At 60.7% G+C, this 57,671-nt stretch carries 50 protein-coding genes and 8 pseudogenes (1 of these 58 running past the window's edge); 28 read left to right on the top strand and 30 right to left on the bottom strand.

Annotation, left to right across the window (positions count from 1 at the left end; genetic code table 11):
• The 3 genes in view from LB536_RS28580 to LB536_RS28570 are tightly spaced (at most 26 nt apart) and all read left to right on the top strand, a layout consistent with a single transcriptional unit that may run on beyond the window.
• Positions 1–109, top strand: partial view of a hypothetical protein gene (locus tag LB536_RS28580; protein WP_224598402.1) — the 3' end only. Its footprint begins 332 nt before the window's first position; 109 of the gene's 441 nt are visible here — the last part of the coding sequence; its start codon lies off the left edge, out of view; the stop codon is at positions 107–109.
• The gene (locus LB536_RS28575) at positions 97–501 is read left to right on the top strand and encodes a c-type cytochrome (protein WP_224598399.1); all 405 of its coding nucleotides are present in this window, start codon (positions 97–99) and stop codon (positions 499–501) included. The genes LB536_RS28580 and LB536_RS28575 overlap by 13 nt, the downstream gene beginning before the upstream one ends.
• A gap of 26 nt (positions 502–527) precedes the next feature.
• Positions 528–1,190: a cytochrome c oxidase assembly protein gene (locus tag LB536_RS28570; RefSeq protein WP_224598425.1), complete on the top strand. Its 663-nt coding sequence runs from the start codon at positions 528–530 to the stop codon at positions 1,188–1,190.
• A gap of 168 nt (positions 1,191–1,358) precedes the next feature.
• Here LB536_RS28570 and LB536_RS28565 read toward each other — a convergent pair.
• Positions 1,359–2,345: pseudogene (locus tag LB536_RS28565) on the bottom strand (IS91 family transposase); the annotation flags it as partial.
• A gap of 10 nt (positions 2,346–2,355) precedes the next feature.
• Positions 2,356–3,214: pseudogene (locus LB536_RS31265) on the bottom strand (tyrosine-type recombinase/integrase).
• A 286-nt stretch (positions 3,215–3,500) separates the two neighbouring features.
• Between LB536_RS31265 and LB536_RS31395 the strand changes: the two are divergent.
• A complete protein-coding gene (locus tag LB536_RS31395) occupies positions 3,501–3,674 on the top strand; it encodes a hypothetical protein (RefSeq protein WP_224598396.1) in 174 nt (57 codons plus the stop codon).
• Positions 3,675–3,734: 60 nt separating this feature from the next.
• Here LB536_RS31395 and LB536_RS28545 read toward each other — a convergent pair whose 3' ends face one another.
• From LB536_RS28545 to LB536_RS28535, 3 genes are read right to left on the bottom strand one after another with little or no spacing between them, the layout of a single operon-like run.
• Positions 3,735–4,826 carry an SDR family oxidoreductase gene (locus LB536_RS28545; protein WP_224598395.1) on the bottom strand — a complete coding sequence of 364 codons (1,092 nt, stop codon included), beginning with the start codon at positions 4,824–4,826 and terminating at the stop codon, positions 3,735–3,737.
• The gene (locus tag LB536_RS28540) at positions 4,823–5,194 is read right to left on the bottom strand and encodes a sensory rhodopsin transducer (RefSeq protein ID WP_224598394.1); all 372 of its coding nucleotides are present in this window, start codon (positions 5,192–5,194) and stop codon (positions 4,823–4,825) included. The genes LB536_RS28545 and LB536_RS28540 overlap by 4 nt, the downstream gene beginning before the upstream one ends.
• Before the next feature lie 3 nt (positions 5,195–5,197).
• Positions 5,198–5,641: a PPC domain-containing DNA-binding protein gene (locus tag LB536_RS28535; protein ID WP_224598393.1), complete on the bottom strand. Its 444-nt coding sequence runs from the start codon at positions 5,639–5,641 to the stop codon at positions 5,198–5,200.
• Positions 5,642–5,857: 216 nt separating this feature from the next.
• Here LB536_RS28535 and LB536_RS28530 point away from each other — a divergent pair, with 216 nt between their 5' ends.
• From LB536_RS28530 to LB536_RS28510, 5 genes are read left to right on the top strand one after another with little or no spacing between them, the layout of a single operon-like run.
• Positions 5,858–7,615: a thiamine pyrophosphate-dependent enzyme gene (locus LB536_RS28530; RefSeq protein ID WP_224598392.1), complete on the top strand. Its 1,758-nt coding sequence runs from the start codon at positions 5,858–5,860 to the stop codon at positions 7,613–7,615.
• 7 nt (positions 7,616–7,622) lie between these two features.
• Positions 7,623–8,720 carry an enolase C-terminal domain-like protein gene (locus LB536_RS28525; RefSeq protein WP_224598391.1) on the top strand — a complete coding sequence of 366 codons (1,098 nt, stop codon included), beginning with the start codon at positions 7,623–7,625 and terminating at the stop codon, positions 8,718–8,720.
• Positions 8,721–8,741: 21 nt separating this feature from the next.
• Complete coding sequence (locus LB536_RS28520) at positions 8,742–11,717, top strand: FAD-binding and (Fe-S)-binding domain-containing protein (protein WP_224598390.1); 2,976 nt, start codon at positions 8,742–8,744, stop codon at positions 11,715–11,717.
• Between the two features lie 17 nt (positions 11,718–11,734).
• Positions 11,735–13,630, top strand: coding sequence for a glycoside hydrolase family 15 protein (locus LB536_RS28515; RefSeq protein WP_224598389.1), 1,896 nt, complete (start codon positions 11,735–11,737; stop codon positions 13,628–13,630).
• A 7-nt stretch (positions 13,631–13,637) separates the two neighbouring features.
• Positions 13,638–14,129 (top strand): hypothetical protein, encoded by a 492-nt coding sequence (locus LB536_RS28510; protein WP_224598388.1) that lies wholly within the window; start codon positions 13,638–13,640, stop codon positions 14,127–14,129.
• A gap of 137 nt (positions 14,130–14,266) precedes the next feature.
• Here the strand turns inward: LB536_RS28510 and LB536_RS28505 are convergent, their stop codons facing one another.
• Positions 14,267–16,411 carry a glycogen debranching N-terminal domain-containing protein gene (locus LB536_RS28505; RefSeq protein WP_224598386.1) on the bottom strand — a complete coding sequence of 715 codons (2,145 nt, stop codon included), beginning with the start codon at positions 16,409–16,411 and terminating at the stop codon, positions 14,267–14,269.
• 378 nt (positions 16,412–16,789) lie between these two features.
• Positions 16,790–17,065 carry a hypothetical protein gene (locus tag LB536_RS28500; protein WP_224598428.1) on the bottom strand — a complete coding sequence of 92 codons (276 nt, stop codon included), beginning with the start codon at positions 17,063–17,065 and terminating at the stop codon, positions 16,790–16,792.
• Here LB536_RS28500 and LB536_RS28495 point away from each other — a divergent pair.
• A pseudogene (locus LB536_RS28495) lies at positions 16,967–17,538 on the top strand (IS6 family transposase); the annotation flags it as partial. The gene LB536_RS28500 and the pseudogene LB536_RS28495 overlap by 99 nt on opposite strands.
• 56 nt (positions 17,539–17,594) lie before the next feature.
• Here the strand turns inward: LB536_RS28495 and LB536_RS28490 are convergent.
• From LB536_RS28490 to LB536_RS28470, 5 genes are all read right to left on the bottom strand, one after another.
• Positions 17,595–18,311: an ABC transporter ATP-binding protein gene (locus LB536_RS28490; RefSeq protein ID WP_224598384.1), complete on the bottom strand. Its 717-nt coding sequence runs from the start codon at positions 18,309–18,311 to the stop codon at positions 17,595–17,597.
• A complete protein-coding gene (locus LB536_RS28485; protein ID WP_224598422.1) occupies positions 18,308–19,048 on the bottom strand; it encodes an ABC transporter ATP-binding protein in 741 nt (246 codons plus the stop codon). The genes LB536_RS28490 and LB536_RS28485 overlap by 4 nt, the downstream gene beginning before the upstream one ends.
• A gap of 2 nt (positions 19,049–19,050) precedes the next feature.
• Positions 19,051–20,037 (bottom strand): branched-chain amino acid ABC transporter permease, encoded by a 987-nt coding sequence (locus LB536_RS28480; protein WP_224598382.1) that lies wholly within the window; start codon positions 20,035–20,037, stop codon positions 19,051–19,053.
• Between the two features lie 8 nt (positions 20,038–20,045).
• Positions 20,046–20,918 (bottom strand): branched-chain amino acid ABC transporter permease, encoded by an 873-nt coding sequence (locus LB536_RS28475; protein WP_224598380.1) that lies wholly within the window; start codon positions 20,916–20,918, stop codon positions 20,046–20,048.
• A 163-nt stretch (positions 20,919–21,081) separates the two neighbouring features.
• Positions 21,082–22,353, bottom strand: a complete 1,272-nt coding sequence (locus tag LB536_RS28470; RefSeq protein ID WP_224598379.1) for an amino acid ABC transporter substrate-binding protein — start codon at positions 22,351–22,353, stop codon at positions 21,082–21,084.
• Positions 22,354–22,552: 199 nt separating this feature from the next.
• Here LB536_RS28470 and LB536_RS28465 point away from each other — a divergent pair.
• Positions 22,553–22,928 (top strand): annotated as a pseudogene (locus LB536_RS28465) (hypothetical protein); the annotation flags it as partial.
• Positions 22,929–23,302: 374 nt separating this feature from the next.
• Here the strand turns inward: LB536_RS28465 and LB536_RS28460 are convergent.
• From LB536_RS28460 to LB536_RS28445, 4 genes are all read right to left on the bottom strand, one after another.
• Positions 23,303–23,623, bottom strand: a complete 321-nt coding sequence (locus tag LB536_RS28460) for a DUF982 domain-containing protein (RefSeq protein WP_224598378.1) — start codon at positions 23,621–23,623, stop codon at positions 23,303–23,305.
• Positions 23,624–23,831: 208 nt separating this feature from the next.
• Positions 23,832–24,893, bottom strand: coding sequence for a calcium/proton exchanger (cax, locus tag LB536_RS28455; protein ID WP_224598377.1), 1,062 nt, complete (start codon positions 24,891–24,893; stop codon positions 23,832–23,834).
• 202 nt (positions 24,894–25,095) lie between these two features.
• On the bottom strand, positions 25,096–25,383 hold the full coding sequence (locus LB536_RS28450; protein ID WP_224598376.1) for a cation transporter dimerization domain-containing protein: 288 nt from the start codon (positions 25,381–25,383) through the stop codon (positions 25,096–25,098).
• Entirely contained in the window at positions 25,383–26,000 is a 618-nt protein-coding gene (locus LB536_RS28445) for a cation diffusion facilitator family transporter (RefSeq protein WP_224598375.1), read from the bottom strand. The genes LB536_RS28450 and LB536_RS28445 overlap by 1 nt, the downstream gene beginning before the upstream one ends.
• A gap of 289 nt (positions 26,001–26,289) precedes the next feature.
• On the opposite strand from LB536_RS28445, the gene LB536_RS28440 reads away from it, so the two are divergent.
• Entirely contained in the window at positions 26,290–26,577 is a 288-nt protein-coding gene (locus tag LB536_RS28440) for a hypothetical protein (RefSeq protein WP_224598374.1), read from the top strand.
• Between the two features lie 1,005 nt (positions 26,578–27,582).
• Here LB536_RS28440 and LB536_RS28435 read toward each other — a convergent pair.
• Positions 27,583–27,709: pseudogene (locus LB536_RS28435) on the bottom strand (transposase); the annotation flags it as partial.
• Positions 27,710–27,764: 55 nt separating this feature from the next.
• The gene (locus LB536_RS28430; RefSeq protein ID WP_224598373.1) at positions 27,765–28,016 is read right to left on the bottom strand and encodes a ComEA family DNA-binding protein; all 252 of its coding nucleotides are present in this window, start codon (positions 28,014–28,016) and stop codon (positions 27,765–27,767) included.
• Positions 28,017–29,587: 1,571 nt separating this feature from the next.
• Here LB536_RS28430 and LB536_RS28425 point away from each other — a divergent pair.
• Positions 29,588–29,752 carry a hypothetical protein gene (locus tag LB536_RS28425; protein ID WP_224598372.1) on the top strand — a complete coding sequence of 55 codons (165 nt, stop codon included), beginning with the start codon at positions 29,588–29,590 and terminating at the stop codon, positions 29,750–29,752.
• A gap of 349 nt (positions 29,753–30,101) precedes the next feature.
• Here the strand turns inward: LB536_RS28425 and LB536_RS31390 are convergent, their stop codons facing one another.
• The 3 genes from LB536_RS31390 to LB536_RS28410 form a co-directional block, all read right to left on the bottom strand.
• Positions 30,102–30,323, bottom strand: coding sequence for a hypothetical protein (locus LB536_RS31390; RefSeq protein WP_224598371.1), 222 nt, complete (start codon positions 30,321–30,323; stop codon positions 30,102–30,104).
• 455 nt (positions 30,324–30,778) lie between these two features.
• Positions 30,779–31,294 (bottom strand): hypothetical protein, encoded by a 516-nt coding sequence (locus LB536_RS28415; RefSeq protein ID WP_224598370.1) that lies wholly within the window; start codon positions 31,292–31,294, stop codon positions 30,779–30,781.
• A gap of 618 nt (positions 31,295–31,912) precedes the next feature.
• Complete coding sequence (locus tag LB536_RS28410) at positions 31,913–33,013, bottom strand: AI-2E family transporter (RefSeq protein WP_224598369.1); 1,101 nt, start codon at positions 33,011–33,013, stop codon at positions 31,913–31,915.
• Between the two features lie 236 nt (positions 33,014–33,249).
• Between LB536_RS28410 and LB536_RS28405 the strand changes: the two genes are divergently transcribed.
• On the top strand, positions 33,250–34,140 hold the full coding sequence (locus LB536_RS28405) for a YihY/virulence factor BrkB family protein (protein ID WP_224598366.1): 891 nt from the start codon (positions 33,250–33,252) through the stop codon (positions 34,138–34,140).
• A 493-nt stretch (positions 34,141–34,633) separates the two neighbouring features.
• Positions 34,634–35,080, top strand: a pseudogene (locus LB536_RS28400) (Tn3 family transposase); the annotation flags it as partial.
• Positions 35,081–35,100: 20 nt separating this feature from the next.
• On the opposite strand, the gene LB536_RS28395 reads toward LB536_RS28400, so the two are convergent.
• Complete coding sequence (locus LB536_RS28395; RefSeq protein WP_140762566.1) at positions 35,101–35,526, bottom strand: YidB family protein; 426 nt, start codon at positions 35,524–35,526, stop codon at positions 35,101–35,103.
• Positions 35,527–35,789: 263 nt separating this feature from the next.
• Positions 35,790–36,675 (bottom strand): annotated as a pseudogene (locus LB536_RS28390) (MBL fold metallo-hydrolase).
• Positions 36,676–36,981: 306 nt separating this feature from the next.
• Between LB536_RS28390 and LB536_RS28385 the strand changes: the two are divergent.
• Positions 36,982–38,151: a beta-glucosidase gene (locus LB536_RS28385; RefSeq protein ID WP_140762570.1), complete on the top strand. Its 1,170-nt coding sequence runs from the start codon at positions 36,982–36,984 to the stop codon at positions 38,149–38,151.
• A gap of 82 nt (positions 38,152–38,233) precedes the next feature.
• Here LB536_RS28385 and glf read toward each other — a convergent pair whose 3' ends face one another.
• The gene (glf, locus tag LB536_RS28380; RefSeq protein WP_140811828.1) at positions 38,234–39,394 is read right to left on the bottom strand and encodes a UDP-galactopyranose mutase; all 1,161 of its coding nucleotides are present in this window, start codon (positions 39,392–39,394) and stop codon (positions 38,234–38,236) included.
• Positions 39,395–39,396: 2 nt separating this feature from the next.
• Positions 39,397–40,569, bottom strand: coding sequence for a glycosyltransferase (locus tag LB536_RS28375; protein WP_224598365.1), 1,173 nt, complete (start codon positions 40,567–40,569; stop codon positions 39,397–39,399).
• 347 nt (positions 40,570–40,916) lie between these two features.
• Between LB536_RS28375 and LB536_RS28370 the strand changes: the two genes are divergently transcribed.
• The 6 genes and pseudogenes from LB536_RS28370 to LB536_RS28345 all read left to right on the top strand — a co-directional run bounded on the left by LB536_RS28370 (position 40,917) and on the right by LB536_RS28345 (position 44,580).
• Positions 40,917–41,834, top strand: a complete 918-nt coding sequence (locus LB536_RS28370) for a hypothetical protein (RefSeq protein ID WP_181178741.1) — start codon at positions 40,917–40,919, stop codon at positions 41,832–41,834.
• Between the two features lie 176 nt (positions 41,835–42,010).
• A pseudogene (locus tag LB536_RS28365) lies at positions 42,011–42,106 on the top strand (catalase); the annotation flags it as partial.
• Between the two features lie 387 nt (positions 42,107–42,493).
• Positions 42,494–42,739, top strand: a complete 246-nt coding sequence (locus LB536_RS28360; protein ID WP_224598362.1) for a hypothetical protein — start codon at positions 42,494–42,496, stop codon at positions 42,737–42,739.
• A 7-nt stretch (positions 42,740–42,746) separates the two neighbouring features.
• Complete coding sequence (locus LB536_RS28355) at positions 42,747–43,358, top strand: hypothetical protein (RefSeq protein ID WP_140811831.1); 612 nt, start codon at positions 42,747–42,749, stop codon at positions 43,356–43,358.
• Positions 43,355–43,747: a phage holin family protein gene (locus LB536_RS28350; protein WP_140762585.1), complete on the top strand. Its 393-nt coding sequence runs from the start codon at positions 43,355–43,357 to the stop codon at positions 43,745–43,747. Before LB536_RS28355 ends, LB536_RS28350 begins: the two co-directional genes overlap by 4 nt.
• Entirely contained in the window at positions 43,744–44,580 is an 837-nt protein-coding gene (locus LB536_RS28345) for a DUF3618 domain-containing protein (RefSeq protein WP_140762587.1), read from the top strand. The genes LB536_RS28350 and LB536_RS28345 overlap by 4 nt, the downstream gene beginning before the upstream one ends.
• A 47-nt stretch (positions 44,581–44,627) precedes the next feature.
• Here the strand turns inward: LB536_RS28345 and LB536_RS28340 are convergent, their stop codons facing one another.
• Positions 44,628–45,710: a sensor histidine kinase gene (locus tag LB536_RS28340; protein ID WP_140762590.1), complete on the bottom strand. Its 1,083-nt coding sequence runs from the start codon at positions 45,708–45,710 to the stop codon at positions 44,628–44,630.
• A 358-nt stretch (positions 45,711–46,068) separates the two neighbouring features.
• Between LB536_RS28340 and LB536_RS28335 the strand changes: the two genes are divergently transcribed.
• From LB536_RS28335 to LB536_RS28320, 4 genes are all read left to right on the top strand, one after another.
• Positions 46,069–48,000, top strand: coding sequence for an AI-2E family transporter (locus tag LB536_RS28335; RefSeq protein ID WP_411908798.1), 1,932 nt, complete (start codon positions 46,069–46,071; stop codon positions 47,998–48,000).
• Positions 48,001–48,213: 213 nt separating this feature from the next.
• Entirely contained in the window at positions 48,214–49,365 is a 1,152-nt protein-coding gene (locus LB536_RS28330; RefSeq protein WP_140762596.1) for an alpha/beta hydrolase family esterase, read from the top strand.
• A 1,092-nt stretch (positions 49,366–50,457) separates the two neighbouring features.
• On the top strand, positions 50,458–50,859 hold the full coding sequence (locus tag LB536_RS28325; RefSeq protein ID WP_224598356.1) for a YidB family protein: 402 nt from the start codon (positions 50,458–50,460) through the stop codon (positions 50,857–50,859).
• Positions 50,860–50,868: 9 nt separating this feature from the next.
• Positions 50,869–51,264: a hypothetical protein gene (locus LB536_RS28320; RefSeq protein WP_224598354.1), complete on the top strand. Its 396-nt coding sequence runs from the start codon at positions 50,869–50,871 to the stop codon at positions 51,262–51,264.
• Between the two features lie 1,084 nt (positions 51,265–52,348).
• Here the strand turns inward: LB536_RS28320 and LB536_RS28315 are convergent.
• Positions 52,349–52,837 (bottom strand): hypothetical protein, encoded by a 489-nt coding sequence (locus LB536_RS28315; protein ID WP_318013513.1) that lies wholly within the window; start codon positions 52,835–52,837, stop codon positions 52,349–52,351.
• Positions 52,838–53,279: 442 nt separating this feature from the next.
• Between LB536_RS28315 and LB536_RS28310 the strand changes: the two genes are divergently transcribed.
• Entirely contained in the window at positions 53,280–53,543 is a 264-nt protein-coding gene (locus LB536_RS28310) for a hypothetical protein (protein WP_181178743.1), read from the top strand.
• A gap of 331 nt (positions 53,544–53,874) precedes the next feature.
• On the opposite strand, the gene LB536_RS28305 is transcribed toward LB536_RS28310, so the two are convergent.
• Together LB536_RS28305 and LB536_RS28300 are read right to left on the bottom strand one after the other, a co-directional pair.
• Positions 53,875–54,093, bottom strand: coding sequence for a hypothetical protein (locus LB536_RS28305; RefSeq protein WP_140762605.1), 219 nt, complete (start codon positions 54,091–54,093; stop codon positions 53,875–53,877).
• A 725-nt stretch (positions 54,094–54,818) separates the two neighbouring features.
• Entirely contained in the window at positions 54,819–55,436 is a 618-nt protein-coding gene (locus LB536_RS28300) for a CGNR zinc finger domain-containing protein (RefSeq protein WP_210241199.1), read from the bottom strand.
• A gap of 107 nt (positions 55,437–55,543) precedes the next feature.
• Here LB536_RS28300 and LB536_RS28295 point away from each other — a divergent pair, with 107 nt between their 5' ends.
• Positions 55,544–56,338: a DUF2066 domain-containing protein gene (locus tag LB536_RS28295; protein ID WP_224598352.1), complete on the top strand. Its 795-nt coding sequence runs from the start codon at positions 55,544–55,546 to the stop codon at positions 56,336–56,338.
• A 376-nt stretch (positions 56,339–56,714) separates the two neighbouring features.
• Here the strand turns inward: LB536_RS28295 and LB536_RS28290 are convergent, their stop codons facing one another.
• A complete protein-coding gene (locus tag LB536_RS28290; protein WP_224598350.1) occupies positions 56,715–57,563 on the bottom strand; it encodes a PHB depolymerase family esterase in 849 nt (282 codons plus the stop codon).
• Positions 57,564–57,671: the final 108 nt, after the last annotated feature.

Raw genomic sequence — 57,671 nt, 5'->3', positions numbered from 1 at the left:
GCGAACGCGGTTTCTTGCCGTGTGGGGCCTTTTCACCTCGCTCGCCTTTGTCGTCGCAACATTGGCCAATTCATTCTCGCTGCTCCTGGTGCCACTATGCAAAACCTGATGCCTTCTCGCTCGACACTAGGGGAACTTTTCGTTGCAGCCATTTTGATCTGCGGCGTTGTCGGTTGTTCCGAACCGGAGGCTGGGGGGCTTGCCGGTGATCCTCACAGCATCGGCGACCCGGCGAAGGGGCAGGCGCTGATCAAAAAACTCGGTTGCGGCTCCTGTCACGATATCCCGGGCATCATGGACGCGCATGGTATGGTCGGCCCTCCGCTCGGGCATATGGCTAGCCGCCAATACGTCGCCGGCCTGCTGCGCAATACGCCCGACAACATGGTGCATTGGCTGCGCTTCCCCCAAAGAGTGGTGCCCGGCAATGCCATGCCCGACCTCGGCATTTCGGATAGCGATGCCCACCAGATCGCTGCCTATCTGGCGACGCTGAAATGAGAAGGGCCAATACGCCCTTGGCTGCGGTGCCCGGCAGCCGTGCGGTTAGCTGGGCGAATGCCAGCCTGCTTGCCGGCGTGTCGGTACTGGCAGGCCTTTGGCTCGGACCGCTGGTGGCGTTGAGCCGCACGGCATTTTCTCCGCATATGCTGCTGCATCTGGGTGTCGTCATCGTCGCCGCGCCGCTGCTGGCGTTCGGCCTGGCGCTCCATAGGCCGCCGTTGGCGGCATTCGGCAATGCACTGTCATGGTGCCTCCTTGCCGTCTTGTTCGAGATGGTCGCGGTCTGGGGTTGGCACATCCCGCTGCTTCACGATGCAGCAGGGCGCAGTACGAGCCTTTTCGTCCTGGAACAGGCATCGTTTCTGTTCGCTGGCCTCTTCGTCTGGACCGTGGCGTTCGCCGCGCGGAACCGTGAGACGGCCCCGGCGGCGGCAATCGCCATGTTTCTTACCTTCACGCATATGACGATGTTCGGGCTGGTCCTGACGCTGGCGCCGATATTGCTCTACGATCCCGATCTCTGTCGCGGCGCATTTGGACTGGATCGGCTACAGGACCAGCATCTCGGGGGCGTGCTGATGGCGGTGGGAGGGGGCGTGCCTTACCTGATCGGCACCGTTTGGGCCCTATCGAATATGTTGGGGGAAAAAACGGCCGGTCACACGGGTCCTCGACCATCGCAATAACAGGGCGTGCCGGCCAACGATCAGGTCATCGTCATCACTGCCGGCCCGCGATCCGCAGGTGTGATGGCAGCGTCATTCGAGAACAACCGGACGGCGTCCGTCAGCACAAATCGTTCCATCCAAAGCGTGAATCTGGAGGGTTCTGTGTGGTCGCGGGCGCGATTGGGCGTGGCGGATGCGATGGAACCCGTCTGGAAAAGCGTGCAGCAGGAACCGCCGGATGAACTCGTCGGCGCTTAAGGTCATGAGCTTGTGCTTGGACTTGTCGTGATGGCGATAATCCTTCCAGCGGAAGCTGACCTTTCCCTGGTCCAGGGTCACGAGGCGGCTGTTGGCGATGGCGACGCGATGGGTGTAGCGGCCGAGATAGGCGAGAACCTGTTCGGGACCGCCGAACGGGAGCTTGGCGTAGATGACCCATTCGATCCGCTTCAGTCCAGCCAGTTGGGCGCAGAAAGTGGCAGGGTCGGCCAGGCTGGCGAGATCGCTGAAGAAGCGAAGCTGGCCGGCGTCGAAGGCGTCCTGCAGGCGCTCTAGGAATAGCCGCCTGAACAGGCGCGACAGAACCCGCACGGGCAGGAAAAATCCCGGCCGGCAGGCGATCCATCGCTGGTCCCCGGCCTTCGCTGTGGCAGGCTCGAGCGACAGGCCGCCGCCTGGCACGACGCAGTGGACATGCGGATGATGGTGGAGATTTTGACCCCAAGTATGAAGCACGGCGACCACGCCGATCTCGGCGCCCAGATGCCTGGGATCGGCCGCCGCCACTCTCAAGGCTTCGGATGCGGCCTTGAACAGGATCGCATAGACCGCCGCCTTGTTCTGGAAGGCGATCTCAGCGATCTGGGCCGGGACGGTGAAAACCACATGGAAGTATGGGACCGGCAGCAGCTCAGCCTGCCGCTCGGCCAGCCACTGGGTGCGGGTAAGGCCTTGGCACTTAGGGCAGTGTCGGTTGCGGCAGGAGTTATAGGCTCGCCGCACGAGACCGCAGTCGGTGCAGTGTTCGGCGTGACCGCCCAGGGCGGCGGTCCGACACGCCTCCACCGCGGCCATGACCCGGCGCTCGACACGCCCGAGATGGCCGGCATGGTCGCGGCGATAGTCTGCCCCGTGACGGTGGAATACATCCGCCACTTCCAGATCCGGGCGCATGGCGCGCGGCTCAACCGGATGGCGTGATCTCCATGTGGAGTTGGTCAAAAGGACTGGCGGTCCGGCCGATCACAGCCATTGAGACCTGGGCGTATAGTGTCGTCGTCGCCAGGCTGCGATGGCCCAGCAGCACCTGAATGATCCTGTCCGTGCCGGCTTCCAAAAGGTGGGTGGCGAAGCTGTGGCGAAGGGTGTGCACCGTCACCCGCTTCTCAACGCCCAGGAACTCGGAGGCTGCTCGACAGGCGATCCCCAAAGTCTGTGGGTGAATCGGGCCGCGGCCATCGCGCCGGGGAAACAGCCATCGCCCCGGCTTGGTCAACCGCCAATAGACGCGCAAAATCTCCAGCAGCTGCGGCGACAGCATCACATAGTGGTCCTTGCCGCCCTTGCCCTGCTCGATGCGAATGATCATCCGGCTGCTATCGATGTCCGTCACCTGCAGACGCGCCGCCTCCGCTGCGCGTAAGCCCACCGCATAGGTGGTCATCCGGAGCGAGCCAGTTCCTCGTCCCCTTCACGGCCTGCAGAAAGCCGACCACCTCATCGGCGCTCAGCACGACCGGCAACTTGCGCGGCGTCCGGGCGTAAGCGATCCGCTCAGGCAGATCAGATCGACCCAGCGTCACGCCGTAGAAGAAACGCAAGGCGCAAACCGTCTGGTTCAACGCGCCCCACGAGACCCTTCGGCCCACCAAGTGGGCCTGATAGGCGCGCACCTCTTCGTATCCCAGTTGATCGGGTGATCGTCCAAAAAATCGACTGAACTTCGCCACGTGATGCACGTAGGATCGCTGGGTCTCCGGTGACAAATTGCGGATCGTCAGATCTTCAATCATCCGCTGACGCAGAGGGCTTATCTGGGCCATCTGGGATTCTCCTGTCTGGAAGGTTGGCTCGACACCAAATCTTCTCAGACAGGGGCCTCCTTAGGCCACACCCGCGCATCAGCTACCGCGGCAGCGGTTTAGTTCAATCTGATTTGCAGCCAGATGGGAATCCCAACTCCTTAAATCGTCACTAGGACCTAGGGATAATCCTAGGAGTAGCCCAATGACGATGCCGCGGGTGGAGGTGATCACGTCGGTGGAGAGACGCCGGCGGTGGGCGCGTGAGGAGAAGGAGCGCCTGGTCGCGGCCTAGCTTGAGCCTGGCGTGTCAGTGTCGGAAGTGGCGCGATCGGCGGGCATTCACGTCAGCCAGCTCTCTCGATGGCGCGCAAGGACCTGTGCGATCGGGTGGATGCGGGTTCATCGCAATTGGTCCCAGTCGAGATCGTTCCTGCGGTTGCCATGCCGCCCGCCGTTGAGGCGCGCGATGCAGCGATAGGAAGGGATCACGATCGCCACCACGGTAAAGGCTGGGCAACCGAGTCCGGGATGACATCATTTAGCGATATCTGATGCGGTAAGGACCTCGCGCTTTTGAGCGACTTAGGAGAGCCGCGGTGGCGATTGCTGCGATTCCTACCGCGGCCCCAAGCACCGCCGCCCGTGCTTGGCTTGCGGACCAGACAGACAGCGACGGCGCCGCCTCCTGGCCGAATGAGCCGCGCGTGCGGTGAAGTTCCGGCACGCTCTCGAAGAGATTGTCATGCCTTCCGGGCGGCGCAGGCACATCGGTCTGCTGGATCGAGAAGCCTGTACGCGCCAGGTATCGGTCAACGACGGATGGAAAAATCATGCTGCCGATGATCGCTTTGATGGTGCTCGATCCGAGCCAGTATTCGGGACCCTTGTCTTGCGCAGCTTCCAAGATCGCCGCGGCAATCGCCTCCGGTTGGAAGACAGGTGCAACGGGGCGCGGAGTGCGTGGAACATGAATCCTCGCCCAATCAAACTGTGGAGAATTGACGGCGGGCAACTGCACCATCGTCACCCGGATATTGCTTCCGTCATGGAGTAGTTCGGTCCTGAGCGCATCAGTGAAGCCGCGTATGGCGTGCTTGGCTCCGCAATAGGCAGCCTGAAGGGGGATGCCACGATAGGCCAACGCAGAGCCCACCTGAAGGATGAGGCCGCTGTTGCGCGGCCGCATGCGGGCGAGCGCGGCCATTGTCCCGTAAACAAAGCCGAGATATGTGACCTCGGTTACGCGTCTGATCTCTTCGGGCGTCATCTCCGCCACAGGCGAGAATAAAGTCACCATCGCGTTGTTGATCCAGATGTCGACCGGCCCGAGTTCGGCCTCGATCGTGTCTATGGCCTTGAAAACGGCCTCGGGGTCAGCGACATCGGCCGGAATGGCAGTTATCTTTGTGCCGCCCCTCTCAATCTCGGCTCGCGTTTCCGCCAGGGACGCTGCTTCGCGTGCGATAAGAGCGACCGAGGCGCCCGCTTGTGCGAACCGTCGCGCCACAGCGCGGCCGACACCGGCTGATGCGCCGGTTACCACCACGACCTTCCCGTCGAAACCGCCCTTCTTCGAGTTGCGGGTGGGTCTCGTTTGCGAACGGGCCAACTTGGGGAGGAGCCATGTCATTGTGCGAATGCCATTGTTGAGAGGAGGGCGACGTGCGGGTCGCGCGAGTCAAGCCGCGTGTGCTGGACCACGACCGGCTGGGTTGAGACGATAATGCAGGCATAGTCCGTGTCGCGCGGAATGGGTTCGGGATCGGTGAGATCGTTGAAGCGGAGATGTCGCGTGCGGGAGGAAGGAACCCTAATCCGATAAGGACCCTTTGGATCTTGATCGGTGAAGTAGACTGTGATTTCGATTTCGGCATCGGCCTCGCCAGCGTTCAGAATACAGGCTGCCTCATGCGATACCAAGGCGCGTTCACCTTTGAGCCCGCCGCTGGGTATGTAGCCTTCGGGGATCGCCCACAGGCGAGAGCCGATCGTCGCCATGGTTCATTCCTCCGGCCTGATCAGCGCGAGGCCTGAGCTGGGATCGTGCCGCTTGTGCAAATGTGCAGGAGATTGCGTCAGTACGATTTCGAGGGTGGGGCGCACGTGCGCTTCGGCAAGATGACCCGCGAGCGCCATCCCGTCGGATCGGCCGAGCACGGTGTGAACATGAACTGTCCGGCTTCCGTCAGGTGCGAGAGCGACGTCGCCGTTCAGCGCCGCGACCTCGACCTGTTCGTCCACTGGAATTTTCTTGTAGTCCTTCTTCTGCCAGTCAAAATAGTTGAGAACAGCGTCACTGAAGGCCCCGATCGCGGAAAATTGAGCGGCGGACACATTTTCGCGATCGACGAAGTCCTGAAGACACGACATTACCTCGTCTCCTCTTTCCAGGATCAGCGCAAATGCTTTCTGGCCTGCAGAATCGGCTAGGAGCTTGCTTCGCAACGTTCCGACCTCCTGTTTGCACCCGAATGTTTCAGGTTTCGGTCCGTCAAAAGCCGGAACGCCGGAATGCGCGAAAATGTTCCACACGCGGCCGATGAGCGATTCAAGGCGGAACAGTTGGCTGCCCGAGCAGTTATGACTGAAAATCGCTGGCCCTAGACGCTCTCGGGCGATGGGAGCACTCTAGGACGCGCACGAACCTTCAGGAGACGCGACATGGCCGCAAGAACCGCTGCCGACGTTCTGGTCGATACCCTGATCGACTGGAAGGTCGATACGATATTCGGCATCCCAGGCGATGGTATCAACGGTGTTATCGAGGCGCTACGCAAGCGCCGGGACAAGATTCGGTTCATCCAGGTCCGACATGAGGAGGCGGCCGCCTTCGCGGCTTGCGGGTACGCCAAGTGGACAGGTCGGCTCGGGGTCTGCCTGGCCACCTCAGGGCCGGGCGGCATTCACCTGCTCAACGGACTTTATGATGCAAAGCTCGATCGGCAGCCTGTTCTCGCAATCACGGGGCTGCAATTCCACGACCTTCTGCACACCTACACGCAGCAGGATGTGGAATTGGACAAGTTGTACATGGATGTTGCCGTCTACAATGTACGCGTCATGGGGCCGCAACATGTCGAAAGTACAGTCGAGCTTGCCTGCCGCACTGCGCTTGCCTATCGAGGAGTGGCGCATGTCACGATCCCGGTGGACATCCAGTCCGAGCAACTTTCAGCCGCGGCGCCTTCGAAGCGGAATGTCCCCGGGCACGTCTCTGAGAGGATGGCCGTTTCGGCGCAGATGCCTGACGAGGAACAAATGGCGCGCGCAGCTTCCATTCTGAACTCGGGCAGGAGAACTGTCATTCTCGCCGGGCAAGGGGCAATTGGCGCGCGCGAGAAGCTTCCGGCCTTGGCCGAGCGGCTTGGTGCGCCAGTAGCGAAGCCGCTGCTGGGAAAGATGGCACTGCCTGACGACAGTCCTTATTCGGTCGGCGGCGTCGGAATGCTCGGCACGAGACCCGCGCAGGAGGCGCTCGAAAGCTGCGACACGCTCCTGATCGTGGGCAGCAGCTTTCCCTACATCGAATTCTACCCAAAGCCGGGAGACGCGCGCGCCGTCCAAATCGATCTCGACCCGAAATGCATTGGACTGCGCTATCCGGTTGAGGCGGGTCTCGTCGGAGACTCGAGCAAGGTGCTGGAGGCGCTGCTGCCGCGGCTCGATTTTCGCGAGGACCGCTCGTTCCTCGAGAAGGCGCAAAGCGACATGCACGAATGGAAAGAACTTACCAGTGATCGCGGGACGCGTCAGGACATGCCGATGAAACCGCAAGTCGTCGCCCATGAGCTGAACAAGCTCCTGCGCGACGACACGATTGTGACGACCGATTCCGGGACGATCACAACTTGGGCGGCGCGTCACATCGACATCCGCGGCGACATGAAATTCTCTTGCTCTGGCAATCTGGCTACTATGGCCTGCGGATTGCCTTATGCAGTCTCGGCCAGCGTCAGCCATCCGGGCCGGCAGGTTATCTGCTTCATCGGGGACGGTGGATTGACCATGTTGATGGGAGAACTGGCGACCTGCGTGAAATACAATCTCGACGTTAAAATCATCGTTATCAAGAACAACACGCTCGGCCAGATCAAATGGGAGCAGATGGTCTTCCTGGGAAATCCAGAATACGTCTGCGACTTGCAGCCGATCGACTTCGCAACCGTCGCCCGTGGCTTCGGACTGAAAAGCTATACCGTGGACGATCCGGCGAAATGCGCCGAGACGCTGCGGGAGGCGCTCGCCGAGCCAGGACCAGCCCTCGTTGAAGCGGTGGTCGATCCGCACGAGCCGCCGATGCCGCCAAAGATCAAGGCGAAGCAGGCCTTGCATCTGGCAGAGGCTCTCGCAAAGGGCACGCCGGCCAGGGAGAAGATCGCCACAACGATCGCCTCGGACACGGTGCGCGAACTCGTATGAGCCGGTCATGGAACGTTCGGATCCCATCATTGCCGATCTGACCGTCTCAGCATTCCGCATTCCGACGGACGCGCCAGAAGCGGACGGCACAGCCACGTGGGACGCCACCACGCTTGTCCTCGTCGAGGTCTCTGCGGGACGCTGTGTCGGCATGGGCTTTACTTATGCCGGCAAATCGGCGGCAGTCCTTGCCGCGGAAAAGCTGGCGCCGATCGTGAAGGGAGGCAATGCCTTCGATATCCCGCGGCATTGGCTGGCTATGGTTGGGGCCGTGCGCAATCTGGGCTGGCGCGGCGTAGCGGCCTCTGCGATTTCGGCGGTCGATACGGCACTGTGGGATCTCAAGGCGAAGCTTATGGGAGTGCCGCTGGCCCGCCTCCTCGGACCTGAGCGCGATAGCCTCGCGATTTATGGCAGCGGCGGTTTCACCTCCTATTCCGACGATAGATTGGCCGACCAACTGACCGCCTGGGTCGAGCAGGACGGCTGCAGGGCAGTGAAAATGAAGGTCGGGAGCGACCCGGCCCGCGACATGGACCGCGTGCGAGTCGCACGCGCCGCGATCGGCGATGCCGAACTCTATGTCGATGCCAACGGAGCGCTGAACCGAAAACAGGCGCTGCTCTTTGCCGACCGTTTCGCGGCGCTTGGCGTCACTTGGTTCGAAGAACCTGTGTCGAGCGACGATCTGGAAGGCCTGCGGCTCATGCGCGACCGGGCGCCCGCCGCAATGGATATCGCCGCCGGCGAATATGGCTATGAGCCTTTCTATTTCCGCCGCATGCTCGAGGCAGGCGCGGTGGATGTACTACAGGCGGACGCTACGCGCTGCTGCGGATTGACTGGCTTTCTCAGGGCCGCGGTGCTTGCGGACGCGTACGCGTTGCCGCTTTCGGCCCACACGGCGCCTGCGCTTCACCTTCATGCAGGTTGCGCGGCGCCACGCTTCAAGAACATAGAGTGGTTCCACGACCATGTGCGAATTGAGCAGATGCTGTTCGAAGGCTCCCCCGTTCCGCATGCGGGACAAATCCGCCCAGACTTGTCGCGTCCGGGCCTGGGCCTGACTTTCAAATCCAAGGACGCGGAGCGCTTCGCTATCTGAAGACCGCAAAAGGAGCGGCTGATGAGCCATCGTGTGGAAATTGATCGCCGCTCAACCGACACGAATGGGCGGCGCGTCGAACGTTCTTCGACGGGCCGTGTCTCCGCCGAATATGTCAGCATCTCCGAAGAAGACCGCCGTACGATCATGGATGGGCTGTCGCGCCGGATCGAAGGCGACGTACTGTTCGATGCGGGTAGCCGCGCGCTTTATGCAACGGATGCATCCAACTATCGGCAGGTTCCGATCGGCGTCGTCGTTCCGAAGAGCATTGACGACGTGTTGCACACCCTTGAGGTCTGCCGGAAGAACAGGATCCCGATCCTTGCACGCGGCGGCGGCACGAGCCTCGCTGGCGAGACCTGCAACGTTGCGGTCGTTATCGACTTTTCCAAACATCTCGATCACATCGTTTCAATCGACCCGGACGCAAAGCGCGCGACGGTCGAACCCGGCTGCATACTCGACGTGTTGCGCAAACAGGCCGAAAGGCACTCGCTCACATTCGGGCCTGACCCCGCTACACACGACCACAACACGCTCGGGGGAATGCTCGGCAACAATTCCTGCGGCGTCCATTCGGTGATGGCGGGACGCACTTCCGACAATGTGCGGTCCATGGAAATCGTGACCGGCGACGGGTTGCAGATGACCGTGGGGCCGACAGACAGCCAGGAGCTCGAGACCATTCTCGAACAAGGCGGACGGCGCGCTGAAATCTATCGCATGCTCGACGTCTTTCGGAAGAAGTATGGAGAGCTCATCGTCAGCCGCTATCCGAAGATCCCGCGCCGGGTCTCGGGGTATGAAAACCTGGACGAGTTGCTCCCCGAGAAAGGTTTCAACATCGCTCGCGCCCTGGTGGGCACGGAGGGGACCTGCGTCACGATACTCAATGCGACGCTCGACCTCGTCCACAGCCCGTCGGAGCGCGTGTTGGCAATCCTGGGCTTCGAGGACGTATTCGCCGCCGCGGATGCGGTCCCGGAAGTTCTCGCCTCAAAGCCCATCGGCCTCGAAGGAATCGACCATCTTCTGATCGAGTTCATACGCGAAAAGCACGTTCACCCCGAAGACGCCAGGCTGCTCCCCGAGGGGCGGGCTTGGCTCGTGGCGGAGATGGGCGCCGATAGGAAAGAGGAGGCCAATAGCGCCGCCCGCGATCTTGCGGAGCGGATGAAGAACGACATCTGCGGCGCCTCGATCATTATCGAGCAAAAGCAGCAGAAACGCATCTGGGAACTTCGCGAGGCTGCCCTGGCCGCGACGGCCCATGTCCCTGGAATGCCGGAATCATATCCGGGCTGGGAAGACAGCGCCGTGCCGCGCGAAAATCTGGGCGGGTATCTGCGCGAGCTAACGGCGCTCTTCGACAAGCATGGCTATAAGGCGTCCGTCTATGGGCACTTCGGTGACGGCCTCGTCCATTGCCGTGTTCCCTTCGATCTGCGCACCGAGCGAGGCGTCGCCGATTGGCAGCAGTTTCTCACAGAGGCAGCCGATCTCGTCGTGCGCTACGGTGGTTCGCTTTCCGGCGAACACGGCGATGGGCAGGCACGCGCGGCGTTGCTTGAGCGAATGTATGGGCCGCAAATGCTCGAGGCCTTTCGCGAATTCAAGGCCATCTGGGATCCGGACGGGCTGATGAACCCTGGCAAGGTGGTGGCGCCGTTCCCAACAGATGCAAACCTCAGGGTCGGTCCGCTCTACCAACCGCCGCAGGTGGTTGGCGTCTTCGCCTATGAGGAAGACGGCGGCAGTTTCACCAAGGCGACGCGGCGCTGCGTAGGTGTCGGCGCCTGCCGCCGCATCGACAGTGAAAAGAGCGTCATGTGCCCGAGCTACATGGCGACGCGCGAGGAGAAGTGGTCGACGCGAGGGCGGGCCCGGCTGCTTTTCGAAATGCTGCATGGCGGCGCCATAGAAGACCGCTGGGCGAGCGAAGCCGTGGAAGAATCGCTCGACTTCTGTCTCGCCTGCAAGGCGTGCAAGAAGGATTGCCCCGTCTCCGTCGACATGGCGACATACAAGGCGGAGTTCCGCCATCGCCATTACCGCAACCGAATGCGACCGAGAGCGGCCTACACGCTGGGTCAGATCCATCGCTGGTCGCGCCTGGCCGGATATGCTCCTTGGCTCGCCAACATCTTGACCCAAACCCCGGTCCTGTCTGCGGCCTCTAAGACTGTAGCCGGCATTGCGCAGCAGCGGCGCATTCCCCGCTACTCCAGTCCCAGCCTTTCGGCCTGGTTCTCGTCGCGATCCTCCGCGCGGCAGGAAGGCCGTCCGCGCGTGATACTCTGGCCGGATACGTTCACCAACCATTTCAGGGCCCCTACGGGCATCGACGCAGTCCAGGCACTTGAGATGCTCGGGTACCAAGTCGCGATGCCACAGCGATGGGTCTGCTGCGGGAGGCCATTGTACGACTGGGGACTGCTCGACGAGGCGAAGGCTCTATGGAGAAATACATTTGACGTCATGCGGAACGAAATTCGCGTCGGCACGCCGATTGTCTGCCTTGAGCCTTCTTGCGCGAGCGCCTTTCGGGACGAGTTGCCGAGTCTCTTCCGCGGGGACGAGCGCGCGCAGCAGTTGTCGCGAAGCACGTTGCTCTTGAGCGAGTTCCTCGACCGCGAGCAGGTGGACTTGCCGCGGCTGCCCGGTGAGAGGCGCGCCCTCGCCCAGTTGCATTGCCACCATCATTCGATCCTGGATACCAAGGCCGAGGAAAAGGTGCTCGACCGCCTGGGCGTCGACACGGAATTTCTTGCTTCGGGCTGTTGCGGCATGGCCGGACCGTTCGGTTTCGAAAGGGCCAAATACGATATCTCGATGGCTGCCGCGGAACGCGTCCTGTTCCCGCGAGTCAAGGGCGCTCCGGAAGACACGATCATCGTTGCCGACGGCTTCAGTTGCCGCGAACAGATCGAGCAGGGCACGGGACGCCGGACGAAACACCTGGCGCAGCTACTCAGGCAGGCGTTGTCGTCATAGGGAGCATGCGGAGCGATTTGGACAAGGCGACCGATGATCTTCAGCGCGACGGATTTCCGCCGATAGAGGACTATGCCATCATCGGCGATTGCCGCGCCGCCGCGCTTGTGTCACGAAGTGGCGCGATCGAATGGGCATGCCTGCCAAACATCGACAGCCCCTCTATCTTCGCCGCTCTTCTGGATCGCGAGCGAGGTGGCCATTTTAGCGTCCGACCCACCCGCTGCGTCAATGTCAGCCGCCGCTACCTGAAGGACACGAACGTTCTGGAAACAACGTTCGAATGCAGAGACGGCACATTGAAAGTGACAGACTTCTTCGCCGTCGGCCCGGAGGGTCTTGGGCGGCTGGAGCCGGAGCGCGAACTTATCCGCATCATCGACTGCATCGGAGGCAATCCGGAGATGGAGATTGCTGTCGCGCTACGTCCTGACTACGGGCGGGGCAGGGTCTCGATCGAAAGCCGCGATGCCGGTACGTGGGCGGTAGCGGCCAGGGGAATGTGCTTCTTCCTGCAGTCCGAGGTTCCCTTCGAGAATGACGGACAGGAATGCCTCGTCACCGCGTTCAGACTGCGCAAAGGCGATCGGCGCCGGCTTATCCTGTCGGTCGCGTCCCGCGGCCCTGCGATCCTGCCGGCATTTGGCGAATGCGACCCAAAGCTCGACCAGACGGTCGGCTGGTGGCGCGACTGGATCGAAGACTGCAACTACTGTGGACCGCACACCGATCTCGTTCGCCGAAGCATGCTGGTGCTGAAGCTGCTACAGTTCTCGCTGTCGGGAGCAGTGGTCGCTGCGCCCACAACTTCGCTTCCCGAGCGGATCGGCGGAAATCTCAACTGGGATTATCGATTTTGCTGGCTCCGTGACGCCTCCTTCACGCTGCGCGCTTTTCTCGATGCTGGGTTCAATACGGAAGGCATGGTCTTCTTCAACTGGATGATGAACGCAACTCGGCGGACGCAACCGGAACTCAAGACGCTCTATGACGTGTTCGGCCGCACGAACGCCAAGGAACACGAGCTCGGCCATCTGAGTGGCTATATGAATTCGTCCCCAGTTCGCATTGGAAACGCCGCGCAAGACCAGCTCCAGCTCGACGTCTACGGCGCCGTGGTTGGAGCCGCGGCCGATTCCATCGACCGCGGCAACTCCTTTTCACCACGCGAGATGCGTTTGCTGTTCAACATAGGCAAGTTGGTCAGCGGGATATGGCACGAGCCGGACAATGGCATCTGGGAAACGCGCGGAAATCGCAACCATCACGTCTATTCGAAGGTGATGTGCTGGTCGGTTCTGAACGACCTGGTAAACCTGTGCGACCAAGGTACGCTCAAGGTCGCGCGCGATGATATTGCAAAGCTTCGTGAACGGATTCGGCGGGAAATTCTGGAAAGGGGGTTCAATCGGGATCTCAACAGCTTTGTCGGCGCCTATGGCGAGACCTACGTCGATGCCACAGCCCTTCTCCTGCCACGCAGCAATTTTATTGATGCGAACGACCCGAGAATGAACGGCACGTGGAAGCGCATCGACAGGATGCTTTCTGCAGGTCCGTGGCTCTACCGGCATCAATATGGCCCTAGTGACAAGGCGGTACGAGATGAACCGAGGGAAGGCGCCTTCGGCATCTGCAGCTTCTGGGCCGTCGACTATCTTGTGCGGGCCGGCAGAATCGACGAGGCGCAAAACCGCTTCAATGCCCTCGCTGCCTGCGCCAACGACGTAGGGCTGTTCTCGGAGGAGTTCGACCCTAGGACCGGACAATTTCTCGGCAACATGCCTCAGGCTTTTACCCACACAGGTCTGGTTAATGCCGCACTCGCGATTCGGAACTTCCACGAAAGCGGGCGTGCCGACGCGGCCAAAACATCGGATGCGCAAGCGGCAAAGAAGCGGACGAAGGGATGAGGAGCAAATGATGCGACAATCCTGGCTCGAACTGTGCCTGTGGGGCGCACTGGCGACGGTTGTGATGACAACCGCGCTGGAGGGCGCGCAAATGACAGGCATAACGCGCATGAGCCTGCCGTTCTTGTTCGGAACGGCGCTCACGCGCAGCCGCCGTCGTGCCATGATCCTCGGCTATATCGCCTACACCTCCGGTGGACTTGCGTTCAGCTTCCTCTATGCCGTGGCGCTCCAGTATCTTGGACTGGCAACCTGGTGGTTCGGAACGATTGTCGGGTTCATCCACGGGCTGTTTCTGGTGACCGTGCTGTTGCCGAACATGCCCTATGTACATCCGCACATGCGTTCCGACTTCGACGGGCCATCGCCGTCACGCAAGGTTGAACCACCGGGCCCGTTCGGCCGCAATTATGGGAATCTTACCGCTCTGACGACGGTCGGCGGGCAGACGCTCTTCGGGCTCGTGTTGGGCGGGCTGCTCCAGTTGAGTTCCGGGTAGCTTCCCGAAATTTGCCACCTATCTGCCCACCACAGGGGCGCACTGCACGACCTGGTTCAGGAATTTCAACGTTCACCTGTTGCCTGCAGCAAGGCAGGCCGCCCCCCGGCGGATCCGAGCTTCCACTGCCTGCTCTCTTAGTCTTCGACCTTCACCGACACCTGCCCTGTCGCTTTCAGGATGTTCACCTTGGCTCCGCCGGCCGTCCGCTCGAATTCGAGATCGACGCTCCCGCCACCGACCCGCACCCCGCGAAGCTCAATATGGTTTGCAAAATGGGGGAGCCGAGGCCGCACGATCCGCAGATTCCCGAAGAAGGCGTCAGGTTCCAGGCCAAGGCAGGTGGTCAACATGAAAGGTACTGCCCCCGCCGCCCAGGCCTGCGGATGACAGGCCACGGGATAATGCACCGGCACCTGAAAATCCTCCCGTCGGAAGCCTGCTATCACCTCGGGCAGCCTGTGATGACGAAAGTGCATGGCTGCTTCGGCGATCGCTGTAAAGATCCGCAACGCCGCTTCATCCTGGCCGTAGTGCCGGCATCCGGCCGCCAGCAGCGCATTGTCGTGCGGCCAAACGGTTCCGAGATGGTATCCAACAGGATTATACCGCCGTTCCGAAGCCGACAGAGTACGCACGCCCCAGCCGCTGAACATGTCATCTCGCATCAAGCGTGCCGCCGACCTTTGGCCTTTGTCCTGGTCGGCAATACCCGTCCACAGCGCGTGTCCGGGATTTGAGGAAACGACGGCAGCCTGGCGGCCGTTTGCTTCCAGAGCGAGGACGAACGTACCCTGGTCCTCATACCAAAAGTCGCGATTGAATCGTGTTCGAAGCCTTTCGGCTTCATGGCGAAGCTGACTTGCTCGATCGGGCTCTCCTGTGCGCTCGCAAAGATCTGCGATCGCGCGTTTTGCGGCAAAGACGTAGCCCTGCACCTCAACAAGCGCTATCGGCGGCTTGGCGAGGCTGCCATCAGCCCTGACAATCGCATCGCCGGAATCCTTCCATCCTTGATTAACTAGCCCTTTGTTCGAGGTGCTTTGATATTCCAGGTACCCCTCGCCATTATGATCTCCGGCAGCTGCGATCCAGGCTAGGGCGCGCTCCACTGGCGCCCGCAATTCGCGGAACAGGCTGAGGTCGCCCGTCCAGGCTGCATGGCGCCCCAGAAGCAGCAGGAACAGCGGAGTTGCGTCCACTGCCCCGTAAAAGGGCGTATGTGGAATATCCCCGGCTCCAGCCAATTCGCCGACTCGGAGCTCATGAAGGATTCTGCCAGGCTGCTCATCACGCCACGGATCGATACACTGTCCTTGGTAGTCGGCGAGAAGGCGCAGTGTTTGTGCGGCGAACTCCGGCTGAAAGGCGAGCATTTCGAGCGCCACGATCAGGCTGTCACGTCCGAACAGGGCTACGAACCATGGCACGCCGGCGGCAAAATACTCCTTGTTGCCCAGATGCGATCGTAGCATCCCAAGATCATGCAGCGATCGATCGATAATGCTGTTGAGTAGGAGGCTGTCGCTAACCAGTCTCGTATGCTGCGCCAGCCATTGTTCCGGGCTGTCCTGGAAGCTTCGTGCAAGGTGAGTGATCGTGACAACCGGCTGTGGGTTTGAACGCTTGGCCTCTTCCCCTTCGGAGCGCTCCTGCAGTTCTATGGTTACCGACACGGCTCGTGTTTCACCTGGAGATACGCAGATCCGGAATTCGGCCGCAGTCTTATGGCTGATATCGGGTGCAGGCGAAAAGGCGATCGTCGCGGTTCTGCGGATGTGGTCAGCTCCATGGTAGACGAACCGGAGCTTGCAGTCGCGCCAGCAGGGCGAGTCGAATCTGCCGAGGCTGTCATGCACCAGCCCTCGAACATTGAAAACGTCTTCGAAGCCTGCTCGGAACTTTAAGGTCAGGGGAAAACTATGGACTTGGTGCCCAAAATTCTGGAAGGTGACGATCTCTTGGACGCTTGTTTGTTCGGCATCGAGAACCCGCTCCCACCGGATGCCGAGTTCCTCCTTGGGGATCAATTTTCCTTTCTCGAGGTGCAGGTCAGGGTTGGTTAACTCGAAGAGCGCCATATAGCCCTTTTGTGCAGTCGAGGCCAACACGGCGGGAGCGAGGCCAGCGAGCACCATCTCATACCCACCGAGAAAGCGGCAGTCGTGAAAATACAGTCCAAAACCGTGCTCACTTTCCAGCGGAACCTGTCCATCTGGCGCTATGACGTAATATAGATTGAGGTTTTTGACGGTCACCGCATTGGCGATGCTGCTCACCATAGCCGGCTGACCCTTGGTGAGTACACGCTGCTTCCGCTCGTGCTGTGCTTGAGGCGTCTTTCGCGCTCTCTCCTGATCACGCGACGACCGCTGCGAAGTCGGCAGTGCGCGCTCGCCGCGTTGTCCAGCCCCCTTGCTTCTTGCTCCTCCCTGTTGCGTCATAAGCGCTCTTCCCGTGCTGCCCTCGCTCAACAAACGCGACCTGCCGCTATTCGGACCGGGAGAAGTGTCGCTCTATTCGATCCTTTCGGGCGTCCGAGTCCCGAGCCGAACTCGGCAGAAGAACCTTGCCCCCGAAATCAAGGTGCGGTGTCTACTGCAACCATCGCACCGTCCAGTCCGCAAGGTCGAACACGAGCTCGAGCACCGCACGATCTGTCAGTCCAGAAGCTCGCCACCTGCACTGTCCTTCATCGTATTCGCGGCCGTCGCACTAGGCAGTGAACACTCTTCGGCTCGTATTTGTTCCAGCAATTGCCCGAACGTCGACGGACCGGCCATGCAGGAAGCCGCAAGATTGCGCGGAAGCTGGGCAGCGGACGCCTCGCCCGGCAGGTCGACCACTCCACTGTACATCGCTGAGTGAGACGATTTTCGCCGCAACTGCTGGAGCGCTTCAACCGGCGCAAGCGTGCCGTCACCGGCAAGTGGCATATGGACGAGACCTACATCAAAGTTCGCGGCCGTTGGATGTACCTATCTCGCGCAATCAACAGACCCGGTCGAGTTCTTCTTCAGCGAGAACCGTGACTCCGGCCGCCAAACGCTTCCTCCGAAAGGCGCTGGAGCGCCACGGCAGACCGGATCGCATCGTCATCGACGGCAGCCAGACCAATCACGAGGCGATTGTTTCCTGCGATGCTGAAAACCGCCTGCGGGGTCTATCGCGACGTTCACGGAAACCAATCCGCATCCCTAAGAGCAAGTACCTCAACAATCGGATCGAGCAGGATCATCGGCGCATCAAGCGCCGTCTCTGCTCCATGCTTGGCTTCAAGTCGATGGCAAGCGCCGAGGTCATTCTCCCCGGAATCGAAATGGTTCACATGATGCGCAAGCGACAGGCGAGGTTTGCCTACAATCCACGTCCCTCGATCGCCGAGCAGTTCGAAATCCTCGCCGGCTGATCATCTGCGCGACACGTCCCGTCGTGGCCAGAATCACAATTTGCGACAGAGCCATCTCACGCTCCGCCCATATAGATGTCCATGATTTGCCGGTCGTCGCGCACGTCGCGGGGCGTTCCCTCGAAACGCTTTTCGCCGGCCGCCAGGATGTAAAGCTTGTCTGCGATCGGCATCGCCTGGCGAATGTTCTGCTCCACCATCACTATTCCGATGCCGTGCGTGATGAGGGTGGTAATGCGTTCGAGCGTCTCGATCACCATGGCCGGCGATAATCCGGCGGAAGGCTCGTCGAGCAGAATGAAGCGCGGTTCCGAGACCAGTGCTCGAGCCAGCGCAAGCATTGCCTGCTCGCCGCCTGAAAGCGAACCGGCCGCAGTACGCCACCGTCGCGCCAAAGAGGGATATTGCTCGATCAGCGCCTCGATGCGCTGCTCGACCAGCCGGCGGTCTGCGATAGCGTAGCCGCCCATGCGCAAATTCTCGATCACCGTCAGGCGCGGAAATACGCCGCCGCCCTGCGGCATCAGCACCAGCCCCTGGCGTACCACCTCATGGACGGCAAGGTTGGACAGCGTCGCGTCACCCAGTCTCGCCGTGCCGCTCCACACCGGCAGCGCGCCGGCGACGGCCTTGAGTAGGGTCGACTTGCCGCAGCCGTTCGGCCCAAAGATGCAGGTGATTTTGCCGGCCTCCGCGCTCAGCGAGACGCCATGGATGATCTCCTGCTTGCCATAGCCGGTGACAATGTTTTCGGCGGTGAGCGTGGTGCTCATTGCAGCCGCCCCAGATAGGTCTGCATTACTTCCGAATCGCGAACGACGTCGTTGAAAGAGCCGCTGGTCACGACGCGGCCCGCATCCATGACTATGATGCGGTCGCACACATTGCGCACCATCTCCATGTCGTGCTCGATGACCAGGAAGGTAATGCCACGCTCGCGCAGCTGCGCGATCGCCTCCAGGATGATCTTACGGATATTGGGATGCACCCCCGCCGTCACCTCGTCGAGCAGGATGAGCGAGGCCTCGCGCATGATGACACGCCCGAACTCCAGCAGTTTCTGCTGGCCGCCCGAAAGGTCGGAGGCGCGATTGTCGGCGACATGCTCCAGTTTGAGCAGAGCCAGCGTTCCGGCCGCCCGCTCATGCGCTCCTGGCCAGTGGCCCTGGGCGGCGGCCGCCAGAAGGTTTTCGGTGACGCTCATATTGTCGAACATGGCCGGAATCTGGAAGGTACGGGCAAGCCCCAGCCGCGCGATCGCGTGAGCTTTTCGGCCGCCGATTTCGTGACCGTCGAAGCGGATCTGGCCACGATCCGGCGTCACCGCGCCCGATACGAGGCTGAACAGTGTCGACTTGCCCGACCCGTTAGGTCCGATCAGGCCGGCGATCTCGCGCCGACCGACGTCCAGGGAGACACCGTTGACGGCCTTGATGCCGCCGAAATGGCGGTAGAGTTCGCGCACGACGAGGATAGGGTCGCCGGCTCCAGCCGTTTTGCCCTCGGCCACGCTCAACTGGGCCCTCCTTGGCCGTCGCCGACAAGCTTGCCGACCGCCTTGTCCAGCTTGGCGCCGGACTTGGCCCCACGCCTCGAAAACAGGCCGGCGATGCCGTTCGGCATGAACAGCACCACCAGTACGATGGCCGCGCCCAATATCGCGATATAGAAGGCGGTGTCGCCCCAGTACATCCAGATCATGCGGTTGACGACGAACAGCCCCACACCGCCCATTGCCGGTCCCCACAGGCTGCCCAGCCCGCCCAGCAACACCATTACCACCATCTGGTCGGTGATGTCGCCGCCGAAGACGCTCTTCGGATTGATGAAGGTGACCCAGTAGGCGAAGATCGCGCCGAACACCGAAGCTGTGACGGCACTGAGTACGAAGGTCTGCAGCTTGACCAGCGAAGTGTTGATACCCATTGCCTCGGCCGCCGGCTCGTGGTCGCGTAGCGCCTTGACCTTCAGCCCGAAACGCGAGCGCTCGAACAGCGCCCAGGTGATGAGGTAGGTCAGCGCAGCAGCGCCGAACATGGCGAAGTAGAAGAAGCGCTCGTCGAGAAAAGGCGGCAGCCCAATTCCGCCGATGCCGCCAGTGAAGTCCATCACCGACGCGAACTGGATGAGCACCTCGGCGAAGGCCCAGGTGGCTATGGCGAAATAGGCGCCGCGCAGGCGCAGCGTCGGCGCGCCGATGACAATAGCAAACAGCGCTGTCACCACCATACCGGCCGGGACCGTCGCGAAGAAAGGCCAGGCGGGGTTGTCGCCCATCAGCAGCGCCGTCACATAGGCGCCGAGCCCGAAGAAAGCCGAATGGCCGAAATTGATATAGCCGGCATAGCCCCCGAGTATGTTCCAGGAGCAGGCCAGCCCGGCCCACATCAGCGCGCCGGTGGCAATGCGCAGCCAATAGTTGTTGACCAAGATCGGCAGGAGCGCCAGCACAACGATCACCGCGATCAGCAGGAGGAGGCCGGTCCAGCGTTGCTTCATTTCCGGCCTCACAAGCCGTGTCGCAGGATCCCGCGCGGGGACACGAGCAGGACGAGGAACAGCGTGGCGAAGATCGCCAGCAGCGAATAGCTCGATCCGACATAGGTCGCGACGAAGGCTTCGATAACGCCGAGCAGCAGGGCGGCGACAAGGGCACCGCCGACGGAGCCCAAGCCGGCAAGCACAGCCACGAAGAACGCGAACAGCGTATAGCGCAGGCCGACCTCCGGATTGACGGAAAAAATTGCCCCCATCAGCACGCCGGCCATGGCGGTGATGCCTGCGTAAAGCCCGTAGACATTGGCGCTGAGGCGGTGGATGTTGACGCCCATCAGCGCGGCGTTCTGCCGGTTTTCAGCCGTCGCTCGGATCGCCAACCCATAGCGGGTGCGGTAGAGGAACAGGAACAGGCTGCCGGCGATGGCGATCGCGAACACCGCCGCCGCCACGCGGATCAGCGGCACCGTCACCGGCCCGACGGCGAGGCTCTCGCCGCTCAACGCCGTCGGAACGCTGTGGGTATTGAAACCCCACGCGGTCAGCATGCCGCCGCGCAGCAGCGTGAACAGGCCGAACGTCAGCGCCAGCGCCATCAATTCCGGCCGCGCCGTGCGGCTGTTGCGGACATTGTAGAGGATCGGCCCAATCAGATAGCCGATGGTGCCGAACAGCACGAAGGCCACGGGGATCGCCAGGAATCCGTCGACGCCCAGTCCGGCGGCCATGTAGTAGCCGAGATAGCCACCCAGCACGACCCAGCCGCCCACGGCGAAGTCGATGACGTGCAGCACGCCGAAAGCGAGCTGGAATCCGATCGTAAAGGTGGCGATGACGCCGCCGATCAGAAGGCCGTTCAGCAAGGTCTGTAGGAAAAGATCCAAAGCGGGAACCATCCGTCAGTCAGGCAAACGAAAGGGCAAGGTGCCGCGGCAACGCGGCCGCACTCGATGGCATGGTCCGCCATTTTCCGAGCACGCGCAACCGTCGTAGTTCCGCCGGGCAGGGTGATGGCGACGAGGCTGCCCGCACCCTGTCCGAAACAGCCTATTTCCAGGCCGGCAGCGGGTAGGTGAGGTCTGCCGCCGCAGCCTCCTTTGGGCCCACCGCCACCGTCTTGCCGCCCTGAATCTGGATCAGCACCGGCACCGGCTGGACGTTGTCATGGTAGTGGTTGCCTTCCTTCTCGAACTTGATCGGCCCGTAGAAGGTCTGGATGTCTGTCTCGGCGATCGCATCCTTCAGCGCCACCCTGTCTTCGGCCGCGAGCGCCGGCTTCTTGCCGAGCCGCTTGACGGCATCGCCGAAAACGAGGCCGCTGGCCGCGCAGGCCGCTTCGGTATAGTCGGGCTCGTGCCCGGACTTCTTTTGCGCCATGTCGGCAAACTCCCTTGCGGTGCCGAAGACGTCGTCCTTGTAGGGAACCGATGGCAGCCACACGGAGACGCCGCAGGTGCCGTCGGCGTCCGCGGCGAGCGCCTGGGCGAAGGCCGGGTCGGTGACGCCGTAGTGCATTATCAGCGCCTTTGGCCGGAAGTTCAGCGACTTCGAGGTCTTGACGACGTTGATCAGCGGCTCCTCATGGCCGCCGACGGCGACGATGTCGGGATTGAGTGCTGCGATCTTAGAGATGACCGGGGTGAGGTCGCCCGAGGCCGGCACCAATTCGTAGGCGACGACTTCCAGCCCGGCCTCCTTGGCCCCGTCGCGAAAACCTTCGCCGGTCTCCTTCGAGAAAGGCTCGTTGACGCCGATCACCGCAATCGTCTTGGCTGTGGGGTTGGACAGTTTCGCCAGTACGGCCAGCGACTTACCCGCAGTGGTGTCCACGGCTGGGATGATGCCGAAGTTGAATTCCGGCTTGGCCTTCCAAACGTTCGGCGATTCCGCGGACCCAGAAATCATCGGCACCTGGTATTTCTGGCAGATCGGCTGCACAGCGATAGTCGAGCCGCTGGTGTAGGGGCCGAACAGCACGTCGACCTCATTCTGCACGATCAGACGCTCGGCGGCGTCGGCGCCGGTCGCCGGATTGCTCTGGTCGTCACCGTAGAACATGTCGACCTTGAAACGCTCGCCGGCGACCTCGACGCCGCCCTTGGCGTTGATGGCCTCCGCCCACAGATCGTACCCACGCTTGGTTAGGTTGCCGCCGAGGATGTTCTCGCCCGACAGTGAGGTGATAACGCCGGCCTTGAAGGTGGCGGCCTGCGCGCGTGCCGTTCGCACGAACGGCATCCCCAACGTACCGGCCGTGAAGACGACGGCGCTGCCACCGAGGAACCGACGGCGCGAAAGATCTTTGCTTTCCTTGGACATCGTTCAACTCCCTTTGCCCGATTATCAGATTGGAAACCGACGATATGCTTAGCATACCACCATATACCATTGTGCGGGCAAGGAAGATGCCCTGCGTCATCGGATGACAGCTTCGGCAGGTTCGACGTGCGGCTGAAGAGCCCGCGCTATTGCCTGCCGCGGATTGACCGCGCGAACTGTCCTGCAACGATCTCATTTCGAAACGGACTATCCAAACATGCGCAAGTTCCTGACCGCCATCAGCGAGTTCCAGGCCTACAGCGCTTCGAACAGTGCGAGCCTGATCAGTTACAGCGATCGCTGTCGGTCCGGTGAGCGCATCCCCTCGGCCTTTGTCGACGCCACCGTCAACGCCGTCATCTCCAAGCGTTTCGCCAAGAACATCAGATGCAGTGGAGTAGGATCGGCGCGTATCTTCTGCTGCAAACCCGCACGCAGACCTTGACGGCTCTCTGCGCTCAACTTTTCGGTATCCCGGCATGTCGAACGACATCACGGGGACAGAGAAGCCGCTCGCGCCGCAAGACCGCCCCACAAATCCTCATGCTCCCCTTGTTGTCGCTGCCAGGTGTTAAGGCAGACATTGATGGCATTTTGCTCGAATAGGGGCGAAGGCAGCATTCCGCACCATTATGCAATCCGTCAGCACCTGTTGGTAGATCTCCAGCGGGATGCCCGGTCGTGACCCATTCAATGTCGTGGCCGATGCCTGGTCCAACACGCAGATTGACGGACGAGGCCTTCAGTGAGACGAAACGAGGTGGGAAGAACGCGAACCTCCGCTCGCAGCCCTATCGTCGTCCCGGGTGTCGAGAGCAATGCAGTTATAAGAACGAAAAGGACGAGTACGAAATAACCGTCGTCTGACCTGCCGGCGGACCGTCACGAAACCGAGCGGTGCTCCGGAATTCATGTTCGTACACCTGCGAATGCGGAAGGGATCGATCAATCATCTGTCGCCATCAGAGGCGCCGCTCATGGCGTGTTCTCGTTCGAGGCGAGTCCGGAATATCGCTCTGTGTGGGCTTATTCGATGAGCATGTGCGCTTCTCGGGCCGCATCGACATGCGTCCCTGGCAACGTCAGCCGCTATGCCGCCATTCATGGCGTGGCGGCGGGCGCGTAGCGCCGCCAGATACATGCGGCTTCCCGCACTGCGGCAGTGCTTGGTAGGTACGTCGACTGCCTGATTAGCGTTGGAAAGGTTGATGATCTCGCCAGATATGCCGGTGGCCACGGGCACCGGCCTGGAAAACCACGCTTCATACATGGCGACGCCTCCATTGCGATGGCTACCCGGCATAGCGCTGCCGGGCGAAAATCCAGGACTGGCAATCAACCCTTGGTGTTGTCCTGAGCCACGCTGTTCGCCGGGATTGTGTCAATCGCGGCCTGGTCGCAGAGCGCTCCATCGCGGCGCCTTTTTCAGTTGATTACTTCCTTTCGGGAAGGTCATGTTGGTCACCGGGCATTGTCAGCTACCCTGCTCCCGAAAAGAAAAAGGCCAGTGCGAACAGCCCGTATACGCCCAACAGGAGAACACCCTCGAACCAGGTTGTCTCCCCATCACGCGCGATCGAGTTGACGATGAAAGCCGTGCCGGCAATCGCAAACAGGTGAAGCGGGTTCGAGAACACGAGCGTCATCGGATGTCCCAGGAACCACGACACGAGGACAAGCAGTGGCGCAAGGACGAGCGCCACCTGGATGGCGGAGCCGATGCATATCTGGAGCACGAGTCCCATCCGATTCTCGTGCGCAAACCAGGATGCCGCAAACAGATCGCCTGCGGTGCCGACCAGCGCAAGCATGATCACCCCGAGGAACATCGGCGAAAGGTGCAGCGTGCCGGCGGTTTCTTCGAGAACTGCCGAAATAAGTTCGGATTCAACTGCGATTGCAACGGTCGCGACGATCAGCACGGCCAGGGTGACGAAAAGGCTCCAAGTTGCCCCGCCCTCCGCTCGGTTAGCGGAGAAGACGTCCCTATGGGTGACCAGGGTGTAAACGAGGTTCGCGAGGTAGAGAGCCAGAAGAACGACAGACGCACCGAGGCTCACCTCTTCGTCGCTTACATTTGTCGTATGGCCCGACAGACGGCCGGTCATGTCGAATGCCGCGGGCAGCAGAAGGGCGATAACCACCAGAATAAGCAGGCTCGCTAGAAGCCCGGCGCGTTTCTGACCAAACTGCTGCCGGTCGCGCGTCGCGCCGCCGATAATGATCGCCAGGCCCAGTCCGAAGAGACTTGTTCCGAGGATCGAGCCTGTGATCTGGGCCTGCACCACTTCGATCTGGCCTCGCATCAACACAAACAAGGCGAGGACAAGTTCGGCAATGCTGCCGAAGCTGATCGTCAGGAGCCCGCCGATAGCCGGCCCAACGCGGCTAGCAAGCTGGTCGGTTGCCCGACGAACCCACTCGGCCAAAGCCGCGATGGCAACCGCGCTTGTGCCGAACACCACCAGAGCAGAGGCGCCGAACAAATATTCAAGCGCCAGTGAAAGCGGAACGAAAACAACCAGTGCACCAAAAATCATGTGATGGTTCCATTCAAAGCCGTCGGTCCATCTTCAGATCATTGGCTTGGGTGGCGGGTTAGCGGAGTGGTTGACGCAACTCGGACAGAAAACGGCTACGCCCCTTTTCCTGAAATGGCGTTGGGCCGATGGATCGGTGAACAGGCTCGCGATAGAGAGCCAACATCGCATCCGGGCCTGTTGATCCGATCGGGATCGAGCATCACTCCTTGCGTATGAGATTGCGGTCGTGGCTGACATTTGGCGCAAACTCGACTTCAAGCATGGCGTGCGCGATGTCGAAACGTTCGCTCAGCATCTGCTTGATCCGGTCCTTCAGCCTGTCAGCCGACTCCAGGTCCCGCTCCGAAACGGCGATATGGGCCTCCAGCGCCCGGCGTGTGTCATCTGGCCTCCAGACATGGACGTGATGCAGGTTCTCGACGCCTTCGATTGCCTCGATTTGGCCGACGAGGTCGTCGAAATCCAGGTCCGCTGGTACGCTTTCCATCAGAAGTGAGATCGCGTGGCGGATCTCCCGGGTTGCGTGGACGAAGATGTAGATCGAACGGCGGCCGTGATCACGGGATCGACCCAGACGATGTCGAAGACCAAGACGAGTATGCCGCCGATGATGACGCCCACGGTCGCCATCGTGTCGGCAGCCATGTGCAGGAAGGCGCTCTTCATGTTGAGGCTGCCGCTGTTCTTCGACAGCACCCAGGCGCAGGCCAGATTTCCCACGAAGGCGACGGCGCCGACGACGATCATCGTCCACCCGCCAATCTCCTGCGGGTTCATCAGGCGATCTGCGGCTTCATAGAGAAGATAAAGCGCAATGACGAACAGAGTGGTGAGGTTGATCAGCCCGCCGATCGTCTCGGCGCGCCCGTAGCCGAAGGTGCGCCGCCTGTCAGCGTAGCGCCTGGAAATCCGCCAGGCGACATAGGAGATGCCGATCGAGGCAGCGTCGCTGGCGTTGTGGGCGGCGTCGGCCACCAGCAACAGGCTGCCCGATAGAATGCCGCCAACGAGTTCGGCGATGGTGATGCAGAGATTGAGCACGAGCGCTACCAGGTAACGCCAACCCGAACCCTGCCTGCCTTCTCCGGATCGTGCATGTACCATTGACTGGTTCCTGCCCAACAAGTCGTCCTTCTAAGTGCGGCTGACCCGTTAAGCCGGCACAGGGCGGCGGGTTCCGATGATTGCGCTTCTCCGATTGGATCGACGTGGTGCGCTGAAGTCGCCAACCCTGAAGGACCTTACACCCTCCAGTAGTTTGAGGAGCAGGTTAGAAAAGCAACACGACGTTTTGAACGCCGCGGGCCGGTCATTGCGGAACCTTCGGTCCGCCAGCCTGTTTTCTAACGATCGCCTACTGATCGATCCCCTCCGAATAGGAAAGGAAATGATCATGAAACTCAAAATGCTCTCGATTGCAGTTCTCGCGACGACGCTTGCCGGCGGCGCCTTTGCGCAGACAGCGTCCGACCCAACTGTGACAAGTTCCTTTGAAGATACCACTCTGATGAGGCCCTTCTTCTCGGATGACACGATGCGAACCTTGCGCTCCGATGCAGAAATCCGCTCGGCATTCAACGCGATGTCGCCCTCGGCACAAAAGAGGCTGATCAAGGACTGCGACAATCCCAAGCAGCATCGGAATGCATATCACTACGGCCTGTGCGAAAAGATCAAGTAATGGCTACATAGAACACGCGTCGGGCACCTCCGCCCGCCGCGTGTTTGTGCGCGCCCTGAGCTCGGGCAGGGCGGCGAGGCCTCGCGTCGATCGCCGCTCCCTGTGCCTGAACCGGGGCTCAATCCTGCGACCGCTCAAGGACTTGCAGCGAGGGTTCGACGAGATCAAGGGATCGCGCCCTAATGGGCGGCGCCCAGAACCAACACCGCGACCTTGCGGGCCTTGCCGTTCGCTTCGAGCGCGAAGCCTGCCGCGCCGAAGCTGGACGAAAGCAGGCGCTGGCGCTTCTGCGAGTTCTTGAGGCAGTCTTACGCGAATGCATCCATGTCGGCCTCGGTGGGAGCGGCGCCGCAGCCGCCGCAGGCGCCCTCAATACGAGCTGCCGCCCGTGTTGTCCGGCCGGCAACGACGCGGAGAGGCCCTTGAGCTGGTCGAGCGAGTGCGGCTCGGAGAAGCTATCGGGGATGTGGCTTGCGCGGCGGCGGTCAACGGCGCGCTTTCGCTGAGGGGTGGGGAGCCGGCCTTCTTCAGCGCCGCATCGATGGGCGTGAGCACCACGGCGGATTGTTGCGGCGGAGCCACCTGGTGCATCTGTTCCGCACCGCGTAGAGCGTGCCCTTGGGGCCCGATGCGAAGCCGAAGCAGCTGATCCACCGGCCGGGGGCTTGGGGCAGGAAAGGAACCCGATGCTTGTCGAGGGGTTTCAAGCATCGGGTTCCGTTGATGTGCAACGGTCGCACCTCGCAAGAACCTACGAGATGGACATTGGTTCCGAGTAGGCACCGGTGGAGAATTTCGGCGGACAAGCGAGCCCGACGCAGGCGGGGGGCACCAAACGCCGGGCTCCATTGGCGCGCGGAGGACGCCGCACGTCGCAAGAACTACTGTGACGGTGATAGGTTCCGAGCAGGCAGCGGTCGCGAAACCCGACGCTTGCCGAAGGCGTTTCAAGCTCCGGGTTTGTTGCCAAGAGAGTGAGCGTCCACCGCACGTCGGAAGAACTCAGATTGCGATCGTACGGCCGATCTGGGCATCGTTGACGTTGGCATCGGTGATGTCGAGGACACACGAGGGCAGTCGCTATCGGGATCATAGACGACATGCACCCTCGTACCGCGGTACGGCTGTTCGAATTGGAACAGTCGCACGCCTTGCCGAACCCAGTTCCGGTCTTGCGCGACCAATGTCTAGAGCTTCCTGATCGTGGCTGGGCCAGCCTTCAGTTGCGCCACCAGCGCGGCATCGAAACCGTCCAGCGCCTTGACTTCGGCCCATCGTTTGAAGGGCCGGTTGTCGCACAATTGGCGGGCCAACCGAGCATCCATGCCAGGCAATGCCGCCAACTCGGTTTGCGAGGCCGAATTGATGTCGAGAACCTGGCCGGCGTGATGAGCTGTTGAATCGTGCTGCGTGGCGGCAGCGTTTCGGATCGTCTTCATCCTTGGCTCCCTGGGCCCTACTACGTCGGCGCCAGCACGTGGTCGCCACGATCATCAGTCGATCGCCGGTCCGGTTTTACATATGATCCATTCTGCAAACGTCCAGAGTTTTTGTTCAACCCGGTTATGCTTTCAGCACCGAGACTACTAGAGTCTAGGCCTGTTGCCCACGGCGAGATCGGTCGGCGAAGCGGCAGTTCGCCCGAAAGGCAAGCAGGGTCCAGCTTCTATCGCCCTTATGGAAAATTCCGATTGTGAGCTGCAAGGACTACCCGAGTTCCAATGGGATCAGCGGATCGCTAACCGACGCCTTCGCGCCGACGCTGGGGAAGCCACATTCCTGCGGGCTGGCCTCGACTCGCTCTGCGGTCAAGCATGGGTGAAGCCGCACCGTGACTGCGTCGCCGGCATGCGGCACGCGGCGGCAGAGGATTGCAAAGACACCCTGTCCCAGCTTGTTACCTAAATCGGAGAGCCCGCCTAAGCTCGCCGCCACCGGCGCAGAAGGATCAAAGCTTCCTACCGGCTTGTCCTTTCGCGGGTTTTGCCAAGGCAGGGCCGTCGTTGCAGAGTGCACTAAGTTATCGACCGCCTGCTCCACGACCCAGCCAGGATGATTTCCACCGAGATTTCTTGGGCCTTTACCCATTGACGAAGAGCGAAGCCGCTGCCTCCCGTTGTCGTATCCGCAAGCGCTACATCAATCTTCAGGTGAGACCCCGCTAGGGCTGTGGGCGCCTCCTCGCCGTTCGAGGCTTCATACACCTTGAAACCGCACTCGCGCAGATACTCGGCCAACGGATGTCGCCAGACAAGGTCATGGATCATTCCTTTCGGAAGGAGGCCCAGCAGTGAAGGGACAACAACCAAGGAGAGCCTGCTGGGCCTGACAGGCAGAGGGGGACCATTGCCTGTACGAAGTATACCGGACATCGCCGGAAACTATTCCAAAGCCGCCCAATTTTTTTGCGGATCACAGCTGTGTCGATTCTTCTCGGCGCGCCTGCTGAAGAGACCGGCGCGGAGATTAACGGCCCGAGAACTTCGAGCGTCGCGCACGGCATCGGGAGTGAATGGGTGCCGCCAGGCCCGACGATCAGGCCAGATGAGGCCACCCTCCACCGGAGGCTGCCGGCAAAACGAGGCTAATCTCTGCTAGCGGTAAGCGATTGACCGGAACTAGCAATCGGGTCGGACGGACCGGTGCGAAAACCTCATGTTGCCAGCAAAAGCGGGACAACTGCGAGCGCTACCAATGCGATCACGATAGCAGTGTTGAAAGTCTCTCTCATGCTTTCCTGTTCGAAGATGGAGTGGAGCCTGCTGACATGAGGGGGCGCTCTTATTCGATGTCGAACCATGAATGCCTTTCACCGATCCCGACCTTGACGAGGTCAGCAGCACCAAGCAGGGCTATTGGAAGGTTCTATTTGGCGACTGTATATTTCACAAACCCAAGGTAGCCAACCGCCCGAACAAGCGGTAGCCTTCTGTGGTCGTTAGTACATAAACACGGCGATCGGACGCTTGGAAGGGAACATCAGGCTTTCGCCCCCGGGAGGAAAAGCCCCATGTCCAAGCACAGCGAGCTTGAAGCAGCCAAGGAAAAGCACGTCAACTGGCTTGTGGACAGAACCGGCATCACCCACAGCCAAGCACGCGAGCTTATCGACTTGCTCGGGCTAGCCAATCTGCCGTCGCTAGTGCGCGAAGCAATCTTGCTGGCAAAAAAGTAGCATCATTGATGCCCTCGCGGACGCAGCCCTAAGCACCGGGTGTCAGGCAAATGCCGTGGCGGCGACCAAGATGATCCCGATAGCCGCCGAGGCCATGACGACGACCATAGCAATCTCGAACGGGCCGCCGCCGTTCCGTAAGTGTCCTGCCATTTTTGGCGCTCCCCAGTCGTTCCCGACCTATTGTTTCTCCCTTCCTAAGGGAAGACCAAAAGCGGCATACAGCGGAATCACCTATGTTAACGGCGAGTAAAAATGGCTGTCCGATCCACCTAAAGGGGTCAGAACACCTAGTATGTGCTCGAGGCAGACTCGACGGACTTCCGCAGGTCTCCCACCTCATCTGAGCTCACTGCGCTCGCGTTGTTGCCCAGGCGGTGCTGACGTAGGTAGCGACTGACGCGATCTGGCCATCCCAAAGTTTCCATCCGAATGACGGCATCGCCAATGAGTTCGGATTTCCGGGCATCGACGCAGCGTGCCCGCCGTTGAGGGTGATACGCAAAACAGATAGCGGCTGTTCGGACTGGACGACCGCGTGCCCTTTGAGCGACGGAAAGAGCCCTTTCACGCCGACGCCTCCTGGCTGATGGCAAGCAGAGCACTGGTCGCATAGATCGCCGACCGGCGCGAGCGACGTCCTGGTCTGAAGCCACCGAGCCTTGAGGAGCGGTAGGCGCGAGCGACTTCAGATCAGTTGCGATCGCCTGCAAATCTTCGTCACTCATTTTTGGATGTCGAATCCTTGATCACCTCGGCCATTGGCCATAGGCCGTGGTGCGGTCATTGCGGCCAGTCTTGAAAAACGGGCTATGTCCTCCGTGTCCCACGATCCAAGGCCCCACGCCGGTCAGCTGCCAGGCTAGGCGCGAACCAGTTCCGGATTTCCCCGCCCTGGTACCTTTCGGCCGTCTTGGCTGAGCCGAACGCGTTCTTGGGCGTGTGGCAGGCGCCGCAATGACCGAGCCTTCCACCAGGTATGCGCCGCGGTTCCATTCAGCCGACTGCCGTTTGTCAGGCTGGAACTCACCGGGCGTGAAGAACAGCTCGTTCCATCCCAGCATGGCAATCCGATGGTTCAGCGGCCATGTGAACTGATTTCGGGCGCGCCTTCGATCGGACGGGCTCGAGCGTACGCAGGTAAGCGCGAATGTCGTCAACATCTGCGCGTGACGCCTTGGTGAACCACGGGTAAGGAAATACGGGATAGAGCCGGCTGCCGTCCGCGGCTACACCCTCGTGCATGGCGCGGTAGAATTGCTCCTCCGTCCACGCGCCAATGCCCGTCTCGGGGTCGAGGGTGATGTTGGCTGAGTAGATGGTACCGAACCGAAGGGTGTCTCGATAGGCCTGTCGCCGGCAAACGGCTTGCCGCCGTCCGCCGTGTGGCAAGCGACGCAATCGCCGGCCGCCGCCAGGGATCGGCCACGCCTGCCTGGCGAAGTCACCTATCTGCGCGTGGGCGAGAGGGCCAGAAAAAACCAACCACCCGCCGAGCAGGGCGGTGCCTGCGGCCAGCGCGAGGAGCGTCTGCTTGTTCATGTCTGCACCAGAGGACCTGGGCGCTTGAGATACTGATTGCGAATAGCGTCCGCCGCCCAAAGCGCGCCCATGATGGCGTGCTTTGGCCCGGATAAGCCGGCTGGAAGCGCCGCTATTTGAAGGATCATCTCGTCTGTTCGAATGATGCCAGCCCGACGCTCATAATGCTACCCTGCCGTAAGCTGGCGACGGTACCAACTCGGTGGTGCCGCCACCAGCCAGGCCCGGCAATGACTCCCCCTCAACCCCGCCAGGCCTCTAATCTGGCCGACATGCTGAGTATCTCGTACATGTCAAAGGCCCCGGTGCAGACCAAAGCGCCGGGGCTTTCTCAGATAGCGTCCTTCAGAAAATTCCCATGACAACCAGGATGATCCCAATCGCCACAAGGGCCATGACGAGGATCATAGCTCTCGAAAGCGTGACCGAGATTGTCAGTCATTTGGCACCAGGCACATATGCCGGCCCGCTCGTCGTGTGACACAGGATTCCGCAGGCCGGGCCGTACCGCCTTTTGGAGGGCAAGAGCCGGTGAAGATTGAGCATGTTCCTAAGCGGATCTGTGCGCAATGGCATGTCCGAATGCGTACATAATTCCTATGATATCCAAAAGCAGCTTCACGACGCTCGGCCCCGTTCATCGGGATCTGCCAACGCCGAGACATCCTTGCTGGCAGGAGCGCGCTCTACGTATAGCCGCAAAAAGAAAATCCGGATGATCGCAGCCAAAGGGGTCGCAAGGGCTAAACCGTACACGCCAAACAACACCCCAAGCACAATTTGTCCGGAAAATAGCAAAGCGGGAGGCACGGAAACGGCTCGCCTTTGGATCATCGGCGTCAAGACGTAGCTCTCCAACGTCTGGACGGAGACATATATGGCGGCCGCCCCGATCAGCGCCCAGATGCCGAATGGCAAGCTGGCGACGACGATTATGGTACCCGCAAGCAGCGGGCCCAGGGTTGGTACAAAGGCAAGCAGGCCTGCTTGCAGGCCCAGAAGAGCAGCCGGACCGACCCCGATCAGCATCAATCCAAGCCAAACCAGCAGTCCGATCAAAGTCATCGTTATCAGTTGGCCCAGAATCCAGTGCCGCAGGGCTTGCCCCGATTCTTCCAATACCATCCGCCAGCAGTCTTGCCGGTCCGGCGGGGCAATCAGGAGAATGGCGTCACGGTAGACGAGTGGCTGGGCGGCCAAGAACAGTCCGAGGAACGCAATAATCATACCGTCGCCCAGCCCAGCCACCAAAGTCGCTATGGCGGTCCAGGCCGGCCCAAAGAGCCCGCCGACGTCAGGCAGCATGGACTTCAAGGTAGGCGTTGCGTCGCGCATCTGCGTCAGATCCCCTACGGTGTCCGGAGGAAATTTCAGTCCATGTTGCTTCAGCCAGGCCAAGCCGTTGTTGATCTGCTCGCGCACCGTGGCCGCCAGCTCGCTGCCTTGCGTGCCAATCGCGGTTCCGCCCCACGCAGTGCAGGCAGCGACAACAACAAAGATGATGCCACAGACGATGATCAGACGCACCCCGCGAGGCCAATTCACTGATTTCCCAAGCAAGAATGTGAGTGCATCGAGAAATGCCGCAAATACCACTCCAGCAAAGAGAAGCAGCAACGCCTCGCTCACGCGCCAAAGAAGAAAGAGCGTCGCCCCGGCAAAGGCGGCGCAAAAAACCGCATAGCGGATGAGTGCTTTTGGGTTGTCGCCACCTGGCACGTGTGCACCATCCCTTCGCTTAGCCGCGGTTGCGGATCGGCTTCAATGTCACTCCACCTGCGCCGAGCGCCAGGAGCTATTTCGCCCAGGCGAGATCTGCGAACCTCCACGAGACCGCCAGATCAAGGCGTGGCGAAGCCAGCAGAAAGCAATCAGGTGTGGCCAGGCCCTAATGGGCTGTGGAACGATGCGCTTCATGAATGGTTCCCCTCGCATCAGCCAGCTCGGAGGGTGCGATGCCGAAGCCTTGGTCCGCCGCGGCAAAGCTGCGGTCTTGGGTGCATGTCGTCGGTCAGGCCGCGACCGCATTCCAGACGCACAAGCTTTCTATCATCGCGTCCGGCGTAGCGTTCCGCGCCACCCTCGCGGTCTTCCCCGGCATCGCCGTGCTGGTCTGGGTCAGCAGCCAGTTCATAGGCGCGGACGAGTTACGGGCCGCAGTGACTACCGTCGCCTCCACGATGCCACAGAGTACGCAGGAAATCATCCGCACGGCCATGGACACCCAACTCGCGCACGACCCCGGCGCAGCCTCTTCCTTGGGCTTCCTTGGGCCGTTTTTCGCCCTCGCTCTGGCCGCCTGGAGCGCGAGCAGTGGCTTTAAGGCGATCTTGGTCGCACTCAACACAATCTTTGATCGTACGGAGAGCAGACATTTCCTGCGCCTGACAGTGATCACCTTTGCATTCACCGGCGGCGCACTCTTTCTGTCGCTGGTCGGCATCGCCTTGATCGTGGCAGGTCCTTTCGTGCTTTCGCTTGGCGGGAATTCGCAAGGTTGGCCTGTGCTGTTGACCTATTTCAGATGGCCCATCTTGGTCGCGCTCTCCACCGCTGGCGTCGGCACCCTCTACCGCTATGCGCCAAATCGTGAGGGCGAACGGGCGCCGCAGGTGACCTACGGTTCATTCGCAGCAGCGCTGGCCCTGACCGGCTGTTCCGCGCTGTTCTCACGCGTGCTTGCTCACGTCGCGAGCCTCTCGGTTACATATGGATCGCTGAGCACCGTGATTGCCTTCATGATCTGGCTCTGGCTATCAACGACGCTAGTGCTGGCCGGCGCAGAATTGGACGCGGCGCTCAAACACGGCAATGGGCAAAAGTCCAAGGAGCCGCAACAACAGTAGCGTGCATGCGCCTCTTGCCCACGAGGCATGGTGCTGTGCGAATCTTTGGCGAGACGCAAGCACGCTCTAAACCCAGACTACCCAGGTCCGTACCTCGGTACTGGTCGACGGGCATCTGCAACCTGGATGCGGCGATGCCCAAGGCGTCTTGAGTTCCAATGCGTCATTCATCGTCTCCGTCCCGGCCCATCGCAGTCGCTCAAGGGTCGCGGAACATTCTCACCTGGCTGGTGTTTCAGACGGGTGGGCACGAGTACTGCATGTCAGAAGTGCCTCATAGCAAAGCCGGTTCTCCTCCGAGTGTTTGGCGTAGCCACCCTGTTTGGACCGTTGCCCTGAGGATCTGGTTGCGACCGCACATTCCCCCGTCCCACCGCGGATCAGCAGTCATCGGTGTCGTTGCTGCTTTGCTTAGGCACGCCAACCAGAGGCGCCTTGGCGCTGGTTCGCAGAGCGCAATCCGGCGATGAGGACCGCTCGTCATCTGAGCGGTCCTGATCGCCGTGTCTACGAGATTGCAACGCTCGCGGCTTTGCGAGACAGGCTTAGATCTGCAGACATTTGGGTCGACGGCAGCCGATCCTTCCGGCCGATCGATGAGCCCCTGATGCCGCGGTCGGCATTCACCACAATGAAGGAAGAGGATCGGCTCGGATTGGGCGTCCAGCGTGATGGCGCGGCTTGGCTCGCCGAAGCGCGGCAGATGCTCGACTTCAATCTGAAGCGCCTGGCGCACAGAGCACGGTCAGGGAAGCTCGAAGGTGTTCGCCTTGAAGCCGGGACGTTGATCGTCGCACCGACCGCTGGCGAAGTTCCTGCCGCCGCCGAGGAACTGAATGCCGAGATCAGCGATACGTATCCAATGGTTGAGGTGCCGGATCTCCTGAGGGAAGTGCACGATCGGACTGGTTTTGCCGACCAATTCACGCATCCTAGGACACATTGTCGAGCAAGGTCGACTTATCCCAAGCCTTGTGTTGATTCAGGCAGCCATTCACCATTCGGCGTCATTTCGTTGACTGTCTCGGGTAGGTCCCGCGTAATCCTTCTGATTAGCTCCTCGCGCGAAAGACCCGTCTGCACCGACATGGACATCAGTGTACCTTCGTCCATCGCCGCTTCGACGAGCCTTGGCTCGATTGGTTGGTTTGGGCCGTTGCCAACCCACGAGTCGACTTTAGATCCTGCGCCCAGCTCCCTGAATCGGTCGAGGATCTGACCAAGGTCAGCCCTCGACACGCCATTAGTTATCTGAGCCAGAATTCTGCGTTGCGGATCGTTTGGGTTAAGATACCCCGCTCCCGGAATCAATTCACAGACTTTGTCGCGACTTCGGTATGCCAAAACGCCAAGCATCGCGATCGCCAGTCTTCCCAGATTTGCCATTTGCTCTCCTCCGCGGTTTGGCATGAGCGAGTCTTGGCGAATGCCGACGCGTTCGGGCTCGAATAACTGCCGGTCGGCTCGCCGCCGGAGAGGACGCGTCCTTCCGGCGCTTGGCTGCCGCCCTGCGTCGATCGAACCTCCTAACCGGCGCCTCCCGGGTTTGTTCCGCTTGTCGGAGTTTGTCGGTGAACGATGCAGGGGCGCCCGACTCGACGGGAAACTCTACCGGTCGAGAGATAGAGTCGGCCCAATCTGACCTATTTTCAGAACGATGGCGGATCGGTTGCCCTAGCTATCTGGGACGCTGGCTCGCGCACGAATTTCATTTTCGGCGGCACGGCCAACTGCCTGAACCGATCAGCCAGGCTGTCGAGAGCTTGACGCATGCCCACGCCCGCAGCCGCCGTCCCGTGTCCGCTGATGACCATCTGCGGCTTCAGTGCGGCCATGCGCTTCACCGATCTTTCCGCCGCATCCCAGTCGGGCGTGAAATAGCGTGGCGGACCGTGCATCTCGAGATCCTGAACGGCGACCTCATAGACCGACTCCTGACCCGTGGTCATGAAAGCGTCCCCCACGATCAGCGAGCGGTCTTCCTCCCGCCAGAGCGAGATATGCCCCGAGGCGTGTCCCGGCGTGTGCAGCCATTGCCATCCGGGCATCCCGGGGATCCATCCGTCGGCAGGCAAGGACACCAAGCGGTCGCCAAGATCGGATCGGGCCGCATGGAAAGAGCGGCGAAAGCAATGCCATCAGTCCAACCCCCCACAGGGGTCCGGTGGCGGATAGAACATGGTTCCGTCCAGATAACGCTCGAGCGGGTGTGCGAAGACAGGCACGTCCCACGTATTCGCAGGTCCAGAACCGTTCCCACATGGTCGAAATGGCCGTGAGTCAAGATGATCGCGGCCGGCCGCGTGTCAGTCCCAAAGCGCTTTCCGCGACCGCAAGGATGCTGCTCCGGGACGTCGGCAACCCTGTATCGAGCAGCACCCATTTGCGATCTCCGCTGCCCGGTGCGCCGAAGAACACGACATTGACGATTGCCAATCGCAAATAGCCCAGATCTGGTGCGATACTCCAAGCGCCGTCGCCACGATCCTTCCGCCTGGCGCGGTCGATATCGGAAAGTCGAATTTGAACGGTCATATGATCCCGTGCCTCTGTTGTTTGCGAGCATCCGGCCGAGCTGATCGATGCCGGTGGTACATCCCCGAACTTGGCTCCGGCCGCCTTGTTCCTGATTTGCCTTCGCCACTCAGCTACCGGACGGTGGACCACCGGAACAAAGACACAACCAATCGGTTCGGCACTACTCGGTCATGTAAGAATGAGGGGTATGCCGAACTGAGCAGGGGGATGCTGCTTGCCCGATCGGATGCGTTTTCGCCAAGGCAGTTCTCGCTCCGAACAATCCGGCCGAGTGCGAAGCCGACTGACCAAAGGAGACTTCGAATGAACGAGGCGGCACGCACGAAGGGCCAGGAGGTGGATGCTTCGGTTTCCGGTGCTTGGCGCTTTGCCAGTTTTTTCATGGCGGGCTTTGAATGCTCCTCGCATCGGCGCAAGGACGGCGTTCGCCTCGACCTTATTCGTGCGACCTCGCATAATTTGCATGCCCTGGGCGACTACCGCGGCTGCGCCGAACTCGGCCTTCGCACCATCCGCGACGGGTTGCGCTGGCACCTGATCGAAACCGCTCCCGGAACTTATGACTGGTCAAGTTGGGCGCCTATGGTCGAGGCAGCCCAAACGGCAGGTGTCCAGGTCATCTGGGACATCTTCCACTACGGATCCCCAGACCACGTCGATCAGGGGTCGCAGCATTTCATCGATGCCTATGCCTCATTTGCGGCCGAGGCCGTGAGGGTGCACCGCTCGATTACCGGAACATCGCCTCTGTTGTGTCCAATCAACGAGATCTCCTTCTTTGCCTGGGCTGTTGAGGTCAGCTATTTCCCGCGCGTGGGGCCGAACAAACGGGGATGGTTCAAGCGGCATCTCGTCAAGGCCGCCATCGCGGGTGTTCGTGCAATGCGGGAAGTCGACCCGGCATGCAGATTTGTCTGGGCCGAGCCGCTCATCCATATCGCGCCACGCGACCGGACCCGAGGCGAAAGGCGCCGGGCCGAAAACGCCCGATTGGGACAGTTCGAGGCTTACGACATGTTGCTGGGCCGCGTCGAACCTGAGTTGGGCGGGAGCGAAGATGTTGTCGACGCCGTTGGCCTGAATTTCTACCCGCACAATCAATGGTACATAAATGGGCCGACCATTCCGATGGGGCACCACGAGTACCGTGCTCTGTCGGAAATGTTGATGGAGGCCGCTCATCGATACGGCAAGCCGATGTTCATCGCCGAGACCGGGTCGGAGGGATCCGGCGGGCCGGCCTGGCTCCACTATGTCTGCGACGAGGTGCGTGCGGCGATGAGCCTCCAAGCGCCGATCGAGGGTATTTGCCTGTACCCGATAACCGCCTACCCCGGGTGGGATAATTCCCGACATGCGGAGGTGGGGCTGTTTTCGGTCATCCAGGCGGATGGCACGCGACGTCTGTGCCAGCCAATCGCGGACGAACTGGTCCGTCAGCAATATCTGTTCGCGCCGAATCTGACGCGCTGAAGGTGTGGCCGGCAACACCAAGGGGAGGGCGCCTGCCCGCCCCGCGGTGCTGGATGAGTTCTTTGCGGTTCCCCAGCCGCCTTTAGCCCTTATGTGCAGGGGAACTTATTGCCAAGTCCGCCAACGTCTTTCCCGGGCTTGCCCATTCCGGGACGCTTTTTTGGATGCGATCGAAAGTAGCCAGAGCCTGTCCGACCACCTGATCCATGTTGTAGTAGCGGTATGTTGCCAGGCGTCCGACAAACCACACGTCCGAACAGGTTGCGGAGAGTGCTTCATAGCGCTTGTACAGCGCTTCGTTTTCGGCCCGCGGCACCGGGTAGTACGGATCTCCGATATCCGTGGGGTATTCGTAGGTCAGGCTGGTCCGCGAGTTCTGCTGGCCGGTGAGATGTTTGTACTCCGTGATGCGAGTGTAGTCTTGCGTCTGCGGATAATTGACGACGGCAACCGGCTGAAACTGTTCGCAGTCCAGTGTAACGTGCTCGAAACGCAGCGAGCGATAGGGAAGATGCCCGAGCTGCCACCCGAAATATTCATCGATTGGTCCGGTATAGATCAGGCGCCTGAACGGAATCTTCTCACGAATTTCGCGGAAATCGGCATGCAGCATGATCTTGATGTTCGGGTGATCGAGCATGCGTTCGAACATCCTTGTGTATCCGCCGGCCGGCATTTTCTGGAAGCTGTCGCTGAAATAGCGGTCGTCATGGTTGGTCCTGGTCGGCACTCGTGCTGTCACAGATTTACTCAGTTGGCTGGGATCGACGCCCCATTGCTTCCTTGTGTAGCCACGGAAGAATTTTTCGTAGAGCTCGCGTCCGACGGTACTGACGACGACGTCCTCCGCCGTGCGAACATCCTCCACAGTCTCGCGTCGGGACGCAAAGAAATCCTCCAACTGTGCCGAGGTCAGGTCCAGACCGTAAAGGCGGTTGATCGTGTCGAGATTGATCGGGATCGGAACGAGCTTCCCGTCCACCGCCGCCAACACCCTGTGCTCGTATGACCGCCATTCGGTGAACTGCGACAGATACCCCACGATCGCCTGACTGTTCGTGTGAAAGATATGCGGACCATAGCGGTGGATGAGGATGCCGGCTTCGTTGTAGCAATCGTAGGCGTTGCCGCCGACATGGCCGCGGCGATCGACCAGCAGAACGCTCTCGTGACGCTGCGAGGCTATTCTTTCGGCAAGCACGCTGCCGGCAAAACCCGCCCCGACGACCAGCCAATCGAACATGGCTAAGCACTCCTGCGAAGAGGGACGACCTTTTTGCCTTGATAGGCGCGCTCAATGTGAGCTGCCATGGCGTTCCATGTTCGCTCCCACGAGGTGTCCGCAAGGTAGGCGTCGACTTGCTGCATAAGCATTTCACGCGGCCGTAAAAGAACGGAGCGCAGCTTGATTTCCAGATCATCGGGGTCGGCGATTTCCACCAGTCCAGCGGCGCCGTAGCTGCGCACCACGTCGACGATCGCCGTCGAGATCACCGGCAGGCCCGCCGCCAGGAACTCCGGCGTCTTGGTAGGGCTGATGAACCGGGTCGCTTCATTGAGTGCGAACGGCATCCAGCCCGCATCCCAATGGCGCAGGTAGTCGGGCAGATCGCGGTAACCTTTCCCGCCCAGCCAGTGAAGATTCTCGGCCTGGGGCAGGTCTGCGGGGTTGATCTTGACCACCGGGCCGAGCATGACGAAATGCACGTCCGGCATGGTCTCCGCCGCTTGAGCCACGAGATCGACATCCAGCCGCTCGTCGATTACGCCGAAATACCCTACCCTCGGGTGAGGGATTCCGGTCTGATCGGCTGGGTCCTTGCCCGGCTTCCTTGCCTTGTGAAAGTGGCTCACATCGATGCTGCTCGGGAAGGGATAGATCGCATGATGCAGATGACGTTTGTTCTCGAACAGGCTTAGGCCGCCTGTAAAAACGCGATCGGCGCGGCGCAGAAGTGCCTTTTCCAGTTGGCCGAGTTCGGGTGGTGCATTCTTGAACGCGGAGAGTTCGTCCATGCAGTCATAGACGCATACGTCCGGCACAAGGTATTCCGTGAAGCGAAGAGCCATTGGTGTGTAATACCAAGCGATAAGCCGGCTGTGCGGCATAGAAGCGATTGTCTGCTGAACAAATCTCCGCTGCACGGCATCTGCTTTCGCGGCGGACGTGCCGAGCGGGAGCACTGGTGTGACAATCAGAATGTTTGGCGAGGCCTCGCTTTTCCGCATCACCGGCTGCGGCAGTTCTTCGAAAAGGGGTTCCTCAAAGTAGACCACTCTCTGCTGCATGGACGCGAGAGTGAGGATATGCTGCGGTCTTTGATGAACGAAATTCCACCTTAAATGGGAGAAGCAAACCAGAAGATTTTGCCTGCCAGCATGTTTACTAGCGGTTGCCCTGCTCAAGGCTGCTTCCATTGAGATATTCCTTTTTATAGACGGTCGTTTATGTTGCGACTAACATTTGTTAATCGTGAATGACGAAGAATTAGACTTCGGTTTCAGCTCCTAACTTTCGTGCAGGTGAGTTGTTCCAAGTTGAAACAAACAGCCTCGGTCGCTGCTTTGGATGGGCGCTGGCTGCGCGGGGAAGAATGGCAGCCGGAGGGGACGGGCCATCGGAAGGCTCCCGATCAGGGTTTGCTGGTGGAGAACCGCCCTTGCCGTATTTGTGTTGAACTCGCTGGCTATAAAATATGCGGGACATCCAAATTGATTCGCCTGCATCGCTGGGGATCTAGGGCAAGGCAAATTCCGGGACTGAGATGAAGATCACCTTCGATACCAACGTGTTTCCGCTGTTTCATCCGCAGAGCGTGGATGACCTCAAGGACCCATGCCCCGTCTTCGATGGCAGGCTGTGGCATGTCTTCGGTTCAAGCGGGACGGTAACGACCGAGACGTGGAGAATCCTGCACGCGACGGCGCCCGACCTTTATGGGCCTTGGACCGAGCACGAAGCGATCGAGCTTCCCATTAACGGGACGGGGGTCGCGGCTCCGGGCGTCATCCACGAAAGTGGCGTCTTCCACATGTTCATCCAGACCGAGTTCATGAAATCCGGCGGCCGTTGCGAGCATGCGGTTTCCAACGACGGCTTCCATTGGGTGGTTCTCACCCCGGCCATTCTCGCCATCCCCGACACGGAGGAGGATGGCATCTACGATCCACACCCCGCGGTCATCGGCGGCAAGCGCTATCTCGCTTACTCTGCCATGCCAAAATTCAACAGGGTGCCGCAGCCCGACATCTATCTCGCACGCAGCCAGTCCGACTCGTGGTTCGGTCCCTGGAAGCGGATAGGCAAGATACTCGATCATGCTGATGTTCCTCATCACAATACGAGAGAGGATCCCGACTATGAATGGGGCATAGAGGGTGCGCAGCTGGTCGAGTTACCAGATGGCCGCGTGCTTCTGAACGCCACTTGCTTTCTCCCAAATGGCCTTCGTGGGAACCGTCAGCGCGTATTTTTCGCCATCGCCGATGACGTCGCCGGACCTTACGTGTCGATCGGCCCGGTGCTCGAACCAGGCCAGCCCGGAGAGAATGGTCATTCGACAGTGATGATAGAAGGCAGCCAACTTTCACTGTTCTACCAAAGCCGGGTTGCCGCGACCGATCACCGGTGGCGTTACGGCTTGGCCAGATGTGACGTCGCTCTGTTTTCCAAGGTTGCCTAATCCCGGGCCGACGGTCAGCGCCACCGCGTTCGACCGGCCGGCACGGCCCCGCGTCGTGGCAATTGAGCTCTGCTGACAGGGGGGCGATCCGCTGCCAGTTCTTTCGGAATTAAACGGCTGCCCGGGCGGAATGCGTCCAGGCTGAGGTTCGGCTAGCTGCAAACAAACAGTCGACCATGTATCACACCGACAGGAAATTGCAGTTCCCGGTTCGAGTCGAGGCGTCGAACACACTCTTTGCTCCCGCCTTACAGCAGGCCATCGACGGACTGCGCCGATGCTCTCGCCGCCCCGGCCAAGCCCTGGTGCGCAAATTGGGCAGATGTTCGACAGGAAGGCAGCCGAATGGGTAAAATCGCAGGCAGGAAGCGGCGGCGAAAGCCACCGCTTCCGCTTTGTCCCGTTCGCACTCGAGGGTGGCGGCCTCCCGTCAAGACGCCTCCGGCTGAAGAAGCCTGGCGAAGACATCGCGAATGAGCTGCGGCAGGACGTCGAACGAGTAGCCGACGTGCGTCACTCGAGCGGCGTGTGATAATGCGTCCCAAGGGATCGATGTTGATGGTCGGTATGTTGGCCAGTGCTCGCTGGAGAAGCCAGCGCACGCTGTCTTTCCGCGATGGCGTGCTGCGGGCGACGATGTCGAGGGAGGATTCATCTACTTGGCGATCGGCAGCTGTGCTGGAGAACTGGACCGAGGCCCCGCGGCAACGCCGCTCTTGCCTGCGGTGTCCGGACCAAGCTTCCCCTGCATCGCCCGTGAATCGCAAAAAGCTCTTCGTCAACGGAACATCGCAGGTTCCATGAAGTTGGGCAGCACGGAGGAACGTGCAATGAACAGTGTCATCTATCTTATCGGCCTCGTCGTTGTCGTGCTCGCGGTCCTCTCCTTCCTCGGTTTTCACTAGGTGATCCATGCAACGCAATGACGGCCAGGGCCGTAAACCCGCAGATTTCGACAAGGCGACAAGTGACGTTTCCGACAGGGTTGGCCGGGAAAAAGAGCGCGCGAGCGAGTTGCTTCACGATGCGCGCGACGAACTGACCCGCAAGACTGGCGGCTACGCAAAAGAAGCCACGCAGGTCATGTCGGACAAGGCAGAGGAAACGCAGCGCGACATCGGGTCGAGCTTGGCGGCGTTGGGCGGCGCGCTACGCGCGGCCAGCGATCACCTGGCCAACCATGATGAAAGGACAGCATCGAAATTTGCCTTGGAGGCCGCTGGCGGACTGGAGCGGCTTTCCTCCTCGTTGAAACAAAAACCGTTGGGGCAGGTGCTTGAGGATGTGCAGTCCTTCGGCCGGCAAAACCCCGGTGTCCTGCTCGCTGGCTCCGTATTGGCTGGATTGGCGCTTGGACGGTTCATCAAAGCCTCCCCACCGACAAGCCCCGAGGCATCTCGGAGTGCCTCGGGAGAAGCCAACTCGCAGACCGTTCGATCTGCTGATCGGTCGACAGACGGCTCCCGAGGATATGGCCGCCCCGATGACGATCTGGCCACGCAGCACGCGGAGCAAGACAGATGAACACGCAGGACAATCCCAGCCTCGCGACCCTGGTGACCGACTTGGCCCAAAACGTCACCACGCTGGTGCAAACCGAAGCCAGGCTTCTGCGGGCGGAGCTTTCAGAAAAGCTCACCAAGACGGGAGCTGGCGCCGCCGAGGTGCTGGGCGGAGCAATCTGCCTGCTCGCGGCTCTGATCGTGCTGCTGCAAGCACTGGTCATCGCATTGACTCGGGCAGGGCTGGGCGCCGGGTGGTCCTCACTGCTGGTCGGCGTGGTGGTAGCGATTCTTGGCGTTATCCTGCTGCGCACGGGGACGGCAAGCATGGCGCCTTCCGAACTTACTCCCGACCGGACGCAGGAACAGCTCAGGCGCGACGCGAATGTGATCAAGGAACAAGTGAGATGACCGAGAAATCCGCAGCCGAACTTGAACGCGAGGCGGAGGCCGCGCGCGCCAGGGTGGTGGAAACCGCCGAATCCATTCGAGGCAAGATGACACCGGGACAATTGCTGGATGAATTCACCGGGATCTTCTCCGGAGGAGAGAGTTCGGCCATGCTCAACAACCTGAGAACCCAGGTCCGGGACAATCCTTTGCCCGTGACCATGGTGGGCGCCGGCCTGGCTTGGCTGATGCTGGGCAGTGGTCCGTCGAACGGCAGCAACCGCCCGGCCAGTTATGCGACGCCTACACCGCCCAGTGGGCGCTACGAGGCGGAGGGCGGCGGCTTGGGCAGCACGCTCTCCGACGCTGCTGGATCGGTCTCGTCAGCCGCAAGCAGCGTTGGGAGCACCATATCGAGCGGGGCAAAGGGCATCGCGGAGGGACTGACGAGCAACGCCGCTGATGCAGGATCGGCGGCTGGCGACATGGCTGCGAAAGCCAGCCGCTCGGCGCATGAGCTATTGAATGATCAGCCCCTGGCCGTTGCGGCGGTCGGTCTCGCCATCGGCGCCGCGATAGGCGCCATGTTGCCCCATACCGCAATCGAGGATGAGCAACTGGGCGGATATCGCGAGAAGCTTCGCGACACCTCGGAGGGCATGCTCGAGCAAGGCCTCGATCAGGCCAAGCAAGTTGCCGCAGAGGCCTACGAGACGATCAAGCAGGAAGCTGGACGGCAGGACACACAAGCAGGCACGGTGGCCGACCAAATTGGAGATGTCGTCCAATCCGCGGCTGACTCGGCGGAGCGGTCCGTACGTGAACGGATTTCTCCGTCAGAGCAAAAATCCTAGGTGTTCTAGTTCCCACGTGGGAGCTGACGAACCATTTGGGTTGCAATCTATGCTGCCGCGGCAGAGCGCTTGAACACAATGGTGACTCGGGTGCCCGCGTCAGCGCTGGAAGTCACGTCGAACTCAGCCTTGGCGTTCTCTGTCAGCGATTGGGCGATGAGCGCGCCGAGCTTGCCCTGCTTGGGCCAGCTCTCGCCTTCCGGCAACCCGATGCCGTCATCGGCGACGACGACACGGCAGCCATCGTCGTTAACGACGCTGTGCAGGGTGATCGTGCCGCTGTCACGCCCGCGAAATGCATGTTTGAGCGCGTTGGTCAGCAGTTCGTTGACCACCAGGCCAGCAGGCATGGCAACGTTGACCGAAACCGGGTAGGTATCAACCTTCATGTCGAGGCGAATGCCCTCGACAGCATGCGACGCCATTACGGCGGACGCGATCTGGCTCAGATAGACGCCGAGATCGACTTCCTCCTTGTGCTCCTCGCCCGACAGCGTCTTATAAAGAATAGCCAGGGCGTCGACGCGGCCGGCCAGTCTTTCGAAGCGCTCGCGGTCCGGCTCGGTCGCATTGCGCGTTTCGAGGCGTATCAGGGCGGTAATCATCTGCAGATTGTTCTTCACCCGGTGCTGCAATTCCCGCAGTAGCGTGTCCTTCTCGCGGACGCGCTCTTCGATCGTCCGCGCACTTTCGGCCTCGCCATGGACCGAGACGTCGACCAGTGCGACCAGCCGGAAGCAGGCTTTGCCGCCGTCATCCTCAATTACGTTGGAATAGACGTCGACGATTGCAGGGTTGTCCTCGGCCCGCTCAAGCCGGAACGTACCGACGAAATCGGTCTCTTCGACCACCGCACCGGACAGCGCGCGGTCCTTCTGCTGGTGGAGGCCAATACCGGAAAGTGCCGCCCAATGCTTCTGGGCGAGCGCGGCCGCCTTCAGGCCGGAGAGCTTCTCGAACTCCGGATTGGCATAGACTACACGTTCCAGCCCACCGAGATCCGAAACGGCGATTGCAATCGGCACTTGGTCGAGAAACTTCTTGAACTGTTCACTTTCCAGCGCGCTGGCAAGGTCCGGCGTTTCCAGCAGCTGCCCGACCGTTTCCGCCATATCTGAATCCGATGTCATCTGCTGCGTCCAGAGTTTTCTAGACTGCACCAATATCAGTGAAGCGATGCGCGAGCTATCGCCAAAGCGGCACTTTCAGCGGCATCAGGAGTAGGCCGGTACCAGCCTGGTCTCGCGCAACGGCAGCGCCATGGTGAAATGCAGGCCATCGCGAAGATAGTTCAGCTTGATTCTGGCATTGCATTGCCGGCCACCGGATGCAGAAGATGTCCTGATTGCATCATTCGCAAAAACCCACTGCAACCATTAGTCTCTGCTAACGTTGCAGGCCAACTGACCAGGCGCCCCTATCACTGAAGGGCAAGGTGGAGGGGTTATTGTGGGGATTGATCGTAACGGCAGATATCCCTTCTCCGGACTGCAAAGTACCCTTTCGGTAGCACATCGGCGCACCGCGTTGCCGACCGTCGCGACGGTCGTAGTCACCGTGGCCGCTCTGTATTTCGGGCGCGAGGTTTTCCTGCCGATAGCGATTGCCCTGCTGTTGACCTTCGCACTCGCCCCGATGGTTTCCGCGCTAAAACGGGCCGGCGTGCCCAGGGTCGCGGCTGTCGTATTGAGCGTCCTTGGCGCCTTCGCAGCGCTGGCTCTGTTCAGCTTCATTGTCGCCTCGCAGGTCAACGAATTGGCGCACAATGTATCGCTTTATCAGGCAAACATTCTAACCAAGGTTCGCTTGCTGAAGGAAAGAGGCGTGGGGGGAGGGATCATTGCCAGGTTGAGCGATGTGGTCGAGCGTGTCGGCCAGGAGATTGATAGACAGGAACCTGCGCTGCCCTCAGCGGCAGACACGCCAAAGCGCGAACCGGTGCCAGTCGAAATCGTCGCGCGCGAAAGGCCGCTCGAGGTGCTCCAGAGCATCGTCGGCCCTTTGATCAGTCCCCTGGCATCTGCCGGTCTGATCATAGTCGTTGTCGTCTTCATGCTCTTAGAACGGGAAGATCTACGGGATCGTTTCATCCGGCTCGTGGGCTACGGCGACCTTCATCGAACGACTCAGGCGCTGCAGGATGCCGGAAGGCGAGTCGGTCGCTATCTGCTGATGCAGATGGTGGTCAACGTCGCCTATGCAGTGCCAATTGCAATTGGGCTCTGGATACTCGGCATCCCTAACGCCTTGCTCTGGGGCTTGCTAGCACTTGCACTTCGCTTCGTGCCCTATATCGGCCCGATCATCGGTGCTTCCCTACCTTTATTCCTAGCGCTCGCCGTGGCTCCCGGATGGTCGCTCCTGTTGTGGACAGCGGCGCTGTTCGTCGTGATGGAGCTGATCACCGGCAATGTCATAGAGCCTTGGCTTTACGGGTCGCGCACAGGCTTGTCGCCGCTGGCGATCATAGTCGCTGCAATCTTCTGGACCTGGTTATGGGGGCCACTCGGTCTGGTCCTGTCAACGCCCCTAACTGTCTGTCTAGTCGTGCTCGGTCGGCACGTTCCGCAGTTTGAGTTCCTCGACGTGCTGTTCGGCAACGAGCCGATGCTTGAACCCCACGCGCGGCTCTATCAGCGTCTGCTCGCCGGCGACCCAGAAGAGGCCACAGACCATGCTGAGGAGTTTCTTGAAGAGGGCTATCTGGTCGAGTTCTACGACAAAGTGGCCATTCCAGCCTTGCTGCTAGGCGAGCAGGATCGTGTTCGCGGCGTAATGGGCGAACCGCAAAGACGTCAGGTGGCGGCAAGCGCCCAGACTCTGGTGGCAAACTTGGTGGATAGCGCGCAGCAGGAGGCCAGCGAGGAAGAGGAACCGGCCTTGGCCGACGACGCCGAACCGAGCGACACCAAGGGCGGCGAGGATGAGATCGAACTGCCTGATGGGACCGATATCACCGTGCTGTGTGCAGGTGGGCGTGGCGAACTCGATGACGCTGCGGCCGCCATGCTGATGCAGGTGCTGGAAGTCCAGGGTGCGGAAGCATCAATGGCCAGCTTTGCCGATTTGGAGCCAAACGCTCTTCGCCGCCTCGAACTTGGCAGCTTCGACACCGTTGTCGTCAATTTCCTCAACCAGGATTCGGTCAAACACGCTCGCTTCCTTGTTCGTCGCCTGAAGCGCGCAAAGGCGGCGCTACGGGTAGGCGTGGTGTTGTGGTCCGGGCCAGGCAATGACGACAACGACGCATGCGAGAAGCTTGCCACTGGCATCAACGCCGATTTCGTTGCGGATGGCATGATCAGTGCTGTGCTTGGTGCGCTTTCCAAATCCGCGCCAGTCGGGCTCAAATCAACGGCAAAACGCCGTCGCCCTCCGCCTCGTCGGAAGAGGGCCCTCTCGGCCACTCCGACCGAGTGATCTCCACCATATTGCCATGACGCGGGCGATCTTTACCTGTCCATCAGGCCTCTGACTGTCGCAGAAGGGTGCTCAAGACCTGTCCATCAGCCACGGCGGCGGTGACCAGCCAAGCGTCTCTTCGCTTTTGCGTTATCACAGCAACGATATCGCTGCAAAGACGTTACACGCTGTGCCGTCTAAACCCGGACGTCAAAAACAAGGGACGGCCTCATGCGGAAAGTGTCAGATACGATTGCGCGCCTCGCGGCGATTCGCGCCCGGCAACCTTCTCCTCTCCCGGATTTCCGTTCCGACCGCCTCTTGAACCTCACCGGTTTCGGGTCCAACCCGGGCGCGTTGAACGCCAGGATCTACCTTCCAAAGGGTCTGCCAAAAGGTGCGCCGCTCGTCGTCGTGCTGCACGGCTGCACCCAGAACGCGGCTGCCTACGACCACCATTCCGGCTGGTCCCGCCTCGCCGACGAAGCCGGCTTCGCGCTGCTCTTTCCCGAGCAGCAACGCGCCAACAATCCTAACCTTTGTTTCAACTGGTTTCTCCCTGCCGATGTCAGGCGCGGTTCGGGCGAGGTGCTTTCGATCCGCCAGATGATCGAGACGATGGTGGTCATCCAAGGTCTCGACCGAAAACGCATCTTCATCACGGGTCTCTCGGCCGGAGGGGCAATGGCGGCGGCCATGCTCGCGACCTATCCGGACGTGTTCGCCGGCGGCGCGATCATTGCGGGGCTTCCCTACGGCAGCGCGACGACCATTCCGGAGGCGTTCGATCGCATGCGCGGCCATGGCGGCCGGTCGGATAAGGATCTGCAAGGCGCTCTCCGCAGCGCATCCGATCATCGAGGACCTTGGCCAAGGATATCGATCTGGCACGGGACCGCCGACCGCACGGTTGCGCATTCCAACGCGGAAGCAGTCGCGGCGCAGTGGCAAGGCGTTCATGGCCTCGAAAAGACACCTACAAGATCAGAGGTGTCAGGGCGGCATGCAAGGCGTCTTTGGCTCGACCCCGCAGGAGAAGTGGCCCTTGAGATAAATAGTATTGCCGGCATGGGCCACGGAACCCCGCTGGCCAATGACGGTTTCAGCGCGCCAGGGCCATTCATGCTCGATAGCGGCATCTCTTCCACACGGGAGACCGCTCGGTTCTGGGGGATCGTGGCAACGGAAAAGAGCGTGTCCACGAGATCGCGGCAGAAAGTGGTCGACGGTGAGAGGCTGCTAACCCGTACACCGTTGCCAGATATGGAGCAGTCTCCGGACCCAAATGCCGTCAAGCAGTTCCCGCGTCATACGAGGCCGGCTGCACCGGGGGTGATGACGATCATCGAGGACGCCCTCCGGGCTGCGGGATTGATGCGTTAGGCGCACGGCAATCGCAGGCTTAAGCCTGGAACCGAATTCGGGTCGGCAGCAGCGCGTAGCCGGCCCAAGCCAGCCACGCGATTGATCAAATCAGAAAAATTGCCGCCACGCGCTTAGCGGCGCCAGGCGAACGATTGGCGCACGGGTCAGCGACATTGCCGCTCAGCTTCCGAGGCCCTTTCAAACTGGATTGACCGATTGGAACATTGCTGCAATCGCTGTCCGGTCGCGCTGACAAGGCGGAGATGCCAAGGCTCGTGAAGGCAAGTCGCTTTGTCGCCACAGCGCGGGCTCGGTCGCCACTGGTCGTTTCGCCTTTCGAATGTCCACGAGCCCACGAACGTCCGCCAAGAATCCGTACCATTTCGGACTAAGTCGGCTGCTCTGTCATTTCTTAATGACTCAATATGCCGGCGGAGTCATGCTCTGCAATCAAATACACATCTGAAGGAAAAGGAAGCCATGTTGTTTCCTGGTCAAGTGGTCATGCCCGACGAACTGGAGATGCTCGCCCGCGTGTGCCGGACCGCCTGCAAAGAGGAGGCTGTTCCGCTTAACAGCCGCCAGGCACAGACACTCGCTTCCCATGTCCTCAAGCTTTTCTTGAACGGCCTTACGGGCGAGGAAGAGCTGCTAAGCGCCGAGCGAAACCGCATGAAAAGGCAAGCTCACGTCGACGCCTTGAAGCAGCCGCCTGCGCGCCAGGGCTCGTGTCCAACAGCGAGTCGCAGCGCGTCTCCTAGCCATTTTTAGATCGGTCCTGGCCGATTGTGGCTCTTTCCAGCATTGCGTCGGGTTCGGTCTCGGCGATACGCCGCGACGCCGCTGACGTCCTCACCAACGTCACCCGCTGATTGGCGGTCTCGCGCAGCCCGGCTTCCCGGTGTTCAATGAGGTGATGGTCATGACCCACGGGTCGTCAGTTTCCAAGCCAGCCTAATATTTGCTTCGCCAATTGCGGAACTTTTGGCAGGCCGCGACCTTCTCCATAGTCGACACCAGAGGAGGAACGAGTGGCCAATTTTGGAAGACTTGCGATCGCTATGCTGGGGGTCCTAGCCTATCAAAACCGCGGCATCGCAGAGATGATCCGTGGAGCGGGAGAGCGCGATTCAAACAATCCCCACGGTGGGATTCTGGACCAGGTCACCAAGGGGCGTTTCCGCCACCGCGCTCGGCGATATTCTCGACCGCTTCAGAAATGCAGGTGCAGGCTCGAAGGCGGACTCTTGGGTTGGCGCTGGGCCGAACGAGCCGATCAAGCCACACGAGGTGGAAACGGCTATAGACGCGCAGATCCTGGAAGCGCTTTCCAGGCAGACCGGCCTTTCGCGCGAGGAGCTAATTGCAAGGATCACCAGGGATCTGCCGGATGCCATTGACCGGAAGACCCCAAACGGCAACCTGCCAACTGATCACCAAACCAACGTCTCGGTCGAGCCGATGCTGCTCGACGTGGTGCCACAGACCTGGCGCGGGGTGCCGGCGCGATAGGACCAACTCATGAGGCATGTTCCCCATATTGTGCTGAGTTTGGTTGTCGGGATTATGCCCACATCACCGCTCGGTGCTCAGGGATGGCAAGCCTTCGGAATCAGGCACTTCGGCTTTGTGTTCGATGTTCCACCTGGGTTTGTGCTGACTCAGCATTCCGATCAAGGGGCGGCCTTCGAGGGCAAAAACAAGGCGTTTCTTGCCGTCTGGGGAGCGCAACTCGGCAATCCAAGTTTTCGCACCGAGATTGAACATCGCATGGCAGTGAATGAGAAGGACGGCTGGAAGTTGACTTATAAGCGAGTGACGCCGCAGTGGGCCAGCTATTCAGGACTGAAAGACGGCCAGATCCTGTATGTTCGCGCCAAAAAGGGGGGACCAATTCCCCCCTCAATAGACCCCTAATACTTCCGACGCAGAGGTCTCAGCGTCTTCGAACCAAGCGTAACAGGCGAGGCCAGCACTCCTGGAGCCGCTCCCACGACATGCAGCCTGCGTATGGTTTCCTGCCCGATAGTTCTAGGGGTGGCTACGGCTTGCCGGAGGGGCAGGATTATGATTGGCAGACGGACCCGTCGAATAATATTCCGGGGCCGTATAATGTGTTTCCGGCGGGACCAGGTCAGGGGCAGGTGCCCCGGTATCCGCCGGTTCCTGACGCGAGCTGGTTTCTCAGGTTCGCGTTCCCGGAGATCGAGCCGCTCGATCCCTGGGGGTATCAGCCGCAGCGGCCCAGACCGAGCATAGCCCGTTTTGGATCCAGAATTGCGGGTCACACCGTACCGCGCCATATTTGCCATAACTTTCACCGGGTTGCAAAGTCTGCGGCGACCGCGCTGCATTGTTTACGGTCAGTTATAGCCGCGACGAAAAAATCCCCTACGATCCGATTGTCATTCGCATGGTAAGATCGCTAAGGGCCGATGGTTGTTAACCATGGCAGCATACGACCCGGCTAGATCGCGCAGCTTGCAGCCCTGCTCGTAGGGCACCTCATCGACTTATAGTCGGCTCTGTCCGCACGGGAGCATCCGCCACGCGCTCGTGTGCTCGGGACGAGGAGACACACGCCGTAGTCTGTAGCGTCGCGGGAACTGCTTGCCAGAGACTATCGGCTTGCGACGGATGCCGCCCGAAGGCCGGAATCCAGATTTGCCGAGCTGGAACCTTTTTCGATTGCATCTCTGAAACCGGACAGGGACATGCCATGTTTAAGGCGTCTGGCCGGACATCCGCTAACCCTAGATCGCCGGACGGGCGATTGGAACGCGCGGCGGGATCGTGGAGGGAAGGCGCCCACGTCCGGCCCGGTCGCTGACGGCCATCTTAAAGCTGCCGTCAAGCCGCGTGTCCTGGCGAGATCGCGACAATAGAGGACCTGCCGACATTGACCATCGGCTTGGTGCGCACCGGAGGCCCAGGCACCGGCGCGCATAGAGCGGCATTGGCGCGAACAGAACCTGAGCTAGACTAGTGCCATTGCCTTGGTCTAGAGCCGCCCCATCCGGTCCACATGCAAAAGAGCAGGTAGCAATAAGTGCGCGCATCGACGCCAATGTCCGCAGTTGAGGTCAAGCGATAGGAGACGCTGGCTGTTCAATCGGTCCGCCTTGCCGATCGCCTCGGGAGAGTCGGCGTGGAAGTACTCCGAGGATTCGCTCTGAATAAAGATCGCGTCCGGCCGCGCCTGCAGGATCGCTCGCATAGCCACCACATTGGCCTTCACGATGTGCTTGAGGGCGGTGACGAAGGCAGTGTCGGTGCTCAGTTGCTCGTTCCACCATCCCCAGCGGGCGGAAAAGGTGGCGCAGATGAACATCTCATTGACCGGCGCATAGAGCTGGATCCACGGAAAGCGGGTTGCGCAGTCGTGAGCGTAGCGTTCGAATAGCCGCGGAAAGTCCGGGTTCTGAAATTGCCGACCCAGTGGGCGCGCCAGACGCAGGTCAACGTCCCGCCCACTCCGCAGTTCCGGCATTGACAATGCCTGCCGCCCGCTAGCAACGCGAAGCATCGCTGCTTGTTCTGGGGTTGTCATAGTTAATTGCGAATTGATAATGCCTCGATGGGCTGTTGCTGAGGTAAGCTTAGGCTGATCCGCCGGGAAGGGCGCTTCGAGGCGCGAACGTGTGGAGGAAGTTCGTTGTTGGGCATTCCATAGAGAAGTGGACGATTTGATGCGGAACCTTACGCCAGCTTTGGCAGCATTTGCCCTGGTTGCATGCCAATCCGCCCAAGAAGTGCACCAACCCGCCGCTGCGGGGCATGCCGCGCCCGCCTTCATTGCTCCCCAACCCGCCTTGAGTGCTGCCGCGGTGCCAGCCGGCTCGGCAGCAGGGGATCAGTCGCTCACGATAGTCCCTCCTGGGAAGGACGTCCCTCCAAGGTACGCTGCATTTACGGGCACTTGGATTGGGCAATTGCAGGGAACATCCGAAGGCAGGCTCGATGTTCAATCCGTTTCGGCCAACGGGAAGGTCACGGTCAACTACGCATGGGGAATTCTGGGCGACAACAATCCGGGAGAGGCCGCGGGCACGGGAAAAATCCTCGGGACCACGTTGAAGCTCGGGCGCCTTCCGAACGGCTCGGACGTCAGCTTCCTGATGCTGCCCGATGGGACCTTGGCAGCAACTTACACTCTCGCGGGCCAGAGCTACCAGGGCGTGTTTGCCAGGCAATGATCGACAGGCATTCGGCCGCCGCCCGATGAAGCAATGTGGAAGCATCTTGATGGTCACGACCACGATCGAGGGTGGCTGGCTGGCCGTCCTCCGGTTCGTCGGACAGCGAACGGCGGCGGGCTCGACATGAAAGCGAAAGCTGTTCGCAACCCGAACCGGCGCCTCGACGGGGGATCGACAGCGGCTCCTCTGAGTTTGCACTCCCTCAACAGTTTCACCAAGCGCCTGCCGGATGGAGCCAGCGGGCAGCTCACAAGAAGGGAAAGACGTTTGCCAGGGAGGCTCCCGAACTTCGGACTCGGGTCGATACGGCGCGTCCCTGCCTGGTGCTTCAGTCTGGGGGAGGCGAAGTGTTCGCGCGTGCGTTGGCCCCTTGGTTCTGCTCGGGGGCAACCTTAAGCGGCGTTGCTTGCCGCGAAGAGTTTGACAACGGCGCGAACATAAAAAAGGCGAGCAGGCCCAGAAAAATGAGGGCGGCCAGAGCCACCGCCCAACTGGAGATCCGAGCTGTACCACGCCGTTCCTGCCTGCGTGAGAGATCTTCGGTCATTGGATTTCCTTCCGGGATCCAATCAAACATCGGATCCCAATCGGCTCCCGAACTTCATGTACGGGCCAATGTTCCTCCCGTCGGAGGGTTAGCTATATGTCCACAGGGGAGGCGCGCTTGCTATCAGCAGGTAGACAACACCAGGTCGGTCGAGCTTCAGATGAAGTCCGGTCTTTCAACCGGCCAACAATCTACGTCACGCGTGTCGTCTGGGCCGCCGGAACTAACCGTGCCTCCGGAGATTGGCGCAGAGAAACTACGACCCGGGAGGGGCCACTGATCGGAGACTTATACCGGAACTGTGAAGCACAGCGCGTTATACCGCGACGCCAGGCTTGCAATGCTTACCCACCAGGTTCTGCAGCAGATGGACCTTACAAGAGCTGCGGTCAGGTGGTGTCGAGCACGCATTGGCGGAATTCGCCCAGGCCCCCCACCAGCCGGCTTACAACGCTGCTGGTCTGCCACTCGCAGCTTTCCTTCATCTGGAACCCAATCAAACCTTAGGTATGTGAAACGCGCATGACTGGACAAGCCCATATAGCGGCGCGTCAGCTCAATGTCAGAGTTGGGAGGCGGTGGCCGAGGAAGGCGAGGCGCAAGCTATCAGCGAGGCCCAGAGGTCGGCTGGGCGACAAGCGCCGTCGGTCGCAGGTCTAGTCAGCTTTTAAATCGGCGGAGAAGGAGGCTGGCGACGGCAGCACTGTGCTTGGGGCCTGCCGCGCTTACACTCCTTTGTCACCCATTCGGGTCCGGAACATTTTCCGATGTGCCTGGCGATAGCGCGCCGCCTTGGCGCGGTTGCCGCAACTGTTCATCGAGCACCAGCGTCTCGGTTTTGAGCGGCTATCGTTGACGAAGAAGCCGCCGCATTTGTCAGCCTCACATTGCCGGATATCGTTTCCTGACGGGAACAGGACTAGCATGACGGCGGCTGCGGCCGACCGGCGCAGGGGCAGGTAAATCGCTTGGTGTGTCGACGCGGATGTGAGGTTCAGGATTTCGCCAAGGCCTGCCGATCCGCCCGCTTGCGCTATCGCTTTATGAATGCCGCGCAAGGCGGTGCGTTTCGAGACGAGACCACCGTCAAGGTTTTGCACCGTCGCATCGAGCCACGATTTGAGTGCTGCGCGTAACTTTAGCACCTCGAGATGCACATCGCGGGCGACGCCTTGGTGATTTAGGGAGAGACGCTTGAGGACCCGCCCTTCATTTTCCGACAGCAACAGGGCCGGAATGCAAAAGTCCAGCAGGTCTTGGTAGGTTGGAATGAAATCGATCTCGGCCCCATCTCGCCAGTGCAATGTGTTGGCAATGTCAAGTGCGGGCGCGCCACCCAGCATGCGCATGTGTCCATGCGGGGAGAGGTAGGTCCGGACAGATTCGGTTGATTCCATCACCACCAGTATGTAACCTCATAAACAGTTACTCAAGAGGGCAGGGCGGGTCAATGAAGAAGGCACTGTTGACGTTCCTGTCCTGGTTTGCGTTTGCGGTCGCGGCGCATGCAGACGACGATGTACTTTATCGCTCAAAGGTGATTGTCACCGGAGATCGCGAGGAAACGCGCGTCCCCGCCATCCCGCAGGGTTTCGAACTGGCAGCGCAAAAGCTGACCGGAAATCCCGACATCGGGCAAAATCCTGCCTTCTCTTCACTGGCGACCGGGGCACCTGGCATGGTTTGGTCCTACACCTACCATGACCGTATGTTCGGCACTCCAATTCACGATGAGCAGGGCACACGTGATCGTCCTTTCGATCTCACGTTCCAGTTTGACCGGAAGCGGATGGACCATGCAATGGGGGTGTTGGGAGAGAGGCCGTGGCTGGGCGCGCGCCCAAAGCTGGCGCTCGTCGTCGAAGTGACCGACATGGCGCGCAGCTATGTGCTGGCCGCCGACGGCGCCCACGGATCGGAGCTGCGCGCAAGCTTTGAAGATGCTTCGGCGCGCTTTGCGATACCGATCATATTCGCGAAAGAGGCCGATCTGTCGGCGATCGCGCAGGAACAGGTTGATGCTATGTCTCATGAGAGCCTGGCCAGACTGAAATCCAGATTGGGCGCTGACGCGATCTTGGTCGGGCACCTCGATTGGGAAACCAACGAGCCGGGCTGGCATGCGGTTTGGCGCATGCCGCTTAGTACAGAAGACACCAGGTGGGAGGTTGCCGGCGTAAATTTCGATGCTGCCTTCCGCAACGCGATCGGAGGTGCAGCCAAGCGCATGCGGCCGAGCAATTAGTGCGGGGTCCATGACATTGCGCGGGAGATTGCATCGTCGCTCACCTAACTCGAGCGACGCGGGAATTGTCGTCCATTCTTATACAGATGAACCCCTGAGCCACGGAGAGAGCGAGCCAACCAGAGCCGGCCGATTTTTGGGCGTGAGGTTGCGGCCCAGGATTGAGGTCGAAACCGGTGCCGATCTCGACAAGGCTGAAGCCATCCATTCGCCACCGGACTTCCTACGGCCCGCCAGTTCGAACGACGGGTGCGCGACCGCCAAAGACGAATGTCGCCCCAATCTGGTCGGCGACTGTTGCCGGCTAGTCCCCAAAACCGGGAGATAAGCGAAGTGGACGATATGCCGGTGTCGATCATAAAAGGTCCGCCGTCACTCAAGCCGTCTGCCGAGTCCACAGCTGTTCCGTGCGCCATGCCTGAGATGAGGTAGGATTCGACGACTCCTCATTCGCAGCATTCTTCCAAACGTCGCGGCGATAGGCCTGGCGCTCCTCGGAGTCGGCTTGAGCTTCACTTTGTCCATGAAGTGCAAGCCACTGCCCGACGAGTTGATCGGAATTGACGGGGCTGACCGTCGTGTCGGCGCTTCCATGACAGACAAAGAGCTTCGGCAATGGTCCGGAGTGACCGGTTGCTTGCTTGACTGCCGAAGCCAATTGCTTCGCCGTTGGGCTGCCATGACCTCGCATACGGTCGAATGCCTGCGGCAGGGTAGTGGCGCTGCCATAGGGTAGACCAGCTAGGATGGCCCCGCCCGCAAAGACTTCCGGGTAAGTGGCCAGCATCGCGGCGGGCATTGCCCCGCCGGCGGAAAGTCCGGTAACGAAGATCCTGGTGCGGTCCGAATCCTGAGCGACCATCACTGCCTCTATCATTTGACGAATCGAAAGTGCTTCACCCGAGCCCCGTCGGGTGTCATCTGGAATGAACCAGTTGAAACAAAGATTGGCATTGTCACTGCGCTGCTGTTCTGGAAAGAGCACCGCAAAGCCCCTGCGATCTGCCAACCTCGACCAGCCGGCGCCGCGGTCATAGGATGCAGCCGACTGCGTACAGCCATGGAGAAGAACGACCAGAGGCGCATGCGGTGCGAGGTCCTTGGGGTGGTATATCCAGGCCCGTAGCCGTCCGGGATTTGACCCGAACGTTCGAAGTTCGCAAAAGGGATCGCCTCCGTAGTGACCTACCGCGACGCCGTCGCTTTGCTTTCGCCGAGCAGCCAAGCGAGCAATGGTATCAGCGAGAGTTCTCTATGGAGCCGAGGATCGAAAGCAGCGGCTCGACCATCACCATCGCCTCGGCGTCGGCGCCGACCAGCTCGCGCACGCGAT

This window comes from Mesorhizobium sp. ES1-3 (assembly GCF_020164795.1).
In the GTDB taxonomy this organism is placed as follows: domain Bacteria; phylum Pseudomonadota; class Alphaproteobacteria; order Rhizobiales; family Rhizobiaceae; genus Mesorhizobium.
Note: the sequence above shows the minus strand (reverse complement) of the source record. Positions and strands in the feature narration are given on the sequence as shown.

Coding starts and splice junctions, on each gene's coding strand:
- LB536_RS28305 (WP_140762605.1), bottom strand. CDS start 54,093: ATGACCGAAGATCTCTCACGCAGGCAGGAACGGCGTGGTACAGCTCGG.
- LB536_RS28340 (WP_140762590.1), bottom strand. CDS start 45,710: ATGACATCGGATTCAGATATGGCGGAAACGGTCGGGCAGCTGCTGGAA.
- LB536_RS28540 (WP_224598394.1), bottom strand. CDS start 5,194: ATGGCGACGATCGGCTCTCGCCTGTGGGCGATCCCCGAAGGCTACATA.
- LB536_RS28350 (WP_140762585.1), top strand. CDS start 43,355: ATGAACACGCAGGACAATCCCAGCCTCGCGACCCTGGTGACCGACTTG.
- LB536_RS28545 (WP_224598395.1), bottom strand. CDS start 4,826: ATGACATGGCTCCTCCCCAAGTTGGCCCGTTCGCAAACGAGACCCACC.
- LB536_RS28530 (WP_224598392.1), top strand. CDS start 5,858: ATGGCCGCAAGAACCGCTGCCGACGTTCTGGTCGATACCCTGATCGAC.
- LB536_RS28490 (WP_224598384.1), bottom strand. CDS start 18,311: ATGAGCACCACGCTCACCGCCGAAAACATTGTCACCGGCTATGGCAAG.
- LB536_RS28480 (WP_224598382.1), bottom strand. CDS start 20,037: ATGAAGCAACGCTGGACCGGCCTCCTCCTGCTGATCGCGGTGATCGTT.
- LB536_RS28375 (WP_224598365.1), bottom strand. CDS start 40,569: ATGGAAGCAGCCTTGAGCAGGGCAACCGCTAGTAAACATGCTGGCAGG.
- glf (WP_140811828.1), bottom strand. CDS start 39,394: ATGTTCGATTGGCTGGTCGTCGGGGCGGGTTTTGCCGGCAGCGTGCTT.
- cax (WP_224598377.1), bottom strand. CDS start 24,893: ATGATTTTTGGTGCACTGGTTGTTTTCGTTCCGCTTTCACTGGCGCTT.
- LB536_RS28430 (WP_224598373.1), bottom strand. CDS start 28,016: ATGAAGACGATCCGAAACGCTGCCGCCACGCAGCACGATTCAACAGCT.
- LB536_RS28575 (WP_224598399.1), top strand. CDS start 97: ATGCAAAACCTGATGCCTTCTCGCTCGACACTAGGGGAACTTTTCGTT.
- LB536_RS28425 (WP_224598372.1), top strand. CDS start 29,588: ATGTCCAAGCACAGCGAGCTTGAAGCAGCCAAGGAAAAGCACGTCAAC.
- LB536_RS28385 (WP_140762570.1), top strand. CDS start 36,982: ATGAACGAGGCGGCACGCACGAAGGGCCAGGAGGTGGATGCTTCGGTT.
- LB536_RS28460 (WP_224598378.1), bottom strand. CDS start 23,623: ATGTATGAAGCGTGGTTTTCCAGGCCGGTGCCCGTGGCCACCGGCATA.
- LB536_RS28500 (WP_224598428.1), bottom strand. CDS start 17,065: ATGCCACTTGCCGGTGACGGCACGCTTGCGCCGGTTGAAGCGCTCCAG.
- LB536_RS28330 (WP_140762596.1), top strand. CDS start 48,214: ATGCGGAAAGTGTCAGATACGATTGCGCGCCTCGCGGCGATTCGCGCC.
- LB536_RS28300 (WP_210241199.1), bottom strand. CDS start 55,436: ATGCTGGGTGGCGCGCCCGCACTTGACATTGCCAACACATTGCACTGG.
- LB536_RS28445 (WP_224598375.1), bottom strand. CDS start 26,000: ATGGTACATGCACGATCCGGAGAAGGCAGGCAGGGTTCGGGTTGGCGT.
- LB536_RS28345 (WP_140762587.1), top strand. CDS start 43,744: ATGACCGAGAAATCCGCAGCCGAACTTGAACGCGAGGCGGAGGCCGCG.
- LB536_RS28395 (WP_140762566.1), bottom strand. CDS start 35,526: ATGGCAAATCTGGGAAGACTGGCGATCGCGATGCTTGGCGTTTTGGCA.
- LB536_RS28355 (WP_140811831.1), top strand. CDS start 42,747: ATGCAACGCAATGACGGCCAGGGCCGTAAACCCGCAGATTTCGACAAG.
- LB536_RS28370 (WP_181178741.1), top strand. CDS start 40,917: ATGAAGATCACCTTCGATACCAACGTGTTTCCGCTGTTTCATCCGCAG.
- LB536_RS28510 (WP_224598388.1), top strand. CDS start 13,638: ATGATGCGACAATCCTGGCTCGAACTGTGCCTGTGGGGCGCACTGGCG.
- LB536_RS28315 (WP_318013513.1), bottom strand. CDS start 52,837: ATGCCGGAACTGCGGAGTGGGCGGGACGTTGACCTGCGTCTGGCGCGC.
- LB536_RS28320 (WP_224598354.1), top strand. CDS start 50,869: ATGAGGCATGTTCCCCATATTGTGCTGAGTTTGGTTGTCGGGATTATG.
- LB536_RS28470 (WP_224598379.1), bottom strand. CDS start 22,353: ATGTCCAAGGAAAGCAAAGATCTTTCGCGCCGTCGGTTCCTCGGTGGC.
- LB536_RS28405 (WP_224598366.1), top strand. CDS start 33,250: ATGCCGAAGCCTTGGTCCGCCGCGGCAAAGCTGCGGTCTTGGGTGCAT.
- LB536_RS28450 (WP_224598376.1), bottom strand. CDS start 25,383: ATGGAAAGCGTACCAGCGGACCTGGATTTCGACGACCTCGTCGGCCAA.
- LB536_RS28505 (WP_224598386.1), bottom strand. CDS start 16,411: ATGGTGAGCAGCATCGCCAATGCGGTGACCGTCAAAAACCTCAATCTA.
- LB536_RS28525 (WP_224598391.1), top strand. CDS start 7,623: ATGGAACGTTCGGATCCCATCATTGCCGATCTGACCGTCTCAGCATTC.
- LB536_RS28295 (WP_224598352.1), top strand. CDS start 55,544: ATGAAGAAGGCACTGTTGACGTTCCTGTCCTGGTTTGCGTTTGCGGTC.
- LB536_RS28440 (WP_224598374.1), top strand. CDS start 26,290: ATGAAACTCAAAATGCTCTCGATTGCAGTTCTCGCGACGACGCTTGCC.
- LB536_RS28415 (WP_224598370.1), bottom strand. CDS start 31,294: ATGAACAAGCAGACGCTCCTCGCGCTGGCCGCAGGCACCGCCCTGCTC.
- LB536_RS28520 (WP_224598390.1), top strand. CDS start 8,742: ATGAGCCATCGTGTGGAAATTGATCGCCGCTCAACCGACACGAATGGG.